This is a genomic window from Pseudomonas sp. FP1740, from assembly GCF_030687165.1.
GTDB lineage: Bacteria > Pseudomonadota > Gammaproteobacteria > Pseudomonadales > Pseudomonadaceae > Aquipseudomonas.
In genome coordinates this window covers 2,030,167-2,087,837 of record NZ_CP117461.1, presented here as the reverse complement: position 1 = coordinate 2,087,837, position 57,671 = coordinate 2,030,167, and the positions used below count along the sequence as shown (strand labels likewise).

Genomic DNA, 57,671 nt, shown 5'->3' with positions numbered 1-57,671 from the left:
CCATCGAGTGCTTCCACGCCAACCAGCGCGTGGCCAGCCATCTGCGCTCAGCACATAAAGGCCGCCACACCACCCAAACCGAGCACATGCCCAAGAGCCACCGCGAGCACGCCGAGTGGACACCACAATGGCTGATCCGTTGAGCAGAGCAGACCGGCCCGAATACAGCCGGCGTCATCGCCTACATCCTCGAACGCCGAATCCACCCGCAACACGGCTTCCGCGCCTGCCTGGGCATCCTGCGCCTGAGCAAACAGCACGGTGAAGAGCGGCTGGAAGCCGCTTGCCAGCGTGCGCTGGCACTGGGCACGTGCAGTTACAAAAGCCTGGAATCGATCCTGCGCCAAGGGCTGGAGCGATTACCGCTGGCCCAGCAAAACCTACCCCTGCTACCCGACGAACACTTCAATCTGCGCGGCCCCGGCTACTACCACTGACCTGAAAAAGGAGCACCCAAATGCTGCAAGCTACAAACCCTGCGCCTGCACGGCATGATCAAAGCGCTGTGCGAGCAACACGCAACGCCCGACGTCAACGATCTCAGCTTCGACGAACGCCTCGGCCTGATGGTCGACCGCGAGCTGACCGAGCGTGAAGATACGCGCCTGAGCACTCGCCTCAAAGCCGCACGACTGCGCCACAACGCTTGTCTGGAGGACATCGATTACCGCAGCCCGCGCGGCCTGGACAAATCCCTGATCTTGCAACTGGGTAGCGGCCAATGGCTGCGCGACGGCCTGAACCTGATCATCGGCGGCCCGACTGGCGTTGGCAAAACCTGGCTCGCCTGCGCGCTGGCCCACAAGGCCTGCCGTGACGGTTAAAGCGTGCGCTACCTGCGCCTGCCGCGTTTGACGGAAGAGCTGGGCCTGGCCCACGGCGACGGCCGCTTCGCGAAACTGATGGCGGGTTATGCCAAGACCGACTTGCTGATCCTGGATCACTGGGGCCTGGCGTCGTTTACCGCTGCGCAGCGGTGCGACATGCTTGAGCTGTTGGACGATCGCTACGGCAACCGCTCGACGCTGGTGACCAGCCAGATGCCGGTGGACAAATGGCATGCACTGATCGGTGATCCGACGTTGGACGATGCGATCCTCGACCGGCTGGTGCACAACGCTTATCGCATCGAACTGAAGGGCGAATCGATGCGCAGGCGCGCAACGAAATTGACGGCGTCAGGGACTTCAGACTAACAATGCAAACCTGCGTCGCTGCGCGACGACTGCCCGGCCGGATGATCTTGGAATAGGTGGCCGGATGTTGGTGGGCTGGGTGGCCGGATGGCGTGGAATCCGCATGCGAGCTACAAGCTCGGCGAACTAGATCTTCGAAAGAGAAAGCGATCACGAATACAGTTTTCCGCTCGCCACCTTGAACAGCATTTAGCGAAAGCTTCCGCTGTCAGAAGACACGTATCCGCAAATGCTTGCCCCGCAATGGGTGCGATGAGCACTCTTCACTCGTTCCTAAAACTATTTCAACGTGAGAAAAATGAAAATATTGCTATAGCGTATAGCTCTTTATCCCGCAGCAAGGCTTTATCGTGCCTTTTGCGGATCAGCAAATGGATCTCAAAGAATCCTTCGGGATTATCGTAAAGACGATTCGTCGCAGCAAAGGGCTTCCACAAATTGCTGTTGGCATCAATCAGGGATACATCAGCGAACTCGAAAATGGCCAGAAAACCCCTACCCTGCCCAAAATGGCTGCGATAGCAAAAAGTCTAGGGATCTATCCGCTTACCCTTCTTGCGGCGGTATACAGCAATATGGGGCCGGAAACCTCAGATCAGCTTGTAGCTAGGGTCATCAGCGAGCTTGAGAGTCTGAAGTAGTCTGTGCTGTCAGAGAAATCATCGTGTACATTCTTTTCACACGAGGAAGATGGAAATCACAGCATCCATTTCCAGGCATATTTTGGTGCTCCATCTGCATCACGTAACGACAAACCAGCAGGTAGCCGCTCGTTCGAAAGACTACGGGAGCGTCAATTGCCGAAATTGAGACGACCAAGCATGCCAGCTGGTAAGATGCGCCGCGTTATTACTTAAGAGGATTGCTTCATGGCCACTAACCGCTCCCAGCGTCTGCGCAAAAAGCTCTGTGTAGACGAGTTCCAGGAATTGGGCTTCGAGCTGAACCTGGATTTCAAGGAAAATTTGGCTGACGAGGCAATCGATGCATTCCTCGATGCGTTCCTGAAGGAAGCCATGGAAGCCAACGGTCTGGGCTATGTAGGCGGCGACGACTACGGCTTGGTTTGCCTGCAGAAGCGTGGCTCGGTCAGCGTTGACCAACGTGCTGCCGTTGAAACCTGGCTCAAAGGCCGCACCGAACTGACCAGCGTTGAAGTTAGCCCGCTGCTGGACGTCTGGTACCCGGAAAAACCGATCAATTCGGTAGCTTGATGTTCAAAGGGCCATCCATCGTGATGGCCCTTTTTGTTTCTAGTGTCCCGTCCTGAATAAGGTTTACACCTTCTGACCGTATTTCATACCTGTAAACGATGTCTCCGGTTTAAAATTTAAAAGATGTCTCCGGTTTCCACCCCGGCAAGTCCTCTCCCAAGGGCAGATCCAAGACCTGAGCGTTAGTCGGGCTTGCCAGTTCATGGGGATTTCCCGTCAGGCTTATTTACAAGCGCAACCCGGCGTGTGATGTCCGGGCCCGTCATGCCCACGAAGTGATGGGGTCCGTGAGGGAAAAGCGACTTAGACAATCACGTCTTGGCACCCGAAAACTCCACAATCTAATACGCACTGAGCCAGAAGTGTCCGAGAAGGTTGGTCGAGACCGTTGATTCGATATCTTGCGAGATCGGCGCGAACTGGTTCCCCGCAGGCGGGCCTATCACAAAACGACGGACAGCCATCATCGCTTTCGCCGGCATCCGAACCTGCTCAAAGACGGGCCGATACAGGTAGTCGCCAGGGCGCCAGAGCAAGTATGGGTAGCGTATATCACCTACTTACCGACTCAAACGGGTGTGGCTTACCTGAGCTTAATCACCGATGCGTACTCCCGAAAAATCGTGGGGCATCATGTCCATGAAAGCTTGCACACTGAGTTCGTGATCCAGGCGTTCAGCAAAGCCGCTCAAGCAGCGGACAACCGAGCAACGTCAGGGGCATCACTCGAATAGAGGTGGCCCAATACTGCTCCGAGTTTTATCAGCGGCTGCATGCCAAATACGGCAGCACCTGTTCAATGACTGATGGCTACGACTGCTACCAAAATGCGCTGGCTGAACGTGTAAACGGGATATTGAAAACCGAGTTATTGCTGCATCGGTACAACTGGATTCGGCCTCACCAATTCAACGGTGGACTGGCACCGGCTCAGGCTGAAGAAAAACTTAACGTCGTGTCCGGGATTAGTTGACCACTACAGAATAATGTTTAGAGGGGGGCTGGCGGACTAGAAACGAAGGGCGGAACGGAGGATCAGGTTTTGACAACTTTTTGATTATCTTGTGCTAATCAGCAAAACTTGAAATTCATCGACGCACAGTTTTTTGCGCAGACGCTGGGAACGGTTAGTCGCCATTGGAACAATCCTCATAAGTAATAACGGGCGGCACTTTAGCAGTTTAAGGCGCCGATTACCCGCCTCAGAACGGCGCGACGTCTACCGTCGGTAAAAAAATAGCGGATTAGTCGACCAAGGTGCGGCACAAGCCCTTGCACCTTGGGGCATAATGCCGACACTTTCATGACCGCTGAGGGAATTTATCACCATGCCCTCGTCTTTTTTCCCCTCGGCTGTAGGGTTTTATTTCAGATGATCAAATCTTTGCGTCCATTGCTGCTGGCCAGCCTTCTTCTGCCCCTGGCCCTCCCCGTTTCCGCCGCGCCGATCAACACCGCCCTGTCGCCCAACGTTGAAAAGGCCCTCAAGGCCAGCAAATTGCCGGACAGCGCCTTGTCGCTGGTGATGATCCCGCTTAACGGCCCGGGCACCCCAACCGTTTATAACGCTGACGTTTCGGTCAACCCGGCCTCGACCATGAAACTGGTCACCACCTATGCGGCGCTGGAAATGCTTGGCCCGAACCACCAGTGGAAAACCGAGTTCTACACCGATGGCACCCTCAGCGGTGGCATCCTCAACGGTAACCTCTACCTCAAGGGTGGCGGCGATCCGAAACTGAACATGGAAAAACTCTGGCTGCTGATGCGCGACTTGCGCGCCAACGGTGTGACCCAGGTCACCGGCGACCTGGTGCTGGACCGCGGCTTCTTCGTGCAGCCGCAACTGCCCGAGTTCAACGACGACGGCAATGACGAGAACAAACCGTTCCTGGTCAAGCCCGACGCACTGCTGGTCAACCTCAAGGCCCTGCGTTTCGTGGCCCGCAACGACTCGGGCAAGGTCCTGGTGTCGGTCGAGCCGCCGATTGCCAGCATCCGCATCGACAATCAGGTCAAGGCGCTCAACTCCAAGCAATGCACCGGGGGGGTGCGCTACAACCCGGTGACCCAGGCTGATGGCAGCGTCACCGTGACCGTCGGCGGCCAGCTGGGCGAAGGTTGCAGCTCCCAGACCTACCTGTCGCTACTCGACCACGCGACCTACACCGCCGGCGCCGTGCGCGCGATCTGGAAGGAACTGGGCGGCAGCATCCAGGGCCAGGATCGTCTGGCACCGACGCCGAGCAGCGCCAAGGTGCTGGCCCGGGCCTACTCGCCAGACCTGGCGGAAATCATTCGCGACATCAACAAATACAGTAACAACACCATGGCTCAGCAGTTGTTCCTGAGCCTGGGCCAGAAGTTCCGCACCGACGCCGACAGTGATGACGCCAAAGCAGCCCAGCGCGTGGTGCGTCAGTGGCTGGCGCAGAAAGGCATCACCGCACCGCACCTGGTGATGGAGAACGGCTCCGGCCTGTCCCGCGCCGAACGGGTAAGCGCGCGTGAAATGGCCGCGATGCTGCAAGCCGCCTGGCGCAGCCCGTACGCCGCCGAGTTCATCAGCTCGATGCCAATTGCCGGCACCGACGGCACCATGCGCAAACGCCTGAAGCGCACGGCCATGACCGGTGAAGCCCACGTCAAGACCGGCACCCTGAACACTGTGCGTGCCATCTCCGGCTTCAGCCGCGATGTCAATGGCAATACCTGGGCGGTGGTGGCGATCCTTAACGACAAGGCCCCGTTTGGCGCGTCTTCGGTGCTGGATCAGGTGCTGCTGGACTTGTATCGCCAGCCGAAACTGCCGACCACGGCATCGGTGTTGTAACCGGATCCATAGAACACCTCAGATCCAATGTTGGAGATTCTATGTTGCAGGGCAACCCTGCAACATAGAATCTCCAACAGGGTCTGTATGCAGACCTAGCTCATCTGCCCTTCAACCCGATCCCGTCCCGCCTGCTTCGCCGCGTAAACCCCCGAATCCGCCCGCAACAGCAACGCATCCGCACCTTCCCCGGCCCGCCAGCTGGCAATCCCGAAACTCGCGGTAACGATCCCCACCTCGTCGATCGGCGAACTGCGCAACCCTTGCCACAGCTCCACGGCCAACACATGCGCCTGCTCACCACCGATGTCCGGGCAGAGCACCATGAACTCTTCGCCCCCCAGGCGACAGAACACATCGGTGCGCCGCAGGCGACGGCCAATACGCTCACACACCGCCTGCAATACCCGATCGCCCACGGCATGGCCGTGCTGGTCATTGATGCGTTTGAAGTGGTCGATGTCGAGCATGATCACCGACAACTCGCCACCACCGCGCTCGACCCGGGCCATTTCGGTGGTCAGGCGCTCCTGGAAGTAGCGGCGGTTGTGGATCCCGGTCAAGGAGTCGGTCACCGACAGCGCGCGCAATTCCTCTTCCACCCGCTTGAGGTCGGAAATGTCCGAAATGTAGCCATGCCACAGCACACCGCCACCGGGCAGTTCCTCCGGCGTTGCTTCGCCGCGGACCCAGCGCAGGCCACGCTCGGGCAATTGCACGCGATACTCTTCGCGCCAGGGGCTGAGGTTGTCCGCCGACACCTGGATCGACGCGCGGACCCGGCGCGAGTCCTGAGGATGAATCCGCGAGAACACCGCTTCGGCATTGCTTAGCAGTACCTCCAATTCGAGTTCGTAGATCTCGCGCATCCCGTCGCTGGCGTAGATCACGCTGAAGCGCCCATCGAACTCCATCTTGAACTGGTAAATCCCGCCGGGCACATGGGCGCTGAGTTTCTTCAACAACAAGTCCCGCGCCGCCAGGGCCTCGTGGACGCGCTTGCGCTCGGTGATGTCGATACAGATCGCCAAGTGCCCGACCCACAAGCCCTGCTCGTCGAGAACCGGGGTCGCCAGCATGTTCACCGTCAAATGGCTGCCGTCGCGGCGCACCAGCGTCCACTCCCGAGCTTCGTGACCGCCCTCTTCCCCGCCTTCGACCAACATGGCCTGACAGGTCGGAATCGGCTTGCCATAGCGCACGCTCAACTCCGCCGACCGCGCCTGGAGCTCCCGGGGCAGGTGCAGGTTTTCCAGGGTCATGTGGCCCACGGCCTGCGCACTGGAGTAACCGAGCATGTGCTCGGCACCGGCATTGAAAGTGCTGACGATCCCCCGCAGGTCGGTGGCGATGATCGCCACCTGAGTCGCAGCATCCAGCACGCCGCGCAATTGGCCATGCGTGCCGCGCAGCTCTTGCTCACGGGCGTGCAGTTCCTCGGTCCGTTGCTCGACCATTTTCAGCGCCCGTTGCCGCTGGCTGACCAACACATAGAGAAACACACTGAGCAACAAGCTGAGTAAACCACCCAGCACCACCTGGCTGGTCACTGAGGAATGGTTGGCTTGCAGGAACGCTGCACTGGGGCGCATATCCACTTGATAATCGTGGTCGGCCAGGCGCAGCAAGCGCGTGGAGGACAAGTCACTGGCCCCCGCCCGGTTGGTCGACTCGTACAGCACCTCGTGTTGGTCATCGGTGGACAAGTCGAGGATGCGCACCGAGAGAGAATCATGATTCTCTTCCGGCAGCCCGTCCGCCAGCAGCTGGCGCATGCTGATCACCGCCATCACATACCCGGCGGGCGTGCTGCCCGGCAGGTGCTGACGGCTGACCGGTGCCACCAGCAACATACCCCGTGAATAGGCGGGCTCAATGCCTACCAGATGCAATGGTTGCGAGACAGCCATGCGGCCAGTTCGATCGGCACGCTCCAGGGTCGAACGGCGCAGGGGCTGGGCCAGCAGGTCGTAACCCAGCGGCGTGGGCAGTCGGCTCTGGGTTTGGGTATAGAGCACCGGTACGTACTCGTCCCGTTCCGCGGCCGGTTGCAACTGGCCGTCGGCGGTGAGTTCGCGAAAGGTGAAATTGCTCAAGCCTTCGTCATGCATGAAGCGTTCAAGCAAGGGGCGTTCGGCGCGGGAAACCCGTGGTGCCCAGGAATAGGCTTGGGTGCGCCGCAAAAGAGGTTTGGCGTAACCGTCGAATTCCTCGCGGGACACCGACTCGGAATTGGCAAAGAACCGGCGCAGGCCATCGAGGCGCTGCTCCTGATCTTCGAAACGTTCTACGATACGGCTGTAGCGTTCACTGGCGAGCAGTTGGAAACGTTGCCGCATTTGCTGATGAAACTGATTGAGTGTTGCCCAGGCCAGCAACCCCGTAAGAATCCCGCCGACGAGCAATACCAGCAGCGCGACCAGCCAGGCCGAGACATCTTCGCTGATAAAACCCAGGATCTTGGGGCGCACGGCGTGTAACGACATAAACGCAACTCATAACGCCAGGTGCCGGAAAGCCCATTGGCCATGAGTTGAGTTATAGCTATTAGCCACTAATTTGACCAGCACTGAAAGAACCAAAGAGCCTTTAAAAATCAAGGCTCTGTGGATCCAATCAGGCGCAAGTGTCAGCGAGCAGTGATCTTCCAGGCACGGTGGATCTTGCCATTACGGGCGAAATCCGGATCGATGGTCTGGGCGGTGATTTCCTCAACGGCATAACGCTCGGTGAGGTTTTCCTCGAGCTGGAACTTGCGGAAGTTGTTGGAGAAATACAACACCCCGCCCGGTGCCAGTCGCGCCATAGCCAGGTCGATCAACTGCACCTGGTCACGCTGCACGTCGAAGATCCCTTCCATGCGCTTGGAGTTGGAGAAGGTCGGCGGGTCGATGAAGATCAGGTCGTATTCGTCACGGCAGGCGTCGAGCCAGGCCATCACGTCGCCCTGCTCCAGACGGTTCTTGTCGGAGAAGCCATTCAGCGACAGATTGCGCCGCGCCCAGTCCAGGTAGGTTTTCGACAGGTCGACGCTGGTGGTGCTGCGCGCACCGCCCTTGGCCGCATGCACGCTGGCCGTGGCGGTGTAGCAATACAGATTGAGGAAGCGCTTGCCGGCGGCTTCTTTCTGAATCCGCATGCGCATCGGCCGGTGGTCGAGGAACAGCCCGGTGTCGAGGTAGTCGGTGAGGTTCACCAGCAGCTTCACGCCGCCCTCGTTGACCTCGTTGAACTTGCCCTGGGCGCTCTGGCGTTCGTACTGCTTGGTGCCGCTCTGACGTTCGCGACGCTTGACCACCACGCGGCTCTTGTCGATGTTCAACGCCTGCGGGATTGCCGCCAGGGCATCGAACATCCGCGCCGAGGCTTTTTCCGGATCGATGGATTTCGGCGCGGCGTATTCCTGAACGTGGACCCAGTCGTGATACAGGTCGATGGCCATGGAATATTCCGGCATGTCGGCATCGTAGACGCGGTAGCAGTCGATGCCTTCACGCTTGACCCACTTGCCCAGCGCCTTGACGTTCTTTTGCAGACGGTTGGCAAACATCTGCCCACCTTCGCTCAGGCGCGGCTGTTCGATCACCGGGGCGGGTGCCGGAGCCGGTTTGATCGGATTACCGTTCTTGTTGTACTTGCGCTCTTGCGGCTCACTCGGTGCTTCATCGTAGGCCGCCTGTTCACGCTCGGCCTGACGCTGTTCCGGGGTGCGACGCTCGCCGGTGACGAACTGGTCTGGCGTGACCTTGATCAGCAGCAATTTGCACGGCAACGCGCCGTTCCAGAACGAATACTGTTTGTGGCTGCGGATGCCCATGCGCTTGCCCAGGTCCGGAGCGCCGGTGAACACCGCCGCCTCCCAGTTCAAGCACGCCTGACGCAGACGCTCGCCGAGGTTCTGGTAGAGGTAGAGCAGGCTCGCCTCATCGCCCAGACGCTCGCCGTACGGAGGGTTGCAGATCACCAGGCCTTTCTGGTTCTGGTCCGGGCGCGGTTCGAACGTTGCCACTTCGCCCTGGTAAATCTTGATCCACTCGCTCAGGCCGGCACGTTCGACGTTGTTGCGGCCCGGTTGAATCAGGCGTGGGTCGGCTTCGTAACCGCGAATCCACAGCGGTGGCTTGGCCAGGCCGGCCGCGGCGCGCTCGGTGGCTTCTTCGTGGAGTTTTTTCCACAGCGCCGGCACGTGACCGAGCCAAGCGGTAAAGCCCCATTGCTCGCGGCGCAGATTCGGCGCCATGTCGGCGGCGATCATGGCGGCTTCCACCAGGAACGTGCCGACACCGCACATCGGGTCAGCCAGCGCGCCGCCATCGGCGGCAATGCGCGGCCAGCCGGCACGGATCAGAATCGCCGCCGCGAGGTTTTCCTTCAGCGGCGCCGCGCCTTGCTGCAAGCGATAGCCGCGCTGGTGCAGGCTGTGCCCGGACAGGTCGAGGGACAGGATGGCTTCGCCACGGTCCAGACGCAGGTGAATGCGCAGGTCCGGGTTGAGCTTGTCGATGGACGGGCGATCGCCTTGCGGGGTGCGCAGTTTGTCGACGATGGCATCCTTGACCTTCAAGGCGCCGAAGTGCGTGTTATCGATGCCAGAGCCGTGACCGCTGAATTCGACGGCCAGGGTGCCGTCGTTGAGCATGTGGTCTTGCCAATCGATATCCAGCACGCCGTGATAGAGATCTTCGGCGTCCTTCATCGGAAAGCGCTTGAGCACCAACAGCACCCGGTTCGCCAGACGCGACCACAGGCACAGGCGATAAGCGGTTTCCATGGTGGCCATGCCGCGCACAGCCGAGGTGTGCTCGCGTGCTTCCTCAAGGCCAAGCCCGACGGCTTCCTCGATGAGCAGACCTTCAAGGCCTTTAGGGCAAGTGAGGAAGAGTTCGAAACGATCGGACATGGTAATTCCAGAGCCTTTAGCTAAGTGAACCGGCAACGCGTTGCCGATCCGGTTTTCAATCAGGCGTTTTTCTAACAGAACGCCCGCGTGGCACGAAGGTGTGCCGTCCCACCCTGACTGCTCGGGTTAAAAGAGCTTAGATGCCAGGGCAGATAAAAAAGTTGATGAAACAAAATGTCATAAGTCGACCCTTCGTCGAATAATACCCAAGGGCAACGGGTGTCATTCTCGTTAAGGCGCCCCCCCCCAGCATCCAGCGAAGGGCCGATCATACCGGGCTTTGGCCAATCAACACGGCACAAATATCGTGTTACTTATGGCCATACCATCTTTATGGTTACGTTCTTATGACAAAACGGTCATTCCCTCGATGTGACGCATTGGTTAGAACTCCACTCAGGTTGACGTCGCAACGGCGTCAACACCTTGGCTCGCGACGCCGGCAGCGAGCCACCAACGGCAGAATTTTTCTGCCTGACCTCGATTGAGGTCGACGCGATACATACAGTCAACAAGTGAGGGAAACACCCTATGAGAAGACTTAAGCGTGATCCGTTGGAAAGAGCATTTTTGCGCGGATATCAATATGGCGTTGGTGGTAAATCCCGTGAGCTTTGCCCTTTTACTCTACCGTCGGTACGCCAAGCCTGGATCAATGGCTGGCGAGAAGGACGCGGCGACAATTGGGACGGTATGACCGGCACTGCGGGAATCCACAGACTCAACGAACTTCACGCCGTCGGCTAATACAGGGCACACACTCCGACACGACAATCTGAATACGCAACGACTTAACCACGCACGTCCTATCCGGACGGCGGGCTTCGGCCCAGGGGCTCCTTCGGGGAGCCCTTTTTTATGCCTGCTCCAAATTCAGCGAAGAAACCATTTTGGCGAGGGGGCTTGCCCCCTCGCGACAAAAGCCCTCAGCACAAGGCCCCTACACTGCCTTCAGCGCAGCGCGGCGATGGCATCTACCGATTCACGAATCAGTGCCGGGCCTTTATAGATAAAGCCCGAATAGATCTGCACCAGGCTCGCACCCGCGGCGATTTTCTCAGCCGCGTGCTTGCCTTCGGTGATACCGCCCACGGCGATGATCGGCAAGCGACCGGCCAGTTCCGCCGCCAGCACCTTCACGGTGTGGGTGCTCTTGTCGCGAACCGGTGCGCCGGACAACCCGCCCGCCTCGTCACCGTGCTCCAGGCCTTCGACGCCCACGCGGCTCAGGGTGGTGTTGGTGGCGATCACCGCATCCATCCCGGTTTCGATCAACGCCTGGGCGACTTGAGCGGTTTCTTCATCGCTCATGTCCGGCGCGATCTTGATCGCCAGCGGCACATGTTTGCCGTGGCGCAGGGCCAATTCCGCCCGGCGCGTGGCCAGGTCGGCGAGCAATTGCTTGAGCGAATCGCCGAATTGCAGGCTGCGCAGGCCCGGTGTGTTCGGCGAGCTGACATTGACCGTCACGTAGCTGGCGTGTGCGTAGACCTTGTCCAGGCAGATCAGGTAGTCGTCAACCGCACGTTCAACCGGCGTATCAAAGTTTTTGCCGATATTGATACCCAGCACGCCCTTGTACTTGGCTGCCGCCACGCGAGCGAGCAAGTGATCGACACCGAGGTTGTTGAAACCCATGCGGTTGATGATCGCTTCGGCCTCCGGCAAGCGGAAAATCCGGGGTTTCGGATTACCCGGTTGCGGACGCGGGGTAATGGTGCCGATTTCGATAAAGCCGAAACCCAATTGGGCAAACCCGTCGATCGCCGCACCGTTCTTGTCCAGTCCGGCCGCCAGACCCACCGGGTTCGGGAAATCCAGGCCCATGACCGTCACCGGCATTTTCGCCGGTGCTTTGCACAGCAAGCCGTTGAGGCCCAAACGCCCGCCCGCGCCGATCAGGTCCAGGGACAGATCGTGGGAGGTTTCCGGGGAAAGTTTGAACAGCAGCTGACGGGCCAGGGTGTACATGGGCAGGCTTGACTCGGTTGGCGATGAGAGGCGGCGATTATAGCCGTGCATCAGAGCTTCACGCGAGGCGCACGACAAAATCAGCCAGCGATGGCATATGCCTTGCACCAACATGGGCATCAGCACTCATGCCAACGACGGAATGAGTGGAAGGACAATGGCGTCGTCACCGGCTCTGCTCGCGCAGAGGCCATGGGGCGACGTTTTTTTTGGAAGGTGCAAATCGATGAATGAACCATCAGCCGGCCCACTGGCCTGGGTCAACGGCAGCGATGCCCCGGAAAAAACCGAAATCAACCTTGGCTTCATGGCCCTCAGTGACTGTGCCTCAGTGGTGGTCGCCGCCACCCAGGGCTTTGCCCAGCCTTACGGCCTGACCCTGAACCTCAAGCGCCAGTCGTCCTGGGCCAACCTGCGGGACAAACTGGTCAGCGGCGAACTCGACGCCGCCCACAGCCTGTACGGCCTGATTTACGCCGTGCACCTGGGCATCGGCGGCGTAGCCTCCACCGACATGGCCGTGCTCATGGGCCTGAACCAGAACGGCCAAAGCATCAACCTCTCCCACGGCTTGCAGGCCCTGGGCGTGACCAGTCCTGAAGCACTGGACCATCACGTGCACCAAAGTCGCCCAAAACTGACCTTCGCCCAGACATTTCCCACAGGCACCCACGCCATGTGGCTGTATTACTGGCTGGCGAGCCAGGGCATTCATCCGTTGCAGGATGTCGATAGCGTGGTCGTCCCCCCGCCGCAAATGATCGCGCACCTGCAAGCCGGGCGCATCGACGGGTTCTGCGTCGGCGAACCGTGGGCTGCCAGTGCGGTGCAACAGAATCTCGGGTTCACCATGGCCACCACCCAGACCATCTGGCCCGACCACCCGGAAAAAGTCCTTGGCTGCACCCGCGCCTTCGTCGAGCAATACCCCAATACCGCCCGGGCCTTGGTGATGGCGATCCTCGAGGCCAGCCGCTTCATCGAAGCCAGCCGCGAAAATCGCCGCAGCACCGCGCAACTGTTGAGCGCCCCCGAATACCTCGATGCCCCGCTCGATTGCATCGAACCGCGCTTGCTCGGCGACTATACCGACGGCCTGGGCAATCACTGGCAAGACCCGCATGCGATGCGTTTCCACAGTGGCGGCGAGGTCAATCTGCCGTATTTGTCCGACGGCATGTGGTTCATGACCCAGTTCCGTCGCTGGGGCTTATTGCGCGACGACCCGGATTACCTCCGCGTGGCCCGTCAGGTTCAGCAACTAGACTTGTACCGAGAGGCCGCCACCGCTGTCGGCGTGCCCGCCCAGGCTCAGGAAATGCGCAGCAGTCAACTGATCGACGGCAAAGTCTGGGACGGTTCGGACCCGGCTGGCTATGCCCACAGTTTTACGCTGCACGCCATGAGCGACAGCGCCCCCCTTCTCGCCAGCCGCTGACAGGAGCCTGCAAATATGTTGCGTATCCTGCTGATCAATGACACCGCAAAAAAAGTCGGGCGTCTGAAGGCGGCCCTGACCGAAGCCGGGTTCGAGGTCATCGACGAGTCCGGCCTGACCATCGACCTGCCCGCGCGCGTCGAAACGGTGCGTCCGGACGTGATTCTGATCGATACCGAGTCACCGAGCCGCGATGTGATGGAACAAGTGGTGCTGGTTACTCGCGACCAGCCACGGCCAATCGTGATGTTCACCGACGAGCACGACCCCAGCGTGATGCGCCAGGCGATCAAGTCCGGCGTCAGTGCCTACATCGTCGAAGGCATTCACGCACAACGCCTGCAGCCGATTCTCGACGTGGCCATGGCGCGCTTTGAAAGCGACCAGGCCCTGCGCGCGCAACTGCACGCCCGCGACCAGCAACTGGCCGAGCGCAAGCGCATCGAGCTGGCCAAGGGGCTGCTGATGAAGATGAAGGACTGCAACGAAGAAGAGGCCTACACCCTGATGCGCCGCCAGGCCATGAGCCGCCAGCAGAAGCTGATACAGGTGGCGGAGCAAATCATTGCCATGAGTGAACTGTTGGGTTGATCCGATCATTGTGGCGAGGGGGCTCGCCCCCGTTGGGCTGCGAAGCGGCCCCTTGCATTCCTTCAGAAGACTTCGCAAACAGGTCTTGCGACGGTTTCGCCGCCGAACAGGGTGATGCGGCGGTCCGACAAGCCCCCTCGCCACAAAAAGCAGATTGTTGGCACAGATCTCGCTAAGTAATCCCTGCAAGGTAACCAACGGCGGTTGCCCCACCTACGACAAAGACGTCGCTCACCTCATTCGCCCCCTTTTGCGAATCAGGTAGCGGCGTTTTTCCGTTTTGGCCCCAGAGACCGGGGCTGGTGGTGCGGCCGTTGCGGCGCCCCACCTGCAAGCTCATGACTCCTTCTTGATACGCCTGACAGCTGAGGTGCGCGATGAATTCAAGCTTCTGGAAATCCGGCCATACCCCGACACTGTTCGCAGCCTTCCTCTATTTCGATCTGAGCTTCATGGTCTGGTACCTGCTCGGCCCCCTGGCGGTGCAGATCGCCGCTGACCTGCACCTGACCACCCAACAGCGCGGGCTGGTGGTGGCCACGCCGATTCTGGCCGGCGCCGTATTGCGCTTTGCGATGGGCCTGCTGGCTGATCGCCTGTCGCCAAAAACCGCCGGGATCATCGGCCAGATAATCGTCATCAGCGCCCTGCTCGTTGCCTGGAAAGTCGGCATCCACAGTTACGAGCAGGCGCTGTTGCTGGGCCTGTTCCTCGGCATGGCCGGTGCGTCTTTCGCCGTCGCCCTGCCGCTGGCCTCGCAATGGTATCCGCCGCAGCACCAAGGCAAAGCCATGGGCATCGCCGGTGCCGGTAACTCGGGCACCGTGCTGGCAGCCCTGATCGCCCCGGTGCTGGCCGCCGCTTATGGCTGGAGCAACGTGTTCGGCTTCGCCCTGATACCGCTGATCCTGACCCTGATCGTCTTCGCCTGGCTGGCCAAGAACGCCCCTGAGCGGCCTAAAGCCAAGTCCATGGCCGACTACCTCAAGGCCCTGGGTGACCGCGACAGCTGGTGGTTCATGTTTTTCTACAGCGTGACCTTTGGCGGCTTCATCGGCCTGGCCAGCGCCCTGCCCGGCTACTTCAACGACCAGTACGGCCTGAGCCCGGTCACTGCCGGTTACTACACCGCTGCTTGCGTGTTCGGTGGCAGCCTGATGCGTCCGCTGGGCGGCGCGCTGGCGGATCGCTTCGGCGGGATTCGCACCCTGTTGGCGATGTACACCGTGGCAGCGATCTGCATCGCGACAGTGGGTTTCAATCTGCCGAGTTCCTACGCAGCGTTGGCGCTTTTCGTCTGCACTATGCTCGGTTTAGGTGCAGGTAACGGTGCCGTATTCCAGTTGGTCCCACAGCGTTTTCGTCGGGAGATCGGTGTGATGACCGGTTTGATCGGCATGGCCGGTGGCATCGGTGGCTTCGCACTGGCGGCCGGCATGGGCGCGATCAAGCAAAGTACCGGCAGCTATCAAATGGCCTTGTGGTTGTTCGCCAGCCTCGGCGTACTCGCCTGGTTCGGTCTGCACGGAGTTAAACGTCGCTGGAGAACCACTTGGGGTTCGGCAGCCGTCACCGCGGCTCGCGTGTGAGGATTGAATGAGCCTGCAACTGAGTTTTGCCGAAGCCAGCGCCATCGGCCCTCGCGAAGAGAACCAGGACGCTCTGCGCCTGGTCACTCCGGCCCCGGCACTGGCGGCGAGCAAGGGTTACCTGTTCGCCATCGCCGACGGCGTCAGCCAATGCGCCGATGGCGGTCTCGCGGCCCGTTCGACCTTGCAGGCTTTGGCGCTGGATTATTACGCCACACCGGAAACCTGGGGTGTCGCCCAAGCGCTGGATCGCCTGCTGCTGGCGCAAAATCGCTGGTTGCAGGCCAACGGCGGCGGGCAACCGCTGCTGACCACGGTCAGTGCCCTGGTGATGCGCGGCAGGCGTTTCACCCTGGCGCATGTCGGCGATTGCCGGGTGTACCGCTGGCACGCCGACACCTTGCAACGGGTGAGCGAGGATCACGTCTGGGACCAGCCGGGCATGCAGCATGTGCTCAAGCGGGCCCTGGGGCTGGATCAACATCTGGTGCTGGATTTTCTGGACGGTGAACTGCGCCTGAACGAGAGTTTCGTGCTGCTCAGCGACGGCATCTGGGCCGTGCTGGGCGACACCGCCATCGCGGCGATTCTGCGCGATCAACCTGACCTCAACAGTGCCGCGCAGACCCTGGTCAGCGCCGCGCACCTGGCCGGCAGTCAGGACAATGCCAGCGCCCTGCTGGTGCGGGTCGATGCCCTTGGCGAAACCAGCATTGGCGATGCACTGATTCACCTGCAGCAATGGCCTCTCCCGCCTGCACTGAAACCGGGCCAGACCTTCGAAGGCTGGCAGGTCGAAGGGATCCTCGGCCAGAGCCAGCAATCGCTGCTCTACCGGGTGCGCGACGCACAGCAACAGCCCTGGCTGCTGAAAACCTTGCCCGCTGCTCTGCGTGACGATCATCAAGCCGGCCAGGCATTGTTGTCGGAGGAATGGTTTCTCAAGCGTGTAGCCGGTCGCCATTTCCCTGAAGTCCATGCCGCCAGTCAGCGTCAGCATTTGTACTACGTGATGCGCGAATATTCCGGGTCGACCCTGGCGGAGCTGCATGCACGCGTCACAACGCTGCCACTGGCGCAATGGCAGGACCTGGCCGAACGCTTGCTGCGGGCTGTCGGCATCCTGCATCGACGGCAGATCCTGCATCGCGATATCAAACCGGAGAACCTGCTGCTGGGGGACGACGGCGAGTTGCGCCTGCTGGATTTCGGCCTCGCCTACTGTCCGGGGCTGTCCGAAGATCAAGCCTTCGCCCTGCCTGGAACGCCCAGCTATATCGCGCCGGAAGCGTTTCGCGGCGACCCGCCGACACCACAACAGGATTTATATGCAGTCGGCGTGACCTTGTACTACCTACTCACCGGGCATTATCCCTACGGCGAAATCGAAGCGTTCCAGCGCCCACGGTTTGGCGTGCCTGTCAGCGCCAGTCGCTACCGGCCCGACCTGCCGGAATGGATCGCGCAAAGTCTGGAGCGCGCGGTGGCGGTCGCCCCGGATCAGCGCTTTGAAACGGCCGAAGAATGGTTGTTGCTGCTGGAACAGGGAGAACGACGCAGTTTGAGCGTGCGCCCCAGACCGTTACTGGAGCGCGAACCGTTGAAGGTCTGGCGGACGTTGGCGCTGGTGTCGTTGCTGGTGAATCTGGTGCTGCTGTTTTTGTTGTTTCATGGCTAACACCAATCCTTTGTAGCAGCTACAGGGACCGCGCCAATTGCGGGCAACATGCATTGTTTCGGTGCACAAACACCCCAATCAAATACCGAGACCGCGACCAACCCCAGCAAATTCTGGTGTCTGAAGAACTTGGCACAACCACTGCATTACCTTTCCCAACAGACATAAAGCCCGGCCTTCAACGTAGAAGGCTGCGCTGCCCGAGAGAACGGGACAAGGACAAAGGCGTCCTCGCTAGTTAACTAGCGGGACGCCTTTTTTTGTTTGCGCAAAATTTTGTCGAGCAAGGCCTGAATGCCCTGATGAGGCAGGCCCGAGCTCCCCGGAGAACCTGATGAAAAAACTAAAACTGGTGATGATCGGCAACGGCATGGCCGGGGTTCGTACCCTGGAAGAACTGCTCAAGCTGAGTAATGAGCTGTACGACATCACGGTCTTCGGCGCCGAACCGCATACCAACTACAACCGCATCCTGCTGTCGCCCGTACTGGCCGGCGAACAAACGTTCGAAGAGATCGTGCTCAACGATCTGGACTGGTACCTGGAAAACAACATCAAGCTGCTGCTCAACCGCAAAGTGGTGGAGATCGACCGGGTCAAACGCCGGGTCATCGCCGAAGACGGCACTGAGGCTGAATACGACCGCCTGCTGATTGCCACCGGCTCGACCCCGTTCATCCTGCCGATCCCCGGCAATACCTTGCAGGGCGTGATCGGCTACCGCGACATCGCCGACACCCAGGTGATGATCGACACCGCCAAGACCCACAAGCACGCCGTGGTCATTGGTGGCGGCCTGCTGGGCCTTGAAGCCGCCAACGGCCTGATGCTGCGGGGCATGCACGTCACCGTGGTGCACATCGGCGAATGGCTGCTGGAGCGCCAACTGGACAAAACCAGCGGCCAACTCCTGCAAACCGCCCTGGAAGCCCGCGGCCTGCATTTCCGCCTGTGCGAACAGACCCAGGCCCTGCACGACGCCGGCAATGGCCGGGTCGGCTCGGTGCAGTTCAAGAACGGTGACATCATCCCCGCCGACCTGGTGGTGATGGCCGCCGGCATTCGCCCCAACACCGAACTGGCGGAAAAAGCCGGCATCCCTTGCAGCCGCGGGATTCTGGTCAACGACACAATGCAAACCTACGACCCTCGGGTGTACGCCATCGGTGAATGCGCCAGCCACCGCGGCACCGCCTACGGCTTGGTCGCACCGCTGTTCGAACAAGCCAAGGTGTGCGCCAACCACCTCGCCCAACTGGGCTTCGCCACTTACAAGGGCTCGGTGACGTCGACCAAATTGAAAGTCACCGGCATCGACCTGTTCTCCGCCGGCGACTTCATGGGCGGCGAAGGCACCGAGACCATCACCCTCTCCGACCCGATCGGCGGGGTCTACAAGAAACTGGTGATCAAGGATGACGTGCTGGTCGGCGCCTGTCTGTACGGCGATACGGCAGACGGCGGTTGGTATTTCCGGCAGATCCGTGAGAACCATGCCATCGGCGAGATCCGCGATCACCTGATGTTTGGCGAAAATGCTTTAGGCGATGTAGGACATCAAGGCCAGGACAAAGCCATGAGCATGGCCGACACCGCCGAAGTCTGCGGCTGTAACGGCGTGTGCAAAGGCACCATCGTCAAAGCCATTCAGGAACACGGGCTGTTCAGCGTCGACGACGTGAAGAAACACACCAAGGCCGCCAGCTCTTGCGGCTCCTGCGCCGGCCTCGTCGAACAAATCCTGATCAACACCGTGGGCGGTGCGGCAGACGTCAAACCGAAAAGCGAAAAAGCCATCTGCGGTTGCAGCGACCTCAACCACGGGCAAATCCGCCAGGCCATCCGCGACCAGCATCTGCTGACCATCGCCGGCACCATGAGCTACCTGAACTGGCGCACCCCGAATGGCTGCGCCACCTGCCGCCCGGCGCTCAACTACTACCTGATTTCCACCTGGCCGGGCGAAGCGAAGGACGATCCGCAATCGCGGCTGATCAACGAACGTGCCCACGCCAACATTCAGAAAGACGGCACTTACTCTGTCGTCCCGCGGATGTGGGGCGGTGTGACCAATCCTTCAGAGCTGCGGCGCATTGCCGACGTGGCCGACAAGTACAACGTGCCAATGGTCAAGGTCACCGGCGGCCAGCGCATCGACTTGCTGGGAATCAAAAAGCAAGACCTGCCGGGGGTCTGGAAAGACCTGGACATGCCGTCCGGCCACGCCTACGGCAAATCCATCCGCACCGTGAAAACCTGTGTCGGCAGTGAGTTCTGCCGCTTCGGCACCCAGAATTCCACGCAACTGGGCATCGAGCTCGAACATGACCTGTTCAACATGTGGTCGCCGCACAAAGTGAAACTGGCTGTCTCCGGTTGCCCACGCAACTGCTCGGAAGCGGGGATCAAGGACGTCGGAATTATCGGCGTGGACTCCGGCTGGGAGATGTACATCGGTGGCAACGGCGGGATCAAGACCGAAGTCGCGGAGTTCTTCGTCAAGCTGAAAACCGCTGAAGAAGTGCGCGAATACAACGGCGCTTTCCTGCAGCTGTACCGTGAAGAAGCCTTCTACCTCGAGCGCACCGTGCATTACCTGCAACGGGTCGGCATGGAACACATCAAGAAAGCCGTGCTGGAAGACCCGGTACGGCGCAAGGCACTCAACGAACGCCTGCAATTCTCCCTGTCGTTCGAACAGGACCCGTGGAAAGAACGCCTTGAGCAACCACTGCTGAAAAAAGAATTCGAGGTCATTCCCGTGAAGAACCTGGAGGTGTCGGTATGAACTGGCTGGATATCTGCGCACTGGAAGAGATCAACACCCTTGGCTCGCGGATCATCGCCGGCCCGAAAGGTGACATCGCGATTTTTCGTACGAGCGACGATGAGGTTTTCGCCCTCGACGACCGCTGCCCGCACAAGGGCGGACCGCTGTCCCAGGGTTTGATCTACGGCAAACGGGTGGCCTGCCCGCTGCACAACTGGCAAATCGACCTGGAAACCGGTGAAGCCCAGGCTCCCGATATCGGCTGCGCCCACCATCATTCGGCACGGGTCGAAAATGGCCGGGTGCTGCTGGCCCTGCGGGAAGCAAGCTGATGGACCGCCAAATCACCGCCTCCACCTGCTGCTACTGCGGGGTCGGCTGCGGCGTGCTGATCGAGCACGACGGCGAGCGCATTCTCGGCGTCAGCGGCGATCCGGCGCACCCGGCCAACTTCGGCAAATTGTGCAGTAAAGGTTCGACCTTGCACCTGACCGGCGACCTGACCGCGCGCGCCCTGTACCCTGAGTTGCGCCTGGGCAAGGGCCTTGCCCGCAGCCGCACCGATTGGGACAGCGCCCTCGATCACGCCGCCAGCGTCTTCGCCCAAACCATCGCCGAACACGGCCCGGACAGCGTCGCGTTCTACATCTCCGGGCAACTGCTGACTGAGGATTACTACGCCTTCAACAAACTGGCGCGGGCGCTGGTGGGCACCAACAACATCGACAGCAATTCACGGCTGTGCATGTCTTCAGCGGTGGTCGGCTACAAGCGCAGCCTTGGCGCCGATGCTCCGCCCTGCAACTACGAAGACCTGGAACTGAGCGACTGCGTGATGATCGTCGGCAGCAACATGGCTTACGCCCACCCGATCCTGTTTCGTCGCCTGGAAGAAGCCAAATCCCGTCGTCCGCAGATGAAAGTCATCGTCATCGACCCACGGCGCACCGACACCTGCGATCTGGCTGACCTGCACCTGGCGATTCTGCCCGGTACCGATGTCGCCTTGTTCCATGGGATTTTGCACTTGCTGCTGTGGGAAGACTGGATCGACCGCGACTTCATCAAGGCCCACACCGAAGGCCTGGCCGAGCTGAAAAACCTGGTGCGCGATTACACCCCGACAATGGTTTCGCAACTCTGTGGCATCAGCGTCGAGCAACTGCAGCAATGCGCGGAATGGGTCGGCACGTCACCGAGCTTTCTGTCGCTGTGGTGCATGGGGCTGAATCAGTCCACCGCCGGCAGCGCGAAGAACAGCGCACTGATCAATCTGCACCTGGCCACCGGGCAAATCGGTCGGCCCGGTGCAGGACCTTTCTCGTTGACCGGTCAGCCGAATGCCATGGGTGGCCGGGAAACCGGCAGTTTGTCAAACCTGCTGCCGGGTCATCGCGAAGCGGCCAATGCCGAACACCGGGCGCAAGTGGCCGCCTATTGGGGCGTCGATCAACTGCCCGAAAACACCGGGCTAACAGCCATCGAACTGTTCGAGCAGATGCGCAGCGGCAAGATCAAAGCCCTGTGGATCGCCTGTACCAACCCCGCCCAGTCGCTGCCGGACCAGACCGCTGTGCGCGAGGCACTGCAAGCCTGCCCGTTCGTGGTGTTGCAGGAAGCCTTCCACACCACCGAAACCGCCGCGTTCGCCGACCTGCTGCTACCCGCCGCCAGTTGGGGTGAAAAGGACGGCACCGTTACCAACTCCGAGCGGCGCATTTCCCACGTCCGCCGAGCCATCGGCGCCCCCGGAGAAGCACGGCCCGACTGGGCGATCACCGTGGATTTCGCACAGCGCCTGGAAAAACGTCTGCGTCCTGGAGCCTCCAGCCTGTTTGCCTTTGAAACCCCGGCACAGGTCTTCGACGAATACAAACAACTGACTCGCGGCCGCGACCTCGACCTGTCCGGGATCAGTCATGAGTTGATCGACCAGCTCGGTCCGCAGCAATGGCCCTTCCCCGCCAGTGCCCGCGAAGGCACCGCGCGGCTGTACCTCGATGGGATTTTCCCGACCGCCAGCGGGCGTGCGCAGTTCGTGACCGACCCGTATCGCGCCGCCAAGGAACAACGCGATGCGCGTTTCCCGCTGACCTTGATCACCGGTCGCCTGCGCGATCAATGGCACGGCATGAGCCGCACCGGCACCGCCGCGCAACTGTTCGGCCATGTCAGCGAAGCCGTGTTGAGCCTGCACCCGGATGAACTGCGTCGGCATCGCCTGCAACCTGGCGACCTGATCAATCTGAAAAGTCGCCGGGGCGCGGTGATCCTGCCAGTCAGCAGCGATGACAGCGTACGTCCGGGCCAGGCCTTCCTGCCGATGCACTGGGGCGACCGCTTCCTCAAGGGCGGTGTGAACACCCTCACCCTTCCCGCCTTCGATCCGTTGTCGAAGCAACCGGAACTCAAACACAGCGGCGTGCGACTCGAGCCTGTGCACTTGCCCTGGCAGCTTTTCGCCCTGATTGAAGGCGATGTTCAACAGCACCTGGAGACGTTGCGACCACTCTGCGAGGCGTTTTCCTACGCCAGCCTCAGCCTGGCTGGCCGTGAGCGCCCTGCGCTGCTGATACGCGCCGCCAGCGCCAGCGCGCCAGAGCCGCAGCTGCTGCGCGATATCGATCAATGCCTGGGGCTCAACGACGGCCCGGTATTGGCTTATGACGATCCCCGGCGTTCGATCGGTAAACGGGTGCGTATCGAGAACGGCCGGATCACCGCGATTCGCCTGGCCGGTGAAACACTCGCCCAACATTGGCTGCAAAGCCTGTGGCTCGAAGGTCGCGCCGACGAACAACTGCGCCGTTGGCTGCTGGCTCCGTTGAGTGCTCCGCCAGGCAACGCTGGCGCCCCGGCATCCGGCAGCAAAACCCTGTGCAACTGCATGAACGTCAGCCAGAACGCAATCTGTGCCGGCATCAGCCGTGGCCTGGACTTGCAGGGTTTGAAACAAGAATTGGGCTGCGGCACGCAATGCGGCTCCTGCGTCCCGGAAATCAAGCGTTTACTGGCCGCCACTGCGCAGCCAGTCGCCGTCACCTCGTGAGGAAAACACTATGAGCGCAAAAGTCTGGCTGGTGGGTGCGGGTCCCGGCGATGCGGAATTGCTGACCCTCAAGGCGGTTCGCGCGTTGCGCGAAGCGGACGTGGTGTTGATCGACGATCTGGTCAATCCTGCGGTACTGGAGCATTGTCCAAATGCGCGAATTATTCCCGTGGGCAAGCGCGGCGGCTGTCGCTCCACGCCTCAAGCCTTCATTCATCGCCTGATGCTGCGTTATACCCGCCACGGCAAATGCGTGGTGCGACTCAAGGGTGGCGATCCGTGCATCTTCGGGCGCGGCGGTGAAGAGGCGCAGTGGTTACGTGAACGAGGGGTCGAGGTTGAATTGGTCAATGGCATCACCGCTGGCCTTGCCGGCGCGACCCAATGTGATATTCCGCTGACGCTGCGGGGCGTCGCCCGTGGCGTGACACTGGTCACGGCGCACACTCAGGATGACAGTAGCCTGAACTGGCAGGCCCTGGCTCAAGGCGGCACCACGTTGGTGATCTACATGGGCGTGGCAAAACTCAGTGAAATCCGCGAGCAACTGCTGGCCGGAGGAATGGCAGCCGATACACCCGTGGCAATGATCGAAAACGCTTCGCTGCCGCACCAACGGGAATGCCGGAGCGACCTGACAGCAATGGAAGAGGATGCCCTCAGCTTTCAGTTGAAGAGCCCGGCGATCCTGGTGATCGGTGCCGTGGCAGCCCGTACAACTTCATCTCTGTGGGAGCGCGACTTGCCCGCGATGGTGGCCGACCAATCAGCCTGAACCCTACCTATTACTCCCCCTTCACCAAATCGCAGACAAAGAAAAGCCCGGCCTAAGCCGGGCTTTTCTTGAGCTGCGAGCTAATTACTTAGCTTGAGCTTCAACCTTCGCTTCTACGCGACGGTTTACAGCGCGACCAGCTTCAGTGGCGTTGTCAGCAACTGGGCGGGATTCGCCGTAGCCAACAGACTGAACGCGGGACGACTGAACACCGTACTGGTTGGTCAGAACTTGCTTAACGGCGTTTGCACGACGCTCGGACAGTTTCTGGTTGTAAGCGTCAGGACCGACGGAGTCAGTGTGACCTTCAACAACAGTAGTGGTGGATGGGTACTGCTTCATGAAGTCAGCCAGGTTTTTGATGTCGCCGTAGCTGTTAGGCTTGACTACCGACTTGTTGAAGTCGAATTTCACGTCCAGCTCAACACGGACAACTTCAGCAACTGCCGGGCAGCCATCAGCGTCAACAGTTACGTTGGCTGGGGTGTCCGGGCACTTGTCAACGTTGTCGCAAACGCCATCGTTGTCGCTGTCGGAGCACACTTCAGCGGGTGCTGGAACTGGAGCAGCAGCAGGCTTGGAGCCGCCACCGAAGTTCACACCGATACCGACGCTTGGAGCCCACTCGGTGTCGCCCTGGTCGATGTTGTACTGAGCTTCAACGCCGGCACGGGCGTAGAAGTTCTCGGTGAAGTACAGCTTGGCACCGCCGCCAACGTTGGCGAAAGTGGAGCGGTTACGACCCGAACCGTTCTGGCCAATGCTCTGGTCCGAGAAACCGGCAGAAACGTATGGACGGATCATGTCGCCTGGGTTGTTGAAGTGGTACAGAGCGTCCAGAGCGGTATCAGCGCCCTTTACGTTGCGACCATCATCTGCACGTACGTTGTGTACTTCGTCGTAGGCCAGACGCAGTTCTACGTCGTCGGTCAGGAAGTAACCAACCGAGCCGCCGAACAGGTTGCCGTTGTTCTTGAAGTTACGATCGCTGTCGTACTGTTCTTTCTTGGCGAAGCCTTCGATTTCAACTGCGCCTTGGCCTTGTGCCAGCGCGCCGAACGAAGTAGCGGCAATAAGAGAACCAATGGCCAAGCCCAAGGTGTTTTTCAGTTTCATCCGTTAAATCCCCATCTGGTGATTGTGAAGCAGTCCCGCAAACCGGGGGACAACTCGGCGGCAAGTCTATCAGAACTTGCCTACACGTAAGAGATATTTGCGCCAAACTAAGTTTCGGCAATGCCTGCAAATTTCTCACGCAATTTGTCTAGAGCGCGTTTGTACCGCATTTTTGTTGCACTCAAACCCATGTGCATGATGTCTGCGATCTCCTGAAACTCCAGCTCTGCGACAAAACGTAGCACCAGAATTTCACGGTCAATCGGGTTCACATACACCAGCCAGCGATCAAGTCCGCCCTTCTCCTCGGGTTTCGGCGCCTTTTCTTCAGACGCTTCCTCGAGGGGGTCCAGACTCAAAGCGTCCATCAAGCGACGCTTACGCCGTTCCTTCCGATACTGAGTGATGCACTCGTTGTACGTGATGCTGTAGAGCCACGTTTTGAACTTCGATTTGCCCTCGAAGTTCTTCAGGCCGTACAGCACCTTCAACATCACTTCCTGACAGACATCGTCTGCATCACGATCGTTCCCCAGATATCGTGCACAAACGTTAAATAATGTTCGCTGGTAACGCCGCATCAGTTCTTCATAGGCGCGCGTTACGTGAAACAGCTCGGAGTGCGAGCGCGCGACCAACTCCTCATCAGAGAGCTCGCGGGGGTCGTAGCGCGTGGAGAGCGATTGAGCTTTATTCAAAACAAGTCGGGCCGACAGTCAGGTCAATGTCCGCCGCTGCCCTTCAGGGCAATTTGCGGCGGCATACATTAGCAGGATTTGCCGGGTTAGCGGCTACTCACATGCTGCTCCAGGAGAATCCGATTCGAGAGAGAGACTAGCTCACCCTCGTCGGTCAGCACCGTGGTTTTCACCGTGCCGATCTCTTCGATCTGCCCTTCGACCTCGCCAACACGCACTTGTTGCCCAACCTGATACAACTCACGCACATAGATTCCCGCAAGAATCTGACCGGCAATTTCCCGGCTTCCCAACCCCATGGCCAGCGCAACCGCCAGACCAACGGTAATCAAGACGATCACAATCACGTGGTTGAGCAGGTCTGTCTTGACCTCCAACTGGCTGATCGCAACCGAAATACTGATGATGATCACCAGGCCCTGGGCAATCCGCCCCAGGCCCGCGGCGTAATCCAGCCCTACACCTTCTGCCGCGCCACGCACCAGCCCATTGGCCAGTTGCGCCAGCAAGACACCTACCAACAGCACCAGCGCCGCGCCGAATACTTTCGGAACATACAGCGCCAGCATGTCCAGCGTAGCCGAAACTCGTTCAAGTCCAAGGGATTCTGCGGCAGAAACGAGAAAAATCAGCAGGACGAACCAATAGACGATTTTGCCGATCAGCGTCGAAATAGGCACCTGGAGGCCGGCGCGGGACAGCAATTTGGTCAGTCCGGTGCCACCCATCAGGCGATCAAGGCCCAATTTGGCGAGCAATTTGGAGAGCAGCGTGTCCAGCAGCTTGGCCACGACAAAACCCAGCAGCAGCACAACCAGTGCGCCAAACAGGTTCGGAATGAAGTTCGCAACTTTGGTCCACAACGCAGTCATTGCAGTGACGAGGCTCTGAGTCCAGAGATCAAGTTCCATATTCAATCAGCCTTATCAGCAGTGCGAGCGGTAGGTTTACGCAGACGAGAAACCGGCGAGACATGGGCCGATCCGTTATTCAGGGCAATCATCAGCGCGGGCAGCCAACGGCCCAGCAGGCTGAACAGATCACCGGCACCGACCTGGCGGTTGGCGGTTTTAAGCACACGCCCCAGGCAGGCATCGTCGTCACGGCTGGACGGCGATGCCTTGAGCATGTCACGCAAAGACTGTTCAAACGGATCGTGCATACGCACCTCTCGTGATATCTGTCAAAGACGCGGTTAGATTTGGTCGGGTCACATGGCTCATCGTCAGACCCAGCGTAAACGTCGGAATAACCACCACTGCCCCAGCGCTACCAAGATCATCAACAGGCAGGCGATCAGGAAGCCGTAGGGGCTGGCAGAGAACGGAATACCGCCGACGTTGATACCCAAAAGACCGGTCAGAAAACTCATCGGCAAAAAGATCCCGGTGATGATCCCGAAGCGGTACATCGTGCGGTTCATGCGCACGCTCAAACGCCGGTCTTCAGCCTCCAGGACCAGCCCCACGCGCTCCCGGGTCAACTCCAGCTCCTCGAGATACCGGGTCAGGCTGTTGTTCAATTCGTTCCAGTAATCGCCATCGTCTTCGCAGAACCACGGCAGTTTTATCCGCGTCAGCTGACCGAAAATATCCCGCTGCGGCGCCAGAAAACGCTTCAGTCCAGCGGCTCTGCGGCGGATGTGCAAAATGGCGCCATGTTCGGGAGTATACCGTTCGTCGGCATCGAGCTTTTCTTCCTCTTCATCGACCACCTCGGAGAGGCAAGCGACCAGATCCTGCACCTTGTTGGTCAGGTATTGCGCCATATAGAGGATCAGTTCGGAAGCGGTTCTTGGCCCTTTGCCTTCGGCCAGTTGCACCAGCAACTCATCGGTGGCGCGCAACGGCCGCAGCCGCAGGGAGATCACCCGCTGGGCCGAACCGAAGATCCGCACCGAGACCATGTCTTCCGGCTCCGCGCCCGGGTTCAGGTTGACTCCACGCAAAAACAGCAGCAGTTCAGAGTCCGGCAGCGGCAAAAGACGCGGTCGGGTGTTCTCTTCCAGCAACAAATCGCAACTAAACTCACTCAGCCCGCTGGATTTGCGCAGCCAAGTCTGGGTTTGCGGGTGACTGCGATCCCAGTGCAACCACAGGCTTTCGTGGGCCTGCAGCTGCAAGTCATCGAGTTCAGTCCGGGCTATCGAACGCGCACCGCCTTTACCGTCCAGCACCAGGGCATGCACCAGCCCCCACTGCGCGTTTTCTTCCTCGAACATCCTCACCCCTATTCTTGAAACAAAAAGCCAGCAGCGCTTATTCAGGCATTTTCAGCGGGCTTGGCGAGACGATCACGCCGTTGTTGTCCGCATAAACATAGTGGCCCGGGTGAAAGGTCACGCCCGCGAAGGTCACGGCAACGTTGAGATCGCCAACACCGCGCCTGTCGGTTTTCATCGGGTGACTGGCCAGGGCCTGAACCCCCAGATCAGTTTGCGCGATGACGTCGACGTCGCGGATGCAACCGTAGATCACCAGCCCCTCCCAACCGTTGTTCGCGGCTTTCTCGGCCAGCATGTCGCCCAACAGCGCGCGGCGCAGGGAACCGCCACCGTCGACCACCAGTACCTTGCCGTTGCCCTTGAGCTCGACTTGCTCCTTGACCCGCGAGTTGTCTTCGAAACATTTGATGGTCACGATTTCGCCGCCGAAAGAATCACGGCCGCCGAAATTGCTGAACATCGGTTCCAGCACCTGCACCAGCTCCGGATAGGCGTCGCACAGGTCAGGCGTGAGGTAATGGTTCATCGAGAAACTCCTGTAACAAGGAAGACAATCGAGTATGCAGCATACTCGGGCCAAGGCTGGACGGTTGCAAATCGCTCCGTTCGCACGAACATAGCGACCGCATCAATCACTCAAAGTGACCAGAACCACTCAATGCGTCACATATTAGCCGCAAGCCGACCAGAGAGAAATGCCCTTGTTAGAGCATCAGGCTCAAATCGCTGTGGCCAAATCCGGCTTTTCACCCAGTAAAGGCGTCTGTTGATCCGCCAGCCAGCGAGCCACCAACGGCCAGACTTCAGCCTGCGCAGCCTTGCTGACCAACATTTCCACGTGACCGAAATTATCGCCAAAGCCTTGCTCGCGGCCAAGGGTGATGAACTGCTTGTGCTCGGAGCCGACTTGATCGAACAGCTTATGGCAAGCCCAGGTCGGGTCCTGATGATCGCCCGCGGCGCTCACCGCCAGCACCGGCAATTGCACCTCGGCCAACCCCGCCCACCAGTCTTTGTCGGCATCGCCGAAGCGGCCGAACAGCCCGTACCAACGCATGCTTTCCAGGGCCAGGCCTATCGGCTCGTCCTCCGGGCCGCGCTTAAGCCGAGAGCCCGACAGTTGGGCAAAACGCTTGAGAATGAAGCGCCCGCTCCACTCCACCGGTGGAAACTTCAACGGCCAGTAAGTACGGCTGACTTGCGTGCCGAAAAACGCCGCGGAAGCCACGGCGGGCTCGCCCAGGTACTGACCGCCCAATGCCGCGGCCAGGGTAATGCCCCCCAGGGAATGACCGATCCAGTGCGGGATCTGGCCGCTCTGTTCGCGCACGAACGCACCAATGGCCGGCAAATCGTAACGCGCATAGTCGGCAACGCGGTTCTGGCGATAGTTCTGGTTGCGCTGAGACAGGCCGTGACCGCGCATTTCCGGAATCCACACATCGAATCCCAGACGCGTCAGGTAAGCGCCCAGGCCCAAACCTTTGGGAGAAAACCAGAACCGCCGATTGGAAAAGCTGCCGTGCAGCAGAATCACCGGCACGCCACGCACCGCCGGCTCATCGGCCAGGCCCAGGCGTGTCACAGCCAGCTCAACGGTGCCGTCGGGGCTGTTGCCGGGTTTCAAACGATAGACGTCTTCGCTCAGATCGCCGCGCCGCTCGGCGCTGATCAGGGCGACAGGAAATAGGTTGCTGCTACTTTGCATATGCTCTTGCACAAAAAAGGGCGGCATCCAGAGGAGCCCGCCCTACTTGAATCTCTGAAAGGGCCGATCACAGATCGGCCCTTTCACTCACACCATCAGGCCGAAGCCTGACCTTCAGCCAGGAAGAACCAGGTTTCCAGTACGGAATCGGGGTTCAGCGAAACGCTTTCGATGCCCTGCTCCATCAGCCACTTCGCCAGGTCCGGGTGGTCCGAAGGGCCCTGACCGCAGATGCCGATGTACTTGCCGGCCTTGTTGCACGCGGCAATGGCGTTGCCCAGCAGTTTCTTGACCGCAGGATTTCGCTCGTCAAACAGGTGCGCAATGATCCCGGAGTCACGGTCCAGGCCCAGGGTGAGCTGGGTCAGGTCGTTGGAGCCGATGGAGAAACCGTCGAAGAACTCGAGGAACTCTTCAGCAAGGATCGCGTTGGACGGCAGCTCGCACATCATGATCACGCGCAGACCGTTGTCGCCACGGGCCAGACCGTTTTCAGCCAGCAGATCGACCACCTGGCTCGCTTCGCCCAGGGTACGGACGAACGGCACCATGATCTCAACGTTGGTCAGGCCCATCTCGTTACGCACGCGCTTGAGGGCGCGGCATTCGAGCTCGAAGCAGTCACGGAACGATTCGCTGATGTAACGCGAAGCGCCACGGAAGCCCAGCATCGGGTTTTCTTCTTCCGGCTCGTAGAGTTTGCCGCCGATCAGGTTCGCGTATTCGTTGGACTTGAAGTCCGACAGACGCACGATGACCTTTTTCGGCCAGAACGCTGCCGCCAGGGTGCTGATGCCTTCGACCAGTTTGTCGACATAGAAGCCGACCGGGTCGTTGTAACCGGCAATGCGCTTGTCGACGCTGTCCTTGATTTCCTGCGGCAGGCCGCCGTAGTTCAACAACGCCTTGGGGTGCACCCCGATCATGCGGTTGATGATGAACTCCAGACGGGCCAGGCCCACACCGGCGTTCGGCAGTTGCGCGAAGTCGAAGGCGCGGTCCGGGTTGCCGACGTTCATCATGATCTTGAACGGCAGCTCCGGCATGGCATCCACGGAGTTTTTCTTGATGTCGAAGCCCAGTTCGCCTTCGAAGATGTAACCGGTGTCGCCTTCAGCGCAGGAAACGGTCACGCCCTGGCCGTCTTTCAACAGCTGGGTAGCGTTGCCGCAACCGACCACGGCCGGGATGCCCAGCTCGCGAGCGATGATCGCCGCGTGGCAGGTACGGCCGCCACGGTTGGTGACGATGGCGCTGGCGCGCTTCATGACCGGTTCCCAATCCGGGTCGGTCATGTCGGAAACCAGCACGTCGCCCGGCTGGACTTTGTCCATCTCGGACACGTCCTTGATGATCCGCACCTTGCCGGCGCCGATGCGCTGGCCGATGGCGCGACCTTCCACCAGCACGGTGCCGGTCTCTTTCAACAGGTAACGTTCCATGACGTTGGCCTGGGTGCGGCTCTTCACGGTTTCCGGACGGGCCTGCACGATGTAAAGCTTGCCGTCATCGCCGTCTTTGGCCCATTCGATGTCCATCGGGCACTTGTAGTGCTTCTCGATGATCATCGCCTGCTTGGCCAGTTCGCTGACTTCGGCGTCGGTCAGGCAGAAACGTGCGCGATCAGCCTTGTCCACGTCGACGGTCTTGACCGATTTACCAGCCTTGGCTTCGTCGCCGTAGATCATCTTGATGGCTTTGCTGCCCAGGTTGCGACGCAGGATGGCCGGGCGACCGGCTTCCAGCGTGCCTTTGTGGACGTAGAACTCATCCGGGTTCACCGCGCCTTGTACGACGGTTTCACCCAGGCCGTAGGCGCCGGTGATGAACACCACGTCACGGAAGCCCGATTCGGTATCGAGGGTGAACATCACGCCGGCGGTGCCGGTTTCGGAGCGGACCATGCGCTGCACGCCAGCCGACAGGGCCACCAGCTTGTGGTCGAAGCCCTGGTGGACGCGGTAGGAAATGGCGCGGTCGTTGAACAGGGAGGCGAACACCTCTTTGGCGGCGCGAATGACGTTTTCGACACCACGGATGTTCAGGAAGGTTTCCTGCTGACCGGCGAAGGAAGCGTCCGGCAGGTCTTCGGCGGTAGCGGAAGAGCGCACGGCCACGGCCATGTCAGGGTTGCCGGCCGACAGCGTGGCGAACGCGGTGCGGATCTCGGCGTTGAGCTTCTCGGGGAACTCGGCTTCCATGATCCATTGACGGATCTGGGCGCCGGTCTTGGCCAAGGCGTTTACATCATCGACGTCCAGGGCGTCGAGGGCGGCATGGATCTGATCGTTCAGGCCGCTCAGTTCCAGAAAATCACGATAAGCCTGAGCTGTCGTGGCAAAGCCACCTGGCACCGATACACCGGCGCCTGCAAGGTTACTGATCATCTCGCCCAGGGATGCGTTCTTGCCCCCCACATGCTCTACATCATGGACGCCGAGCTTATCGAGGGAAACTACGTACTCTACCAAGGTGATCTCTCCACTAACTGTGTTGGAAAAGCTCAGAAGCCGGCGACTCGGGGGAGCCTTTGCCGGCTGTATGGCCTGGACCTGGAAAATAAGTGAGAATGCGGGCCATTGCCGGCCGACAAATCGCGCCTACTATATCCAAGAATCGTCACTAGCTTAAGGCCCAAGGTGCAAATGAAACGATCTGCTTTCTTTATCTCCGATGGCACCGGCATTACCGCCGAAACCCTCGGCCAAAGCCTGCTGGCGCAGTTCGAAAACATTACCTTCAGCAAAATCATACGACCGTACATCGACGACGCTGATAAAGCGCGGGCAATGGTACAACAAATCAACAAAGCCGCCGAAAACGATGGTTTTCGTCCGATTATTTTCGACACCATTGTCAATCAGGACATTCGTGAGATTCTCGCAACGTCGAATGGTTTCATGATCGACATTTTCTCGACCTTCCTGGCGCCCCTTGAACAGGAGCTGACCGAGCATTCTTCCTACACCGTCGGCAAATCCCACTCCATCGGCCATAACTCCAATTACATGGAGCGCATCGAGGCGGTGAACTTCGCCCTCGACAATGACGATGGCGCCCGCACGCACTATTACGACAAAGCTGACCTGATACTAGTAGGCGTGTCGCGATGCGGCAAAACACCGACGTGTTTGTACATGGCCATGCAATTCGGCATCCGCGCAGCCAACTACCCGCTGACCGAAGACGACATGGAGCGCCTGCAACTGCCGACTGCCCTGCGCGCCCATCATCACAAGCTGTTCGGCCTGACCATCGACCCGGACCGCCTCACCGCAATCCGTAACGAACGCAAACCCAACAGCCGTTATTCGAGCTACGCGCAGTGTGAATTCGAAGTGCGCGAGGTGGAGAATCTGTTTCGTCGCGAGAACATTCCCCACATCAACTCCACGCATTTCTCGGTGGAAGAAATTTCGGCGAAGATTCTGGTGGAGAAAGGGGTGGAGCGGCGGTTCAAGTAGCGTCCCGGCGCCTGCTCCACCGCCTTCGCGGTCCGCTAGATCACAAACAAATCCACAAACCGGTTAACCGGCGTTGCCTCCAGCGCTGTCTGGTCCTTGCACAGCGCAAAGATCTCATTGCTTCGCTGAGCCGTGAAGCGCGTGGCCAGGTTGGCCTTGAACTTGTCTTCCAGCAACGGAATGCCATCAGCACGGCGCCGGCGATGACCAATCGGGTACTCCACCACCACGTTATCGGTGCTGGAACCATCCTTGAAGAACACCTGCAGCGCATTGGCGATAGAGCGTTTGTCCGGCTCCAGGTACTCGCGAGTGAAACGCGGGTCTTCAACGATGACCATTTTGTCGCGCAGCACATCGATAATCGGATGCACGGCGTGGAAGTCGTCTTCGTACTGCTCGGCCACCAGATTGCCGAACACCAGGGGCACGGCGGTCATGTACTGGAGGCAGTGATCGCGGTCCGCGGCGTTGGCCAGCGGGCCGACCTTGGAGATGATGCGGATCGCTGATTCGTGGGTGGTGATAACGATCCTGTCGATTTCATGCAGGCGATTCCTGACCAATGGATGCAGGGTGACGGCGGCCTCGCAGGCCGTTTGCGCGTGGAACTCGGCGGGAAAGCTGATCTTGAACAGCACGTTTTCCATCACATAGCTGCCGAACGGCCGGGAAAAACTGAAAGCGCGCTTGCCTTCAGGCTTGAGCCCCAGGTCGTTGTTAGTGTGGCTGAACAGTACATCGTAGAAACCCCATTGCTTGGCGGTCAGGACGCCGGGGATGCCCATCTCACCACGCATCGCAATGTCCGCCAGACGCACGCCCCGACTGGTCGCGTCTCCGGCCGCCCAGGATTTACGCGATCCGGCGTTCGGCGCATGCCGGTAAGTGCGCAGCGCCTGACCGTCGGCAAAGGCATGGGACAACGCCGACAGCAGTTGCTCGCGATTGGCGCCCATGAGTTTGGCAGTGACGGCGGTCGAGGCGACTTTCACCAAAATCACGTGATCGAGACCGACGCGGTTGAACGAATTTTCCAGGGCGATCACGCCTTGAATCTCGTGCGCCATGATCATGGCTTCCAGCACGGCGCGAATGGTCAACGGGGCGTCGCCATTGGCCAGGCGCTTTTGCGACAGGTGGTCGGCCACCGCGAGAATGCCGCCGAGGTTATCGGACGGATGGCCCCATTCGGCGGCGAGCCAGGTGTCGTTGTAATCGAGCCAGCGGACGATGCAACCGATGTCCCAAGCGGCCTTGACCGGGTCGAGACGATAGCTGGTGCCGGGCACGCGGGCGCCGAAGGGAACGACAGTGCCTTCGACGATAGGGCCCAGGTGTTTGGTGCATTCGGGGAAACGCAGCGCCAGCAAGCCGCAGCCGAGGGTGTCCATCAGGCAATTGCGGGCAGTATCAAGCGCCTCGGGCGACTGGATGTTGAAATTGAGGACGTAGTCGGCGATGTCCTGCAGAACCGTGTCGTAGTCGGGGCGGGTGTTCAGGTCGACGTTGGCGCTCATGTTCGATTCACTCTTGAAGTGGTTCGTTGATGGGACCTCGGTTCAGGGTAGTCTCAGTCGGTACAACACTCTTGTTTTGGAAATGCATCACCTGTGGGAGCGGCGCTTCCACAGGGATTTGTGTATGCCTGGATTGAGGTTAGAAACAATCCCCCGGCACACGGACATAACCTTCCATCAACACCCGCGCACTGCGGCTCATGATGGCTTTTTTCACCGTCCACTCACCGTTGACCTGAGCGGCCTCGGCGCCCACGCGCAAGGTGCCGGACGGATGGCCGAAGCGCACGGCGTTGCGTTCGATACCGCCCGCTGCCAGATTGACCAAGGTGCCGGAAATCGCCGCCGCCGTGCCGATGGCTACCGCCGCCGTGCCCATCATGGCGTGGTGCAGCTTGCCCATGGACAACGCGCGCACCAGCAGGTCGATGTCGGTGGCTGCGATTTTCTTGCCGCTGGACGCAATGTAATCCGCAGGTGGGGCGACGAACGCGACCTTCGGCGTGTGCTGGCGCTTGGCGGCTTCATCCAGGTGTTCAATCAGCCCCATGCGCAGCGCACCGTAAGCGCGGATGGTTTCGAACATTGCCAAAGCCTCCAGGTCACTGTTGATCGCGCCCTGCAGCTCGGTGCCGGTGTAGCCGATGTCTTCGGCGTTGATGAATATGGTCGGGATGCCAGCATTGATCAGGGTAGCCTTGAGCGTGCCGACACCTGGCACTTCAAGGTCGTCCACCAGATTGCCGGTGGGGAACATCGAGCCACCGCCGCCCTCTTCTTCCGCCGCCGGATCCATGAATTCGAGCTGCACTTCGGCGGCCGGAAAGGTCACGCCGTCGAGTTCGAAATCACCGGTTTCCTGCACCTCGCCATTGGTGATCGGGACATGAGCGATGATGGTCTTGCCGATGTTGGCCTGCCATATGCGCACCACCGCCACACCGTTGTGCGGAATGCGGCTGGCATCCACCAGGCCATTGCTGATGGCGAACGAACCAACCGCCGCCGACAGGTTGCCGCAGTTGCCGCTCCAGTCGACGAAAGGTTTGTCGATGGCGACCTGACCGAACAAGTAATCGACGTCATGATCGGCCTTGATGCTTTTCGACAGGATCACGGTTTTGCTGGTGCTGGACGTCGCGCCGCCCATGCCGTCGATTTGCTTCTCGTACGGATCGGGGCTGCCGATCACGCGCAGCAACAAGGCATCGCGGGCGTTGCCTGGCATCTGCGCCGCTTCGGGTAAATCCTTGAGGCTGAAGAACACGCCTTTGCTGGTGCCGCCGCGCATGTAGGTGGCAGGGATTTTTATCTGAGATGCGTGAGCCATATTGATCCTGTATGGCCAGCGCGGGACCTGAAATCCCGCGCGGCTCGTCGTGTTAAACGGCAACCGCCGACTCTTCGAGGAAGTCCTGAGCGAAACGCTGCAACACGCCGCCGGCCTCGTAGATCGACACTTCTTCGGCGGTGTCGAGGCGGCAGGTCACCGGCACTTCGACGCGTTCACCGTTCTTGCGGTTGATCACCAGCGTCAGCGTCGCGCGCGGGGTGCGATCGCCGATCACGTCATAGGTTTCGCTGCCATCTATCCCTAAGGTTTTACGATTGGTGCCCGGCAGGAACTCCAACGGCAACACGCCCATGCCCACCAGGTTGGTGCGGTGAATGCGCTCGAAACCTTCGGCGGCAATCGCTTCCACTCCCGCCAGACGCACGCCTTTGGCCGCCCAGTCCCGGGACGAACCCTGGCCATAGTCGGCGCCGGCAATGATGATCAGCGGCTGCTTGCGTTCCATGTAGGTCTCGATCGCTTCCCACATGCGCATCACTTTGCCTTCCGGCTCCACACGGGCAAGAGAACCCTGCTTGACCTTGCCGTTTTCCTGCACCATTTCATTGAACAGTTTCGGGTTGGCGAAGGTTGCGCGCTGCGCGGTCAGGTGGTCGCCGCGGTGCGTGGCGTAGGAGTTGAAGTCCTCTTCCGGCAGGCCCATTTTCGCCAGGTACTCACCCGCTGCGCTGTCGAGCATGATCGCGTTCGAAGGCGACAGGTGATCGGTGGTGATGTTGTCCGGCAGCACCGCCAGCGGGCGCATGCCCTTGAGCGGACGCGCGCCGGCCAGCGCGCCTTCCCAGTACGGCGGACGACGGATGTAGGTGCTCATCTCGCGCCAGTCGTACAGCGGCGTGACTTTCGGGCCGGTGTCTTCGTGGATGGCGAACATCGGAATGTACACTTGGCGGAACTGCTCCGGCTTGACCGAGGCCTTGACCACCGCGTCGATTTCTTCGTCGCTCGGCCAGATGTCTTTCAGGCGGATTTCCTTGCCATCCACCACGCCCAGTACATCTTTTTCGATGTCGAAACGGATGGTGCCGGCGATGGCATAAGCCACCACCAATGGCGGCGATGCGAGGAACGCCTGCTTGGCGTACGGGTGAATCCGCCCGTCGAAGTTGCGGTTGCCGGAGAGTACGGCGGTGGCGTACAGGTCGCGGTCGATGATCTCTTGCTGGATCACCGGATCCAGCGCACCAGACATGCCATTGCAGGTGGTGCAGGCGAAGGCCACGACGCCGAAGCCGAGTTGCTCCAGCTCTTTGGTCAGGCCAGCTTCATCCAGATACAGCGCCACGGTTTTCGAACCGGGTGCCAAGGACGACTTGACCCATGGCTTGCGGGTCAGCCCAAGCTTGTTGGCATTGCGCGCCAGCAGGCCGGCGGCGATAACGTTGCGCGGGTTGCTGGTGTTGGTGCAGCTGGTGATGGCGGCGATGATCACTGCGCCGTCCGGCATCTGGCCAGGCACGTCTTCCCACTGGCCGGAGATACCTTTGGCAGCCAGATCCGAGGTCGCAACACGCGCATGCGGGTTGCTCGGGCCGGCCATGTTGCGCACCACCGAGGACAGATCGAAGCTCAACCCGCGCTCGTATTGCGCGCCTTTGAGGCTATCGGCCCACAGGCCGGTCTGTTTGGCGTAGTTCTCGACCAGTTGCACTTGCTTGTCTTCACGACCGGTGAGTTTCAGGTAGTCAATGGTCTGCTGGTCGATGTAGAACATTGCCGCAGTGGCGCCGTATTCCGGGGCCATGTTGGAAATGGTCGCGCGGTCGCCGAGGGTCAGGTTTGACGCACCTTCACCAAAGAACTCCAGCCACGCGCCGACGACTTTCTGTTTGCGCAGGTATTCGGTCAGCGCCAGCACCATGTCGGTGGCGGTGATGCCCGGTTGCAGCTTGCCGGTAAGCTCGACGCCAACGCTTTCCGGCAGACGCATCCACGATGCGCGGCCGAGCATCACGCTTTCCGCTTCCAGGCCGCCAACGCCAATGGCGATCACACCCAGCGCATCGACGTGTGGCGTGTGACTGTCAGTACCCACGCAGGTATCGGGGAAAGCCACGCCGTCGCGCACCTGGATCACCGGCGACATTTTCTCCAGGTTGATCTGGTGCATGATCCCGTTGCCCGGCGGGATCACGTCGACGTTCTTGAAGGCTTTCTTGGTCCAGTTGATGAAGTGGAAACGGTCTTCGTTGCGACGGTCTTCGATGGCGCGGTTCTTTTCGAACGCCTCGGGATCGAAGCCGCCGGACTCGACGGCCAGCGAGTGATCGACGATCAATTGCGTTGGCACCACCGGGTTCACTTGCGCCGGGTCGCCGCCTTGCAGGGCGATGGCATCGCGCAAGCCGGCAAGGTCCACCAGGGCGGTCTGGCCGAGAATGTCGTGGCACACCACGCGGGCCGGAAACCATGGGAAGTCGAGGTCGCGTTTGCGCTCGATCAGTTGTTTCAGGGAATCGGTGAGCGTGGCCGGGTCGCAGCGACGCACGAGGTTTTCCGCCAGCACGCGGGAGGTGTACGGCAGGGTGTCGTAGGCGCCTGGCGCAATGGCATCGACCGCCGCACGGACGTCGAAATAATCCAGAGAGCTGCCGGGTAGCGGTTTGCGGAATTCAGTATTCATCGTCAGGACTCGGTCACGGTAATTTCAATAGGTGGGCGCCGGGCACCGGGCTGAACCCCGACCTGCAGGGTTCCCGGTTCCTTCAGTAACCAGTACCGGCGCCCTCCCCGGTCAGCGTTGTGCGATTGGCACGAACTTGCGCTGTTCGACGCCGACGTACTCGGCGCTCGGGCGGATGATGCGGTTGTTGGCACGTTGTTCGAACACATGCGCCGCCCAGCCGGTCAGGCGTGAGCAGACGAAGATCGGTGTGAACAACTTGGTCGGGATGCCCATGAAGTGGTACGTCGAGGCGTGGTAGAAGTCGGCGTTCGGGAACAATTTCTTCTGTTCCCACATGGTTGCGTCGATGGCTTCTGAAACCGGGAACAACACCGTGTCGCCCACTTCGTCGGCGAGTTTTTTCGACCAGCCCTTGATCACCTCATTGCGCGGATCGTTGTCTTTATAGATCGCGTGGCCGAAGCCCATGATCTTGTCCTTGCGTGCCAGCATGTCGAGGGTGCCCTCGACCGCCTCTTCCGGCGAGCTGAAGCGCTCGATCATTTCCATCGCCGCTTCGTTGGCCCCGCCGTGCAGCGGGCCGCGCAGGGAACCGATGGCAGCCGTGATGCAGGAATACAGATCCGACAGCGTCGAGGCACACACCCGGGCGGTGAATGTCGAGGCGTTGAATTCATGCTCCGCGTAGAGGATCAGCGAAACGTTCATCACCTTGACGTGCAACTCGCTCGGCTTCTTGTCGTGCAACAGGTGCAGGAAATGGCCGCCGATGCAGGCTTCGTCGGTCACGCAGTTGATGCGCTTGCCGTCGTGGCTGAAGCGATACCAGTAGCACATGATCGCCGGGAACGCGGCCAGCAGGCGGTCGGTTTTGTCGTGCTGCTCGGAGAAGTCTTTCTCCGGCTCGATGTTGCCCAAAAACGAGCAACCGGTGCGCATCACGTCCATCGGATGGGCGTCGGCGGGGATGCGCTCCAGCACTTCCTTCAACGTCTGCGGCAGGTCGCGCAGCTTGCTCAGCTTCTGGGTGTAGGCCGCGAGTTGTGCCTTGGTCGGCAGTTCGCCGTACAGCAGCAGGTAAGCCACTTCTTCGAACTGTGCGTCAGCCGCCAGTTCGCGCACGTCGTAGCCGCGATAGGTCAGGCCGGCACCCGACTGGCCCACGGTGGACAGTGCGGTTTGCCCGGCCACCTGGCCACGGAGCCCGGCGCCACTGAGTACTTTTGCTTCGGCCATTGCTGTCTCCAGTTTTTGAATTTGTTAGGGAATCTGCAACTTCTATACGGTTATCTTATTTTCGTAGCAGCTGCCGAGCCTGCGAGGCTGCGTTCGGCTGCGCAGCAGTCGTAAACCCTGCATACGCGGTGTATCTGAAAGACCGAACTGCCTGGCTTGGCGAGCCCTTCGGTCTCGAACGCAGCCTCGCAAGCTCGGCAGCTGCTACAGGGCTTTCATTACTTCTTCGCCGCAAACAACGCATCGAGCTTCTGCTCGAAGGTGTGGTAATCGATGCGATCGTAAAGCTCCATGCGCGTCTGCATGGTGTCGATGACGTTCTGTTGCGTGCCGTCGCGGCGGATCGCGGTGTAGACGTTTTCGGCAGCCTTGTTCATCGCGCGGAACGCCGACAGCGGGTACAACACCAGCGACACATCGGCACCGGCAAGCTGCTCGGTGGTGTACAGCGGGGTCGCGCCGAACTCGGTGATGTTGGCCAGGATCGGCGCTTTCACGCGGCTGGCGAACAGTTTGTACATCTCAAGTTCAGTGATCGCTTCCGGAAAGATCATGTCGGCACCGGCCTCGATGCACGCGGCGGCGCGATCCAGCGCAGATTCCAGACCTTCCACCGCCAGGGCGTCGGTGCGGGCCATGATCACGAAGCTGTCGTCGGTGCGGGCATCGACGGCCGCCTTGATGCGGTCGACCATTTCCTGCTGCGAAACGATCTCTTTATTAGGACGATGACCGCAGCGCTTGGCGCCGACCTGGTCTTCGATGTGAATCGCCGCCGCGCCGAACTTGATCATCGACTTCACGGTACGGGCGACATTGAACGCGGAGGAACCGAAACCGGTGTCGACGTCCACCAGCAGCGGCAGGTCGCAAACGTCGGTGATGCGGCGCACATCGGTCAGCACGTCATCCAGGCCGGTAATGCCCAGGTCCGGCACGCCGAGGGAGCCGGCAGCCACCCCGCCCCCCGACAGGTAGATAGCCTTGAAACCGGCGCGCTTGGCCAACAGCGCGTGGTTGGCGTTGATCGTGCCGACCACTTGCAGCGGATGCTCGCTGGCGACCGCATCGCGGAAACGCTGGCCTGGAGTGCTCTTGTTGGAACTCATGACTCACCTCGTTCAGTGGCTGTCGGGTTAGCGCCGTCCTGGTAGTGACGGGCGATATTGCGTTTGGAGGCGCCGATGTGACGGCGCATCAACAACTCGGCCAGTTCACCGTCACGGTCGGCAATGGCGTCGAGAATGCGGTGGTGTTCGGCAAACGCCTGGCGTGGCCGATTGGGCGTGGTGGAAAACTGGATGCGGTACATGCGCACCAGTTGGTACAGCTCGCCGCAGAGCATCTGGGTCAGGGTGCGGTTGCCGCTGCCCTGGATGATCCGGTAATGAAAGTCGAAATCGCCTTCCTGCTGGTAATAGCCGACGCCTGCCTGAAACGCCGCATCGCGCTCGTGGGTTTCCAGCACCCGGCGCAGCTCGTCGATTTCTTCAACGGTCATGCGCTCGGCCGCCAGACGGCAGGCCATGCCTTCCAGGGATTCGCGGATTTCGTAGAGTTCCAGCAATTCGGCGTGACTCAACGACACCACCCGCGCCCCGACGTGCGGCACGCGAACCAGCAGGCGCTGGCCTTCCAGGCGGTGGATCGCCTCGCGCAACGGCCCCCGGCTGATGCCGTAGGTGCGCGCCAGCTCCGGCTCGGAGATCTTGCTGCCCGGGGCGATCTCACCCTTGACGATGGCCGCCTGAATGCGTCGAAAGACGTTTTCGGAAAGTGTTTCCGAGTCGTCCTGAACCGTGACCGGGGGATCGAGTTGATCCAGCATATTGTCGACACCTTTAAAAGCAATGCCGCAAAAACTAGCGAATAAGGCCGGTTACGTCAAAGGATAAATAGACATTGTCGACAATCGTCTAATAACCGCTTGCACCATAACGAAGCAGCACCCCCGGTTACAGCCGTCCGCCAGCGCTGGCGCCATAAAACCACCGTGCTAGAATGCCGCCCGCATTTGCTTGTCATCTGCATTGCCTGTCATGAAAAAAGGATAGGCATACGAGGGAGCTTGTGCAGCAATGCCAGGGCCTTGAATTGAAGAACGGACCGCTGCGCATCAGGATTTATGAGACTCAAGCTCTTCACCACATTTCTTTGTCTTCTTGGCCTGTCAGGTTTTGCCGCGGCAGGGGAAAAGACTGTGTACGGCCTCAATGAGTACGCGTCGCTGGACGGCATCAACCTGGAAGTTGCCGCCAAACTCGACACCGGGGCGAAAACCGCCTCGCTGAGCGCCCGCGACATCAAACGTTTCAAACGCAATGGCGAATCCTGGGTGCGCTTCTATCTGGCCATCGACGCCGCGCATTCGCACCCGATCGAACGACCGCTGGCCCGTGTCAGCAAGATCAAGCGCCGGGCCGGTGACTACGACCCGGAAGAAGGCAAGAAGTACACCGCCCGTCCGGTCATCGAGCTGGATATCTGCATGGGGTCGGCTTTACGCAGTATTGAAGTGAACCTGACCGACCGCAGTGCCTTCCAATACCCGCTCTTGATCGGCTCCGAGGCGCTCAAACGCTTCGATGCGCTGGTTGACCCAAGTCTTAAATACGCTGCTGGCAAACCTGCCTGCGCCACCGACGCACATACCGCAGAGTAATTCCAATGCGCTCTCTTACCCTCCATCTGAAATTGCTGATCGCCATCCTGGTGGTGCTGGGCATTTCAGTTACGGCCTATCAGATTTTCGTGCTCGGTATTCCGGTGACTGAAGATGCCACCGATGACTTGTGGAATATCGACGCCAAGGTCGAGTTCGTCGCCAACGCCAAAGACCCGATCAAGATCCAGATGTTCGTGCCGCCGCTGAGCCGCGACTACGTGAGCCTTAACGAGAGTTTCATTTCCAATAACTACGGTGTGGCAGTGAACCGTGTCGACGGCAACCGCAAGGTCACCTGGTCGGCACGTCGGGCCAAGGGCAACCAGACCCTTTATTACCGCCTGGTGCTGACCAAGCGCTACAGCGGCGAAAAATCCAAGGTCAAAGGGGCGACCTTCCGCGACAGCATCGCCGTCGAAGGCCCGGAAAAAATCGCCGCCGAAGCCTTGCTCGCGCCGATCCGCCAGCATTCGGCCGACGTCGAAACCTTCATCGGCGAAGCCATCAAGCGTGTCAACAACCTCAACGACGACAACGTGAAACTGCTGCTGGCCGGCGATCCGTCCACCGCGAACAAAGCCAAAATCGTCGAGCTGGTTCTGTCCATCGCCCACGTGCCGGTGGAAAAGGTCCACACCATCCGCCTGGTGGCCGATCAGCCGCAAACGCCTGAACTCTGGTTGCGCAGTTTCAACGGCACCGACTGGCTGTACTTCAACCCGGAAACCGGCGAACAGGGCCTGCCCACCGACCGCTTGCTGTGGTGGACCGGCGATGAAAACCTGATCACTGTCGATGGCGGCAAGAAAGCCAACGTCACCTTCAGTCTGAACAACAGCGAAATGAACGCCATTCGCCTGGCCAAGCTGACTGACGAAAACTCCGACGCCAACTTCCTCGACTACTCGCTGTACGGCCTGCCGCTGCAAACCCAGCAGACCTTCATGATCATGGTGATGATCCCGATCGGCGTGCTGGTGATCCTGATCCTGCGCAACCTGATCGGCATCCAGACACTCGGCACCTTTACCCCGGTACTGATCGCCCTCGCCTTCCGGGAAACCCAGCTCGGCTTCGGCATCGTGCTGTTTACCATCATCACGGCGCTGGGGCTGTCGCTGCGTTCCTACCTTGAGCACTTGAAACTGCAAATGCTGCCGAGATTGTCGGTGGTACTGACCTTCGTGGTGGTGCTGATAGCCGCGATCAGCCTGTTCAGCCACAAACTCGGCCTGGAGCGCGGGTTGTCGGTGGCGCTGTTCCCGATGGTGATTCTGACCATGACCATCGAGCGCCTGTCGATCACCTGGGAAGAGCGCGGTGGCGGCCATGCCATGAAAGTGGCGATCGGCACGCTGTTCGCCGCCTCCCTGGCGCACCTGATCATGAGCGTGCCGGAGCTGGTGTACTTCGTGTTCACCTTCCCGGCGGTCCTGCTGATTCTGGTGGCTTTCATGCTGGCCATGGGTCGCTATCGCGGTTACCGCCTGACCGAACTGGTGCGTTTCAAGGCTTTCCTGAAGGAGGCTGACGCCTGATGTTCGGTCTCTGGAAGACCTGGAAAGCCCTGGAGGCCCGGGGCATCATGGGGATCAATCGGCGTAACGCCGACTACGTGCTCAAGTACAACAAGCGCAGCCTGTACCCGATCGTCGATGACAAGATCATCACCAAGGAACGCGCCATCGCCGCCGGCATCCACGTGCCGGAGCTGTACGGCGTGATCTCCACCGAGAAGGAAATCGATAACCTCAAGGAGATCATCGGCGGGCGCACCGACTTCGTGATCAAACCGGCCCAGGGCGCCGGCGGCGACGGCATCATTGTGGTTGCCGACCGGTTCGAGGGGCGCTATCGCACAGTGTCCGGCAAGATCATTGACCATGAGGAACTCGAGCACCATATCTCGAGCATCCTCACCGGCCTGTATTCCCTGGGCGGGCACCGCGACCGTGCGCTGATCGAATACCGCGTGACCCCAGACCAGATCTTCAAAAGCATCAGCTATGAAGGTGTGCCGGACATCCGCATCATCGTGCTGATGGGTTATCCGGTGATGGCCATGTTGCGGCTGCCGACCCGCCAGTCCGGCGGCAAGGCCAACCTGCACCAGGGCGCCATCGGCGTCGGTGTCGACCTGGCCACCGGCCTGACATTGCGCGGCACCTGGCTGAACAACATCATCAACAAACACCCGGACACCACCAACGCGGTAGACGGCGTGCAACTGCCCTACTGGGACGGTTTCATGAAACTGGCCGCCGGCTGTTACGAGTTGTGCGGGCTGGGCTACATCGGTGTCGACATGGTGCTCGACCAGGAGAAAGGGCCGCTGATTCTTGAGCTCAATGCCCGGCCTGGGTTGAACATTCAGATCGCCAACGATTGCGGGCTGACGTCCCGTACCCACGCGGTCGAGGCGCGACTCGAAGAGCTGAAGGCGCGCGGGATCACTGAAACGGCGCAGGAGCGTGTGGCGTTCGTTCAGGAATTGTTTGGGCATATTCCGGCGGTTGAGGGCTGACCCCTCTGGCTCTTTGTGGCGAGGGAGCTTGTTCCCTCGCCACAGGCAAACTTCCCTCGCCGCAGATGTATCTCTTGCCGACATCCCCTCTAGGAGCAAATCCTGCAGAGGACTACAATCGCTCCCCCGCCTCGTTGGCTGATCTGCCCCGCCCATGTTGACCTGTTCCGTACACCCGCTGCCCTATCGCGCCAACCCTGCCGAGTACTTCACGGCGATTCGTCATGCCCCCGGTGCCGTGCTGCTCGACAGCGGCCGGCCGAGTGCCGAACGCGGGCGTTTTGACCTGCTCAGCGCCTGGCCGCTGGAGCAACTGGCCGTGTTGCCGGATGAAAGCGGCAGCCATTTCCTGCAACGCCTTCGCAAGAACCTTACACGGCTCGGTGAAGCAACCGTCCCTGACGACTTACCCTTCGCCGGCGGCCTGATCGGCTACCTGAGCTACGACTTCGGCCGGCATCTGGAGAACCTGCCGAGCCAGGCGCGGGACGATCTGCAATTGCCCGACGCGCGCTTCGGGCTGTATGACTGGGCGCTGATCAGCGATCACCATCTGGCTACCAGCCAATTGGTGTTCCACCCGACGCTGATCGATAGCGAGCGACAACGGCTGATCGAACTGTTCACTCAACCGGCGCCTCATAAAATCCAGCCGTTCAAGCTGGACGGCCCGATGAGTGCCGACCTGAGCGCTGACGACTATCGGCAAGCCTTCGAACGCATTCAGCAGTACATCCAGGCTGGCGACTGCTATCAGGTCAACTTCGCCCAGCGCTTTCGCGCCCAATGCCAGGGCGATCCGTGGGCAGCCTATTGCGCGCTGCGGGCGGCTTGCCCGACACCGTTTTCCGGCTTCCAGAGCCTGCCCGACGGCGACGCGGTGCTGAGCCTGTCGCCGGAGCGCTTTGTCAAAGTCAGCGAGCGCCACGTCGAAACCCGCCCGATCAAAGGCACTCGCCCCCGCGGGCTGACCGCTGCCGAAGATGCGGCGAACGCCGCCGAACTGCTGGCCAGCCCCAAGGACCGCGCGGAAAACCTGATGATCGTCGACTTGCTGCGCAACGATCTGGGTCGTACCTGCCGCATCGGTTCGGTACGGGTGCCGGAGCTGTTCAGCCTGGAAAGCTATCCGAACGTGCATCACCTGGTGAGCAGCGTTACCGGTGAACTGGCGGATGACAAGGATGCGCTGGATCTGATCGCCGGCAGCTTCCCCGGCGGCTCGATTACCGGCGCGCCAAAAATTCGCGCCATGCAGATCATCGATGAACTGGAACCGACCCGTCGCGGGTTGTATTGCGGTTCATTGCTGTATCTGGACGTACGCGGGGAGATGGACAGTTCCATCGCCATTCGCAGCTTGCTGGTCAAGGACGGGCAGGTGTGCTGCTGGGGGGGTGGCGGGATCGTCGCGGATTCGGATTGGCAGGCGGAGTATCAGGAATCGATTACCAAGGTGAAGGTGCTGCTCGATACGTTGCAGAACCTCTGATACCGCACTTTTATGTGGCGAGGGAGCTTGCTCCCGCTGGGCCGGGCTGGCGCTCCAGTGCGAAGCGCCCCCCAAACCAGACACCGCATATCGTCAGATATAACGCATGCGACTGCTGCGCAGCCGAGCGGGAGCAAGCTCCCTCGCCACAGATCGGGTTTACAAGCTCAGATTGCGATTCGAAGCCTTGATGAATTCCTGCTTCAACTCGGCAAAGCTGTGCACCGCCGGGAACTGCGGGAACTCACGAATCACATTGTCCGGCGCATGGAACAGGATCCCGGCATCCGCCTCGCCCAACATCGTGGTGTCGTTGTAGGAATCGCCCGCGGCGATCACCCGGTAGTAAAGGCTCTTGAGCGCCAATACCGACTGACGCTTGGGATCTTTCTGACGCAACTGATAGCCCGTGACCCGACCGGCATCGTCAGTAATCAGACGATGGCAAAGTAACGTCGGGAAGCCCAGTTGACGCATCAGCGGCTGGGAAAATTCGTAAAAGGTGTCCGACAGAATCACCACCTGAAAGCGCTCACGCAGCCAGTCGACAAATTCACTGGCGCCTTCCAGAGGCTTGAGCGTAGCGATCACTTCCTGAATGTCGGAGAGCTTCAGGCCATGCTCGTCGAGAATCCGCAGGCGCTGCTTCATCAACACGTCGTAGTCGGGAATGTCCCGAGTGGTGGCCCGGAGGGACTCGATCCCGGTTTTTTCGGCAAAGGCGATCCAGATTTCCGGGACCAGCACACCTTCAAGATCCAGACAGGCAATTTCCACAAGACACTCCCATTAGTATTATTTATGAGTCGAGCGAGCAAAAGGACTGCCGAACTCTAGCGACTCGTCCCCCTCTGTGCAACGCAGAGGACGCGCCAGCCGCCGCAGGATTTTGTTACCATCGACGCATATAGAGCGCCCAGCGCCACCGACCTGTAGGAAGCCGCCCTGATGAGCCCATCGTTCGATGTCGTGGAACTCGCCACGACCTATGCCAACAAATCCGCCCAGGACATCCTGAAACTCGCGTTCGCCGAGTTCGGCGATGACCTGTGGATATCTTTCAGCGGCGCCGAGGATGTGGTGCTGGTGGACATGGCCTGGAAGCTGAACAAGAACGTCAAAGTGTTCAGCCTCGACACCGGCCGCTTGCATCCCGAGACCTACCGCTTCATCGAGCAGGTGCGCGAGCACTACAAGATCGATATCGAAGTGGTGTCGCCGGACTACAGCAAGCTCGAGCCTTTCGTGAAGGAAAAAGGCCTGTTCAGTTTCTACAAGGATGGCCATGGCGAGTGCTGCGGCATTCGCAAGATCGAGCCGCTGCGTCGCAAACTGTCTGGCGTGACCGCCTGGGCCACCGGCCAGCGTCGGGACCAGAGCCCGGGCACCCGCAGCGCCGTCGCGGTGCTGGAAATCGACACCGCGTTTTCCACCCCGGAACGTACCCTGTACAAGTTCAACCCGTTGGCACAGATGACCAGCGAAGAGATCTGGGGTTACATCCGCATGCTGGAGCTGCCGTACAACAGCCTGCATGAACGCGGATTCATCAGCATTGGTTGCGAGCCTTGCACCCGTCCGGTGCTGCCGAACCAGCATGAGCGCGAAGGTCGTTGGTGGTGGGAAGAAGCCACGCAGAAAGAATGCGGGCTGCATGCCGGGAACATCATCAGCAAGTCCAAAGCTTAAAAGATCGCAGCCCGTAGCAGCTCCTGCAGGAGCTGGCGAAGCCTGTGATCGTTTACTTTAAAAATGTGTACACAGAAATGTCACCAGAAGTGCCATATCTGTGTGCACTTTTAGTTTCAGCGCCCCAAAAAGTTACATTCCCCTATCCTGACTTCCTCAGTCGAACACTCCGACAAAACCCCATCCAAAATAAATACCTGTTCAATTGGTCAATTTATATCGTCTTTTTTTCAACTACTTATCTTCAATCAATAACAAAACGAAATTAGCCTTAAATTTTATAGATCACCGACTGGCACACATCTGGCTTAAGTGAACACATGCTTTGTATACAATAAATACAAAAACATACACACACTTTAGATCCGCAAGCCTGAAGCGCCCTATCCCGTACAGGCTGCAGATGCCCCGTAACCAATGATGCTCTCCCACCCGCGACGAAGATTTGTCGAGCCCACGCTCATGCACAGTCATCGCGGCAACGAGCTTCAGGAGCCTGCCGGAATGCGTACTAGCCTCCCCAATAACAATATTGCGCTGGATCTGCCCTCTCCTCTTTCTACCTCCGTGATTCACGATCATACGTTTCAACCACCCGTCGTGCTCAGCCCCCGCTTGCACAATAAGGATCTTGCACCGACCAAGGCCGAAGGTCGGCGCTGGGGTCGTTACAGCATCTTTGCCCTGTGGACAAACGATGTGCACAACATTGCCAACTACTCTTTCGCCATTGGCTTGTACGCGTTGGGCCTGGGCGGCTGGCAGATTCTGTTGTCCCTGGGAATCGGTGCAGCGATGGTGTATAGCTTCATGAACCTTTCCGGTTACATGGGCCAGAAAACCGGTGTGCCGTTTCCGGTGATCAGCCGCATCAGTTTCGGCATCCACGGGGCGCAGATTCCCGCATTGATTCGCGCCGTTATCGCCATTGCCTGGTTCGGGATTCAGACGTACCTGGCTTCGGTGGTCTTTCGCGTATTGCTGACGGCGGTGCATCCCGGGCTCGCCGATTACGACCACAATTCGATACTCGGGCTGTCGAGCCTGGGCTGGGTGTGTTTCGTGGCGATCTGGTTCGTGCAGTTGGCGATCCTGGCCTATGGCATGGAAATGGTGCGACGCTACGAGGCGTTTGCCGGCCCGGTGATTTTGTTGACCGTCGCCGCCCTCGCCGGCTGGATGTACTTCCAGGCCAACGCCACCATCGCCTGGTCGATTCGTGAACCGCTGAGTGGCGGTGAGATGTGGCGCAATATCTTTGCCGGCGGCGCCTTGTGGCTGTCGATCTACGGCACGCTAATCCTCAATTTCTGCGACTTCGCCCGCTCTTCTCCCTGCCGCAAGACCATCCGGGTCGGAAATTTCTGGGGCCTGCCCGTCAACATTCTGGTATTTGCCGCAATCACGGTCCTGCTGTGCGGCGCGCAATTTCAGATCAATGGCCGGATCATCGAAAGCCCGACCGAGATCATCGCGTCGATTCCCAACACCTTCTTTCTGGTACTCGGTTGCCTGGCGTTCCTGATTGTCACCGTGGCGGTGAACATCATGGCCAACTTCGTCGCCCCGGCCTTTGTCCTGAGCAACCTTGCGCCCAAATACCTGACCTTCCGCCGCGCCGGGCTGATCAGCGCGACCATCGCGGTGCTGATCCTGCCGTGGAACCTCTACAACAGCCCGCTGGTGATCGTGTATTTCCTGTCTGGCCTCGGCGCCCTGCTCGGCCCGTTGTACGGGGTGATCATGGTCGACTACTGGCAGGTACGAAAAGGCCGGATCAACGTGCCGCAGTTGTACAGCGAAGATCCCGATGGCGATTATTACTACAGCCGAGGGGTCAATTTGCGCGCCGTGGCGGCGTTCATTCCGGCAGCCTTGATCGCCATTGTCCTGGCCCTGGTGCCAGGTTTCGACAGTGTCTCGCCATTCTCCTGGCTGATTGGCGCCGGGATTGCAGGGATGCTCTACCTGATCATCGCCAAACGGCAGCCTTACTACGCCGATGTCAGCGGTGAAGCCATCGCGGTCGATAACGTCAGCCATTAATCCTCTTGGCGGCCCGGTGACATCGGGCCGCAAACCACCTCGCTATAAGGACCTCCCATGCGAATTCTCGTGGTCAACGTCAACACCACCGAATCCATTACCCAGGCCATCGCCCGCCAAGCGCAATCCGTGGCCGCGCCCGGCACGGAAATCATTGGCCTGACCCCGCATTTCGGCGCCGACTCCATTGAAGGCAATTTCGAAAGCTACCTGGCCGCCATCGCCGTGATGGACCGGGTCATGTCCTACGATCAGCCCTTCGATGCGGTGATCCAGGCCGGTTATGGCGAGCACGGTCGCGAAGGTTTGCAAGAGTTGCTCAACGTGCCGGTGGTGGACATCACCGACGCCGGCGCCAGCACCGCGATGTTCCTCGGCCATGCCTACTCGGTGGTCACTACCCTGGACCGCACCGTGCCGCTGATCGAGGATCGCCTCAAACTCTCCGGGCTCTGGGATCGTTGTGCGTCGGTGCGGGCCAGTGGGTTGGCGGTGCTGGAGCTGGAGTCCGATCCAGAGCGTGCGCTGGAGGCGATTGTCCGCCAGGCGGAACTGGCGGTGAGCGAGGACAAGGCCGAGGTGATTTGCCTGGGCTGTGGCGGCATGGTCGGGCTGGATGAACAGATTCGTCAGCGCACCGGCGTACCGGTGGTGGATGGCGTGACGGCGGCGGTGACCATTGCCGAATCCCTGGTGCGGTTGGGGTTGTCGACGTCGAAAGTACGGACGTATGCGACGCCGCGGCCGAAGAACATTATGGGTTGGCCGGGACGGTTTGGGCGGTAGACCGCATTATCGATCTTCGCGGGCAAGCCACGCTCTCACAGGCTTTTGCATCATTCCGTGGGAGCGTGGCTTGCCCGCGATGGCCTCCCCTCGGTCCCAAGCCGGGCTCAAACTGCACTGAACCGCTGCCCCAACCCCTGCTCGGCAAACTGTTCAATGATGAAGTCGACAAACGCCCGGGTCTTGCCCGGCAGCAGTTTGTGCTCGGCGTAATAGATGGAGATGTTGCCATCGTCGACGTACCAGTCGGGCAACACCCGATGCAAGGTTCCGGCGTCCAGATAGCCCACGGCAAATGGCATGCTCACCAATGCAATGCCCAAATCCTGGGCCGCCGCAGCGCAGGCCGCTTCCGAATCGCTCATGGTCATCCGCGCCTTGAGCGTCAGCGGGCTGTGTTGCCGGTTGCGACAGGTCAACTGCCAGGAACGCACACGCCCCGTCTGCGGCGACCGTATCAGGATGCCATCGTGGCGCTGGAGGTCGTCGGGTTCGACGATCGCCTCGTGCATTGCCAGATACCCGGTTGAAGCCACCAGCACCCGATGGGCGGGCGTCAGCTTGCGCGCCACCACGCCCTGGGGCAGTTCGAATCCACCGCCAATCGCCGCATCGACCCCCTGGCCGATCAGGTCGACCTGACGGTTGTCGAAATGCCAGTCGGGATTGATCGCCGGAAAGCGCCGCAAAAACTCTCCGAGCAATGGCACGATGTACAAACGCCCGAACACCGTACCCATGCTGACCTTCAGCGTTCCCGCCGGACGTCCTTCGGCGCTGGCCAGGTTGGCCACGGCATTCTGGATCGTGTGCAAGCTGGCGCTGACTTCGCCGAGAAACAACTGACCGGCCTCGGTCAGCGTCAAGCTACGCGTGCTGCGCTGGAACAGCCGCACACCAAGTCGCGCCTCCAGCTTGGCGACGCTCTTGCCCACCGCAGCAGGTGTCAGACTCAAGCGTCGCGCAGCCTCGGCGAAGCTGCCGACCTCAGCGCTGCGCACGAAGCATTCGATACTGCTGAAGGTTTCCATAAGCGCCACTATAAACTTCTGGTTTACACAGACTATAGCAATCACGGTCTACCCGCCGGGTAATGCGAAGCCGATACTCGACTCCGACAACAAGGCAGCCTGCCTTGAACTTCTGGAGATCGACATGACCACTCAACACCTCAGCGGTAAAGTAGCTCTGATTCAAGGCGGTTCACGCGGTATCGGTGCTGCCATCGTCAAACGCCTGGCCGCAGAAGGCGCAGCCGTCGCCTTCACCTATGTCAGCTCTACCGCCAAAGCCGAAGACCTGCAAAACAGCATCATCTCCGCTGGCGGCAAAGCCCTGGCCATCAAGGCCGACAGCGCCGATGCCGTTGCTATTCGCAATGCCGTCAACGCCACCGTCGAGGCCTTCGGCCGCCTGGACATTCTGGTCAACAACGCGGGTGTCCTGGCCATCGCACCGCTGGAAGACTTCAAACTCGAAGACTTCGACCAGACCCTGGCCATCAACGTACGCAGTGTGTTCATCGCCACCCAGGAAGCCGCCCGCCACATGACCGAAGGCGGTCGCATCATCAACATCGGTAGCACCAATGCCGAGCGCATGCCCTTCGCCGGTGGTGGCCCGTACGCCATGAGCAAATCGGCGCTGGTCGGCCTGACCAAAGGCCTGGCTCGCGACCTCGGCCCACGGGGCATCACCATCAACAACGTGCAACCGGGCCCGGTCGACACTGACATGAACCCCGCCAGCGGCGACTTCGCTGATAGCCTGATCCCGCTGATGGCTGTGGGTCGTTACGGCAACGTGGAAGAAATCGCCAGCTTCGTCGCTTATCTCGCAGGTCCCGAAGCTGGCTACATCACCGGTGCCAGCCTGACCATCGATGGTGGTTTCGGCGCCTGATACACCGCTCGACTGAAACAAAAACGCCGGCAATCAATTGCCGGCGTTCTTTTGTGTCAGGGATTATCGAATGGTCAGTTCCATTCAAGCGCCGGCAAGCCACATGCACTGGGCTTGAACGCCTTCAACGTACGAAGAATGCCATCGGCGTGTGCGTACTTTTCGTCGGCCATCGCCGCATCCGGGACTGCAATCGCCGTCATTCCTGCCGCTTTGGCTGCAGTGACGCCGAACGGCGAATCCTCGAATACCAGGCAATCCCGGGGCGCGACCCCAAGGCGTCGCGCCGCCGTCAGGAAAATATCCGGCGCCGGTTTCGCCGCACCCACTTCCGGGTCGTCAGCGGTGACAATGAAGTCAAACAGCGCGAACCAGTCGCGGTGCAAAGTGGTTTTCTGACCAAACGACTGACGCGAAGAACTGGTGCCCACCGCGATAGGAATGTTGTTGGCTTTCAAGTGCCGAACCAGTTCCTCCGCGCCGGGCATCGCCGGCGCCGTCGGAAAACGCTCGCGCATCAAGGGCTCGCGGATCACCAGAAACTCTTCGGCGGTGATCGGCAAGTCCAGCGCCTCGACCACATAGCGCGCCAGATCACCCGCGCCACGGCCGATGATGTTCTGTTTGACGCTCCAGTCGAAGGTCCGCCCATAGCGCTCGGCAATGATGGACGTGACCTCGGTGTAAATGCCCTCGGTGTCCAGCAGCAAACCGTCCATATCGAAAATCACGGCCTTGATCGGACCGAACTCATCCAAGGGTGCACTCATCGCATCTGATCCGTTTTCTCATGACATCCCAGGACGGCTCAGGTACGGCCGGATCCGTGATGGATTAAAGGGTTCAGCAGCATAGCGAGCGCGATTGGTCGAGAGCAACGGGCAATGCCTGGCGGATACAAAATCCTCTGCTGAGGGCGTCGCGATGATTTAGCGATTTCCCCTACACCAAACACCTCCTTTCCCGACTTCTTTCCTTTTTGATCCCCCGCAAAGTCTCTCGCTCCACATTGATCAGCGCGAGGGATTGCGAATGTTCGAACCTGACAAGGTCCTGGCCTTGAACAACGCCATCGGTCTGCTGGTGGTCGCCGCCATGAACCCCAAACAGCCGGATATCAAAGCGCTGCTCGGTGATTTCCGACTCTGCCTCAACGACTACGAGGCCTGGGCGGAAAACTTCTGGACCGGTGGCGCGCTGAACGTCGAGCAAGTGTTCAAGGTCGGCAACGAAGTCCGGCTCAGCGCACCGAAGGACTCCACAGTCCCTGTCAGTTCGACACTCGCCATGTGCCCGGCCAGCGGTCCGTTGACCCTGGTGCATATGTTTGAAGCCGCGCGTTTCGTGCCAATCGGCGATACACCGGTGATGCTCGAGCCGGCTATCTCGCAGCGCAATGGTGAGCTGACGTTCGGTGAGCCTGTCCACGCAACCATCGGCCCCAGCGGTATTCTCGAAATCCCCGAATGCTGGCGCGGCCATCGCTATCGCATCACCTTCTTTCCCAATGTCACCACTGAACACGTCAAAGCGCTCTACGCCTCCTATCAGGGCGTGATCGGCGAGCTGGAAGGCTGGTTGCGCAACGAATGGACGAACGAGTTCGAGCCCTTATGGGCAGATTTTTCCAAAGCAGGTTTCACCCAACGCTACGGCCTGCTGCAACAGGCTGACTGGCACAGTTTCGAGCGTTCGCTGCACGGCTTGTGGGATGACGTGAAGCAGGTCTACGCCCTGGTGGCGGACCTGCAAGGCAGCAGCGAAAAACTCCTTGAGTACCTGACACAAGGCGAGCTTGAGACGCTGCTGAACGCTTCGGCTGAAACCATTGCCAATGTGTTGCTGATGCTGAGCGATGAGCCGTTGATGTTCATCCATCTCGCCGCCTTCACCAGTTGGCTGAGGATGTTGCCGCCGCAGTACATCGCCGAAGTCGTGGCACAAATTCGTACGGAAATACTGATCAGCTTCCTGCTGATGTGCCTCACCGGTCCTACGGGGCTGAAGCTCGGCATGAGCGCCAGAGTTCTGGACAAAATCAAGTCCCAAAGGGCTCGGCAGTGGTTGGCGGCGGCCAGTTTGCGACTGGCTGAACTGACAGCCAACTCCAACCTGACAGCCCACGCTGGCGCGCTCAAACCGCTCATGGTCAACGCGCGCAATGCACCGCTGAAACCTGCACCGACGGTTCCGCTAAAAATCAGTCCCGGCGACGCACCCGTTGTGCGGGTGGACAATCCGGTCGCCATTGCTCGCGACAAGTCCACAGCCATGACCCGGCTAGGCCGTCACGAACCTCACGACGACGTACCGAATCAAGCGAAAAACCCCAACGGCGACAGCGCCACGTGCGTGCCGTCTACCTGCAAAAACGGCTGCCCGGTGTCGATGGTCACCGGCGAAGAACTGCTGACCCTCACCGACGGCTCGCTGGACGGCCTCCTGCCGTTCGACTTCACCCGCCTCTATCGCACCAGCGCCGCCGAGATCGACTGCGGCCTCGGTTTTGGCTGGAGTCATTCGCTCGCCCATCGGCTGGAGATCGAGGGTGATCAGGTCATCTGGATCGACCACGAAAACCGCCGTACCCCCTTCCCGCTGCCCAGTGCCCAACGCCCGGCGATCCATAACAGCCTCTCGCGCGCGGCGATTTATCTGGGCAATGCACCCGAAGAACTGATCCTCGCCCAGGCTGGCGACGACACGCGTTTCTACCACTTTCACAATGGCTGTCTGACGGCGATCAGCGATGCCTACGACAACCGCCTGCGCATCACCCGCGACCGCCAGGAGCGCATCCAGCGCCTCGACAACGGTGCCGGGCGTTCATTGTTGTTTTGCTACGAACGCAGGCACCTTGTGGCCGTCGAATACCAGTCGTTTCACTCCGGCGATGTCCCGGGTGAAGCCTGGCGTACAGAGCAGACACTGGTTTCCTATCGCTACGACGCCCGCCAACGCTTGATTGCGGCGACCAATGCCGCCGGGGAAAGCGAGCGCTACGACTACGACGACCACCACGTAATTTTGCAGCGGCAACTGGCCGGCGGCGCGAGTTTCTTCTGGGAGTGGCAACGGTCCGGCAAGGCGGCCAGATGTATTCGCCACTGGGCGTCGTTTTCACAGATGGACACGCGCTATGTCTGGGATGACCAGGGCAGCGTCACGGTCCAGAACATCGACGGCAGCGAAGAGGTTTACGTCCACGACGACCGGGCGCGGCTGGTGCGCCGGGTTGAGCTCAATGGCGGCGAACAGCTCAAGGCCTATGACGAGCAGGGCCGGTTGGTGGCTGAGCAGGATCCTCTGGGGGCCGTCACCGAATACCGCTACGACGACGTCGGACGCTTGGTGGCGTTGATTCCACCGGAAGACGAGCCGACGGCCTACGAGTATCGCCACGGTTTCCTGCATGCGCGCTATCGCGGTCAGGCGGTGTGGAAATACCAGCGCAATACCCAGGGCGATGTCACCGAGGCCACCGATCCCGACGGCCAGGTCACTCATTATCACTACGACCCTCAGGGGCGTTTGCTGTCGATCCGCTACCCGGACACCAGTCGGCATGTCTTTGTCTGGAATGCCTTGGGGCAGTTGCTTGAGGAAACCCTGCCGGACGCTGGGCAACGACGTTTTTCCTACGATGCGCTGGGGCGGCAGACGACTCGTCAGGACGAACACGGTGCGCTCACTCAGTACCAATGGGACGCCGTTGGCCGACTGACCCAGACGACGTTGCCTACCGGTGCCACTCGCGCCTTCAGCTACAACGCCTACGGCAAGATCACCGCCGAACGCGACGAACTGGGCCGCGTCACCCGTTACGAATACATCGACGATTTGCACCTGGTCAGCCGCCGGATCAATCCCGACGGCACCCAGCTCAAGTACCGCTATAACAATGCGCAGCTGCTGCTCACGGAAATCGAAAGCGAATCCGGCGAACACTATCGGCTGGACTACACGCCCAGCGGCCTGATCCGACAGGAAACCGGCTTCGACGGCCGTCGTACCGCGTACGCCTACGATCTCAATGGCCACCTGCTGGAGAAAACCGAGTTCGGTGATGACGGCTCGCAGCTGGTCACCGGCTATCAACGGGACTCGGCCGGACGCCTGTTGGTCAAGACCCTGCCCGACGGGACTCAGGTCGCGTACCGCTACGACTCGCTGGGCCGACTGACCAGCGTCGACGACGGTCACGATCATCCGCTGGAGTTCGGGTACGACCAGCAGGACCGCCTGATCACCGAACACCAGGGCTGGGGAACCTTGCGTTATGGCTACGACGCCTGCGGCCAGCTCAACCGCCTGCGCCTGCCGGACGGCAGCAAACTCGATTATCACCACGCCAAGGGCGGCGCGCTGACGGCCATCGACCTCAATGGCACACGCCTCACCAGCCACCAATTTGTCTTCGGCCGCGAACAGCAGCGTCAACAGGGTCTGTTGCTCAGTGAATATGCCTACGACGAACAGGGTCGCCTGAAGGCCCACGCCGTCGGCCAACACCAATATCCGCTGTATCGCCGCGACTATGCCTACAGCCTCAACGGCAATCTCGACCACATCGCCGACACCCGCCACGGCCAGCGCAGCTACCAGTACGACGCGCTG

General features: G+C 60.1%; 42 protein-coding genes and 3 pseudogenes (2 of these 45 only partly in view). 25 read left to right on the top strand and 20 right to left on the bottom strand.

Annotated features, from left to right (window positions below; all coding sequences use genetic code 11):
* The 6 genes and pseudogenes from istA to dacB form a co-directional block, all read left to right on the top strand.
* Window positions 1–437, top strand: a pseudogene (gene istA / locus PSH69_RS09325) (IS21 family transposase); it begins 1,069 nt to the left of the window's first position.
* 54 nt (window positions 438–491) lie between these two features.
* Window positions 492–1,196: pseudogene (istB, locus tag PSH69_RS09320) on the top strand (IS21-like element helper ATPase IstB).
* Window positions 1,197–1,567: 371 nt separating this feature from the next.
* A complete protein-coding gene (locus tag PSH69_RS09315) occupies window positions 1,568–1,837 on the top strand; it encodes a helix-turn-helix domain-containing protein (RefSeq protein WP_305411737.1) in 270 nt (89 codons plus the stop codon).
* A 228-nt stretch (window positions 1,838–2,065) separates the two neighbouring features.
* Window positions 2,066–2,410 (top strand): YggL family protein, encoded by a 345-nt coding sequence (locus PSH69_RS09310; RefSeq protein ID WP_305411736.1) that lies wholly within the window; start codon window positions 2,066–2,068, stop codon window positions 2,408–2,410.
* A 142-nt stretch (window positions 2,411–2,552) separates the two neighbouring features.
* Window positions 2,553–3,287, top strand: a pseudogene (locus tag PSH69_RS09305) (IS3 family transposase); the annotation flags it as partial.
* A 495-nt stretch (window positions 3,288–3,782) separates the two neighbouring features.
* Window positions 3,783–5,243 (top strand): D-alanyl-D-alanine carboxypeptidase/D-alanyl-D-alanine-endopeptidase, encoded by a 1,461-nt coding sequence (gene dacB, locus PSH69_RS09300; protein WP_018925274.1) that lies wholly within the window; start codon window positions 3,783–3,785, stop codon window positions 5,241–5,243.
* 95 nt (window positions 5,244–5,338) lie between these two features.
* Here dacB and PSH69_RS09295 read toward each other — a convergent pair whose 3' ends face one another.
* Window positions 5,339–7,729 carry a diguanylate cyclase gene (locus PSH69_RS09295; protein WP_305411735.1) on the bottom strand — a complete coding sequence of 797 codons (2,391 nt, stop codon included), beginning with the start codon at window positions 7,727–7,729 and terminating at the stop codon, window positions 5,339–5,341.
* 143 nt (window positions 7,730–7,872) lie between these two features.
* Complete coding sequence (gene rlmKL, locus PSH69_RS09290; protein WP_305411734.1) at window positions 7,873–10,143, bottom strand: bifunctional 23S rRNA (guanine(2069)-N(7))-methyltransferase RlmK/23S rRNA (guanine(2445)-N(2))-methyltransferase RlmL; 2,271 nt, start codon at window positions 10,141–10,143, stop codon at window positions 7,873–7,875.
* Window positions 10,144–10,674: 531 nt separating this feature from the next.
* Between rlmKL and rmf the strand changes: the two genes are divergently transcribed.
* A complete protein-coding gene (rmf, locus tag PSH69_RS09285; RefSeq protein WP_003223300.1) occupies window positions 10,675–10,890 on the top strand; it encodes a ribosome modulation factor in 216 nt (71 codons plus the stop codon).
* Window positions 10,891–11,094: 204 nt separating this feature from the next.
* Here rmf and PSH69_RS09280 read toward each other — a convergent pair whose 3' ends face one another.
* Window positions 11,095–12,114: a quinone-dependent dihydroorotate dehydrogenase gene (locus PSH69_RS09280; protein ID WP_305411733.1), complete on the bottom strand. Its 1,020-nt coding sequence runs from the start codon at window positions 12,112–12,114 to the stop codon at window positions 11,095–11,097.
* A gap of 226 nt (window positions 12,115–12,340) precedes the next feature.
* Between PSH69_RS09280 and PSH69_RS09275 the strand changes: the two genes are divergently transcribed.
* The 8 genes from PSH69_RS09275 (at window position 12,341) to cobA (ending at window position 24,004) form a co-directional block, all read left to right on the top strand.
* Complete coding sequence (locus tag PSH69_RS09275; RefSeq protein WP_305411732.1) at window positions 12,341–13,552, top strand: CmpA/NrtA family ABC transporter substrate-binding protein; 1,212 nt, start codon at window positions 12,341–12,343, stop codon at window positions 13,550–13,552.
* 15 nt (window positions 13,553–13,567) lie between these two features.
* On the top strand, window positions 13,568–14,143 hold the full coding sequence (locus tag PSH69_RS09270; protein WP_105339609.1) for an ANTAR domain-containing response regulator: 576 nt from the start codon (window positions 13,568–13,570) through the stop codon (window positions 14,141–14,143).
* A gap of 377 nt (window positions 14,144–14,520) precedes the next feature.
* Window positions 14,521–15,732 (top strand): NarK/NasA family nitrate transporter, encoded by a 1,212-nt coding sequence (locus tag PSH69_RS09265; protein ID WP_018925267.1) that lies wholly within the window; start codon window positions 14,521–14,523, stop codon window positions 15,730–15,732.
* A 7-nt stretch (window positions 15,733–15,739) separates the two neighbouring features.
* On the top strand, window positions 15,740–17,410 hold the full coding sequence (locus PSH69_RS09260) for a bifunctional protein-serine/threonine kinase/phosphatase (RefSeq protein ID WP_305411731.1): 1,671 nt from the start codon (window positions 15,740–15,742) through the stop codon (window positions 17,408–17,410).
* 334 nt (window positions 17,411–17,744) lie between these two features.
* Window positions 17,745–20,198 (top strand): nitrite reductase large subunit NirB, encoded by a 2,454-nt coding sequence (nirB, locus tag PSH69_RS09255; protein ID WP_007940642.1) that lies wholly within the window; start codon window positions 17,745–17,747, stop codon window positions 20,196–20,198.
* Complete coding sequence (gene nirD / locus PSH69_RS09250; protein WP_007902067.1) at window positions 20,195–20,512, top strand: nitrite reductase small subunit NirD; 318 nt, start codon at window positions 20,195–20,197, stop codon at window positions 20,510–20,512. The genes nirB and nirD overlap by 4 nt, the downstream gene beginning before the upstream one ends.
* Window positions 20,512–23,229, top strand: coding sequence for a nitrate reductase (locus PSH69_RS09245; RefSeq protein WP_305411730.1), 2,718 nt, complete (start codon window positions 20,512–20,514; stop codon window positions 23,227–23,229). The genes nirD and PSH69_RS09245 overlap by 1 nt, the downstream gene beginning before the upstream one ends.
* Before the next feature lie 10 nt (window positions 23,230–23,239).
* Entirely contained in the window at window positions 23,240–24,004 is a 765-nt protein-coding gene (cobA, locus tag PSH69_RS09240) for a uroporphyrinogen-III C-methyltransferase (RefSeq protein ID WP_305411729.1), read from the top strand.
* Between the two features lie 84 nt (window positions 24,005–24,088).
* Here cobA and PSH69_RS09235 read toward each other — a convergent pair whose 3' ends face one another.
* The 8 genes from PSH69_RS09235 to ppsA form a co-directional block, all read right to left on the bottom strand.
* Window positions 24,089–25,120, bottom strand: a complete 1,032-nt coding sequence (locus PSH69_RS09235; RefSeq protein ID WP_305411728.1) for an OmpA family protein — start codon at window positions 25,118–25,120, stop codon at window positions 24,089–24,091.
* A gap of 107 nt (window positions 25,121–25,227) precedes the next feature.
* Window positions 25,228–25,818 (bottom strand): RNA polymerase sigma factor SigX, encoded by a 591-nt coding sequence (sigX, locus tag PSH69_RS09230; protein ID WP_026331741.1) that lies wholly within the window; start codon window positions 25,816–25,818, stop codon window positions 25,228–25,230.
* Between the two features lie 86 nt (window positions 25,819–25,904).
* Window positions 25,905–26,729, bottom strand: a complete 825-nt coding sequence (locus PSH69_RS09225) for a mechanosensitive ion channel domain-containing protein (RefSeq protein ID WP_007940637.1) — start codon at window positions 26,727–26,729, stop codon at window positions 25,905–25,907.
* Between the two features lie 2 nt (window positions 26,730–26,731).
* Complete coding sequence (locus tag PSH69_RS09220) at window positions 26,732–26,980, bottom strand: hypothetical protein (protein ID WP_008006975.1); 249 nt, start codon at window positions 26,978–26,980, stop codon at window positions 26,732–26,734.
* A gap of 63 nt (window positions 26,981–27,043) precedes the next feature.
* Window positions 27,044–28,039, bottom strand: coding sequence for a zinc transporter ZntB (locus tag PSH69_RS09215; protein ID WP_019579752.1), 996 nt, complete (start codon window positions 28,037–28,039; stop codon window positions 27,044–27,046).
* A 37-nt stretch (window positions 28,040–28,076) separates the two neighbouring features.
* Window positions 28,077–28,568: a ribonuclease E activity regulator RraA gene (gene rraA, locus PSH69_RS09210; protein WP_019579751.1), complete on the bottom strand. Its 492-nt coding sequence runs from the start codon at window positions 28,566–28,568 to the stop codon at window positions 28,077–28,079.
* 192 nt (window positions 28,569–28,760) lie between these two features.
* Window positions 28,761–29,750, bottom strand: a complete 990-nt coding sequence (locus PSH69_RS09205) for an alpha/beta fold hydrolase (protein ID WP_096479812.1) — start codon at window positions 29,748–29,750, stop codon at window positions 28,761–28,763.
* A 95-nt stretch (window positions 29,751–29,845) separates the two neighbouring features.
* Window positions 29,846–32,221: a phosphoenolpyruvate synthase gene (ppsA, locus tag PSH69_RS09200; protein WP_111454668.1), complete on the bottom strand. Its 2,376-nt coding sequence runs from the start codon at window positions 32,219–32,221 to the stop codon at window positions 29,846–29,848.
* Between the two features lie 174 nt (window positions 32,222–32,395).
* Here ppsA and PSH69_RS09195 point away from each other — a divergent pair, with 174 nt between their 5' ends.
* Window positions 32,396–33,214, top strand: coding sequence for a pyruvate, water dikinase regulatory protein (locus PSH69_RS09195; protein ID WP_018925255.1), 819 nt, complete (start codon window positions 32,396–32,398; stop codon window positions 33,212–33,214).
* Window positions 33,215–33,249: 35 nt separating this feature from the next.
* On the opposite strand, the gene prpD is transcribed toward PSH69_RS09195, so the two are convergent.
* The 6 genes from prpD to PSH69_RS09165 all read right to left on the bottom strand — a co-directional run bounded on the left by prpD (window position 33,250) and on the right by PSH69_RS09165 (window position 41,778).
* Window positions 33,250–34,734, bottom strand: a complete 1,485-nt coding sequence (gene prpD, locus PSH69_RS09190; RefSeq protein ID WP_305411727.1) for a 2-methylcitrate dehydratase — start codon at window positions 34,732–34,734, stop codon at window positions 33,250–33,252.
* 139 nt (window positions 34,735–34,873) lie between these two features.
* The gene (gene prpF / locus PSH69_RS09185; RefSeq protein ID WP_305411726.1) at window positions 34,874–36,064 is read right to left on the bottom strand and encodes a 2-methylaconitate cis-trans isomerase PrpF; all 1,191 of its coding nucleotides are present in this window, start codon (window positions 36,062–36,064) and stop codon (window positions 34,874–34,876) included.
* Window positions 36,065–36,116: 52 nt separating this feature from the next.
* Entirely contained in the window at window positions 36,117–38,711 is a 2,595-nt protein-coding gene (gene acnD, locus PSH69_RS09180; RefSeq protein ID WP_305411725.1) for a Fe/S-dependent 2-methylisocitrate dehydratase AcnD, read from the bottom strand.
* Between the two features lie 111 nt (window positions 38,712–38,822).
* On the bottom strand, window positions 38,823–39,950 hold the full coding sequence (prpC, locus tag PSH69_RS09175) for a 2-methylcitrate synthase (protein ID WP_305411724.1): 1,128 nt from the start codon (window positions 39,948–39,950) through the stop codon (window positions 38,823–38,825).
* Between the two features lie 218 nt (window positions 39,951–40,168).
* A complete protein-coding gene (gene prpB / locus PSH69_RS09170; protein WP_018925250.1) occupies window positions 40,169–41,059 on the bottom strand; it encodes a methylisocitrate lyase in 891 nt (296 codons plus the stop codon).
* Window positions 41,056–41,778, bottom strand: coding sequence for a GntR family transcriptional regulator (locus tag PSH69_RS09165; RefSeq protein ID WP_007902102.1), 723 nt, complete (start codon window positions 41,776–41,778; stop codon window positions 41,056–41,058). The genes prpB and PSH69_RS09165 overlap by 4 nt, the downstream gene beginning before the upstream one ends.
* A gap of 297 nt (window positions 41,779–42,075) precedes the next feature.
* Between PSH69_RS09165 and PSH69_RS09160 the strand changes: the two genes are divergently transcribed.
* The 4 genes from PSH69_RS09160 to pabB all read left to right on the top strand — a co-directional run bounded on the left by PSH69_RS09160 (window position 42,076) and on the right by pabB (window position 46,631).
* Window positions 42,076–42,612 carry an ATP-dependent zinc protease gene (locus PSH69_RS09160; protein WP_019579744.1) on the top strand — a complete coding sequence of 179 codons (537 nt, stop codon included), beginning with the start codon at window positions 42,076–42,078 and terminating at the stop codon, window positions 42,610–42,612.
* Window positions 42,613–42,617: 5 nt separating this feature from the next.
* Window positions 42,618–44,153, top strand: coding sequence for an inactive transglutaminase family protein (locus PSH69_RS09155; RefSeq protein WP_305411723.1), 1,536 nt, complete (start codon window positions 42,618–42,620; stop codon window positions 44,151–44,153).
* Complete coding sequence (locus PSH69_RS09150; protein ID WP_138866058.1) at window positions 44,153–45,139, top strand: alpha-L-glutamate ligase-like protein; 987 nt, start codon at window positions 44,153–44,155, stop codon at window positions 45,137–45,139. Before PSH69_RS09155 ends, PSH69_RS09150 begins: the two co-directional genes overlap by 1 nt.
* A gap of 154 nt (window positions 45,140–45,293) precedes the next feature.
* Window positions 45,294–46,631: an aminodeoxychorismate synthase component I gene (gene pabB, locus PSH69_RS09145; RefSeq protein ID WP_305411722.1), complete on the top strand. Its 1,338-nt coding sequence runs from the start codon at window positions 45,294–45,296 to the stop codon at window positions 46,629–46,631.
* A 159-nt stretch (window positions 46,632–46,790) separates the two neighbouring features.
* On the opposite strand, the gene thrH is transcribed toward pabB, so the two are convergent.
* Window positions 46,791–47,408, bottom strand: coding sequence for a bifunctional phosphoserine phosphatase/homoserine phosphotransferase ThrH (gene thrH / locus PSH69_RS09140; RefSeq protein ID WP_305411721.1), 618 nt, complete (start codon window positions 47,406–47,408; stop codon window positions 46,791–46,793).
* Between the two features lie 171 nt (window positions 47,409–47,579).
* Between thrH and PSH69_RS09135 the strand changes: the two genes are divergently transcribed.
* The 3 genes from PSH69_RS09135 (at window position 47,580) to PSH69_RS09125 (ending at window position 51,152) form a co-directional block, all read left to right on the top strand.
* Window positions 47,580–48,320 carry a phosphoadenylyl-sulfate reductase gene (locus tag PSH69_RS09135; RefSeq protein ID WP_007942164.1) on the top strand — a complete coding sequence of 247 codons (741 nt, stop codon included), beginning with the start codon at window positions 47,580–47,582 and terminating at the stop codon, window positions 48,318–48,320.
* 504 nt (window positions 48,321–48,824) lie between these two features.
* Window positions 48,825–50,366, top strand: coding sequence for an NCS1 family nucleobase:cation symporter-1 (locus tag PSH69_RS09130; RefSeq protein WP_305411720.1), 1,542 nt, complete (start codon window positions 48,825–48,827; stop codon window positions 50,364–50,366).
* Between the two features lie 57 nt (window positions 50,367–50,423).
* Window positions 50,424–51,152 carry an aspartate/glutamate racemase family protein gene (locus tag PSH69_RS09125; RefSeq protein ID WP_305411719.1) on the top strand — a complete coding sequence of 243 codons (729 nt, stop codon included), beginning with the start codon at window positions 50,424–50,426 and terminating at the stop codon, window positions 51,150–51,152.
* A 107-nt stretch (window positions 51,153–51,259) separates the two neighbouring features.
* Here PSH69_RS09125 and PSH69_RS09120 read toward each other — a convergent pair whose 3' ends face one another.
* Window positions 51,260–52,183 carry a LysR family transcriptional regulator gene (locus PSH69_RS09120; protein WP_305411718.1) on the bottom strand — a complete coding sequence of 308 codons (924 nt, stop codon included), beginning with the start codon at window positions 52,181–52,183 and terminating at the stop codon, window positions 51,260–51,262.
* A 124-nt stretch (window positions 52,184–52,307) separates the two neighbouring features.
* On the opposite strand from PSH69_RS09120, the gene PSH69_RS09115 reads away from it, so the two are divergent.
* A complete protein-coding gene (locus tag PSH69_RS09115) occupies window positions 52,308–53,054 on the top strand; it encodes a 3-oxoacyl-ACP reductase family protein (protein WP_305411717.1) in 747 nt (248 codons plus the stop codon).
* Between the two features lie 74 nt (window positions 53,055–53,128).
* Here the strand turns inward: PSH69_RS09115 and PSH69_RS09110 are convergent, their stop codons facing one another.
* Window positions 53,129–53,824, bottom strand: coding sequence for an HAD-IA family hydrolase (locus PSH69_RS09110; RefSeq protein WP_305411716.1), 696 nt, complete (start codon window positions 53,822–53,824; stop codon window positions 53,129–53,131).
* 262 nt (window positions 53,825–54,086) lie between these two features.
* On the opposite strand from PSH69_RS09110, the gene PSH69_RS09105 reads away from it, so the two are divergent.
* A protein-coding gene (locus tag PSH69_RS09105) for an RHS repeat-associated core domain-containing protein (RefSeq protein ID WP_305411715.1) crosses the window boundary here: on the top strand, window positions 54,087–57,671 show its 5' portion. Its footprint extends 1,290 nt past the window's final position; 3,585 of the gene's 4,875 nt are visible here — the first part of the coding sequence; the start codon lies at window positions 54,087–54,089; its stop codon lies off the right edge, out of view.

Coding starts and splice junctions, on each gene's coding strand:
- nirD (WP_007902067.1), top strand. CDS start 20,195: ATGAACTGGCTGGATATCTGCGCACTGGAAGAGATCAACACCCTTGGC.
- PSH69_RS09205 (WP_096479812.1), bottom strand. CDS start 29,750: ATGCAAAGTAGCAGCAACCTATTTCCTGTCGCCCTGATCAGCGCCGAG.
- dacB (WP_018925274.1), top strand. CDS start 3,783: ATGATCAAATCTTTGCGTCCATTGCTGCTGGCCAGCCTTCTTCTGCCC.
- PSH69_RS09110 (WP_305411716.1), bottom strand. CDS start 53,824: ATGAGTGCACCCTTGGATGAGTTCGGTCCGATCAAGGCCGTGATTTTC.
- PSH69_RS09195 (WP_018925255.1), top strand. CDS start 32,396: ATGAAACGATCTGCTTTCTTTATCTCCGATGGCACCGGCATTACCGCC.
- PSH69_RS09125 (WP_305411719.1), top strand. CDS start 50,424: ATGCGAATTCTCGTGGTCAACGTCAACACCACCGAATCCATTACCCAG.
- PSH69_RS09115 (WP_305411717.1), top strand. CDS start 52,308: ATGACCACTCAACACCTCAGCGGTAAAGTAGCTCTGATTCAAGGCGGT.
- PSH69_RS09155 (WP_305411723.1), top strand. CDS start 42,618: ATGCGCTCTCTTACCCTCCATCTGAAATTGCTGATCGCCATCCTGGTG.
- PSH69_RS09235 (WP_305411728.1), bottom strand. CDS start 25,120: ATGAAACTGAAAAACACCTTGGGCTTGGCCATTGGTTCTCTTATTGCC.
- prpB (WP_018925250.1), bottom strand. CDS start 41,059: ATGAGTTCCAACAAGAGCACTCCAGGCCAGCGTTTCCGCGATGCGGTC.
- PSH69_RS09295 (WP_305411735.1), bottom strand. CDS start 7,729: ATGTCGTTACACGCCGTGCGCCCCAAGATCCTGGGTTTTATCAGCGAA.
- rlmKL (WP_305411734.1), bottom strand. CDS start 10,143: ATGTCCGATCGTTTCGAACTCTTCCTCACTTGCCCTAAAGGCCTTGAA.
- PSH69_RS09280 (WP_305411733.1), bottom strand. CDS start 12,114: ATGTACACCCTGGCCCGTCAGCTGCTGTTCAAACTTTCCCCGGAAACC.
- PSH69_RS09265 (WP_018925267.1), top strand. CDS start 14,521: ATGAATTCAAGCTTCTGGAAATCCGGCCATACCCCGACACTGTTCGCA.
- PSH69_RS09245 (WP_305411730.1), top strand. CDS start 20,512: ATGGACCGCCAAATCACCGCCTCCACCTGCTGCTACTGCGGGGTCGGC.
- PSH69_RS09275 (WP_305411732.1), top strand. CDS start 12,341: ATGAATGAACCATCAGCCGGCCCACTGGCCTGGGTCAACGGCAGCGAT.
- PSH69_RS09260 (WP_305411731.1), top strand. CDS start 15,740: ATGAGCCTGCAACTGAGTTTTGCCGAAGCCAGCGCCATCGGCCCTCGC.
- cobA (WP_305411729.1), top strand. CDS start 23,240: ATGAGCGCAAAAGTCTGGCTGGTGGGTGCGGGTCCCGGCGATGCGGAA.
- nirB (WP_007940642.1), top strand. CDS start 17,745: ATGAAAAAACTAAAACTGGTGATGATCGGCAACGGCATGGCCGGGGTT.
- pabB (WP_305411722.1), top strand. CDS start 45,294: ATGTTGACCTGTTCCGTACACCCGCTGCCCTATCGCGCCAACCCTGCC.
- PSH69_RS09150 (WP_138866058.1), top strand. CDS start 44,153: ATGTTCGGTCTCTGGAAGACCTGGAAAGCCCTGGAGGCCCGGGGCATC.
- PSH69_RS09310 (WP_305411736.1), top strand. CDS start 2,066: ATGGCCACTAACCGCTCCCAGCGTCTGCGCAAAAAGCTCTGTGTAGAC.
- prpF (WP_305411726.1), bottom strand. CDS start 36,064: ATGGCTCACGCATCTCAGATAAAAATCCCTGCCACCTACATGCGCGGC.
- rmf (WP_003223300.1), top strand. CDS start 10,675: ATGAGAAGACTTAAGCGTGATCCGTTGGAAAGAGCATTTTTGCGCGGA.
- PSH69_RS09135 (WP_007942164.1), top strand. CDS start 47,580: ATGAGCCCATCGTTCGATGTCGTGGAACTCGCCACGACCTATGCCAAC.
- PSH69_RS09130 (WP_305411720.1), top strand. CDS start 48,825: ATGCGTACTAGCCTCCCCAATAACAATATTGCGCTGGATCTGCCCTCT.
- prpD (WP_305411727.1), bottom strand. CDS start 34,734: ATGAGCGCCAACGTCGACCTGAACACCCGCCCCGACTACGACACGGTT.
- prpC (WP_305411724.1), bottom strand. CDS start 39,950: ATGGCCGAAGCAAAAGTACTCAGTGGCGCCGGGCTCCGTGGCCAGGTG.
- PSH69_RS09215 (WP_019579752.1), bottom strand. CDS start 28,039: ATGTTCGAGGAAGAAAACGCGCAGTGGGGGCTGGTGCATGCCCTGGTG.
- rraA (WP_019579751.1), bottom strand. CDS start 28,568: ATGAACCATTACCTCACGCCTGACCTGTGCGACGCCTATCCGGAGCTG.
- acnD (WP_305411725.1), bottom strand. CDS start 38,711: ATGAATACTGAATTCCGCAAACCGCTACCCGGCAGCTCTCTGGATTAT.
- PSH69_RS09165 (WP_007902102.1), bottom strand. CDS start 41,778: ATGCTGGATCAACTCGATCCCCCGGTCACGGTTCAGGACGACTCGGAA.
- PSH69_RS09220 (WP_008006975.1), bottom strand. CDS start 26,980: ATGCACGATCCGTTTGAACAGTCTTTGCGTGACATGCTCAAGGCATCG.
- PSH69_RS09160 (WP_019579744.1), top strand. CDS start 42,076: ATGAGACTCAAGCTCTTCACCACATTTCTTTGTCTTCTTGGCCTGTCA.
- PSH69_RS09225 (WP_007940637.1), bottom strand. CDS start 26,729: ATGGAACTTGATCTCTGGACTCAGAGCCTCGTCACTGCAATGACTGCG.
- PSH69_RS09120 (WP_305411718.1), bottom strand. CDS start 52,183: ATGGAAACCTTCAGCAGTATCGAATGCTTCGTGCGCAGCGCTGAGGTC.
- PSH69_RS09270 (WP_105339609.1), top strand. CDS start 13,568: ATGTTGCGTATCCTGCTGATCAATGACACCGCAAAAAAAGTCGGGCGT.
- PSH69_RS09315 (WP_305411737.1), top strand. CDS start 1,568: ATGGATCTCAAAGAATCCTTCGGGATTATCGTAAAGACGATTCGTCGC.